The organism is Colidextribacter sp. OB.20, assembly GCF_009911595.1.
Taxonomy (GTDB): domain Bacteria; phylum Bacillota; class Clostridia; order Oscillospirales; family Oscillospiraceae; genus Lawsonibacter.
Genome location: NZ_QWKG01000001.1, coordinates 1 through 54,595, shown reverse-complemented (window position 1 = coordinate 54,595; position 54,595 = coordinate 1). Strand labels below are relative to the sequence as shown.

56 protein-coding genes, 2 tRNA genes, 1 pseudogene and 1 riboswitch (1 of these 60 cut by a window edge) are annotated in these 54,595 nt (G+C 60.8%); of the genes and pseudogenes, 24 read left to right on the top strand and 35 right to left on the bottom strand.

The features are described 5' to 3' along the window. Positions 1-1,882 carry the 5' portion of a response regulator gene (locus D1641_RS00295; RefSeq protein WP_347707355.1) on the bottom strand. 560 nt of this gene lie to the left of the window's left edge, so only the first 1,882 of its 2,442 coding nucleotides appear in the window; its start codon is at positions 1,880-1,882; its stop codon lies beyond the left edge, outside the window. A 412-nt stretch (positions 1,883-2,294) separates the two neighbouring features. On the opposite strand from D1641_RS00295, the gene D1641_RS00290 reads away from it, so the two are divergent. From D1641_RS00290 to D1641_RS00280, 3 genes are read left to right on the top strand one after another with little or no spacing between them, the layout of a single operon-like run. Then, complete coding sequence (locus tag D1641_RS00290; protein WP_160662397.1) at positions 2,295-3,062, top strand: DUF134 domain-containing protein; 768 nt, start codon at positions 2,295-2,297, stop codon at positions 3,060-3,062. Positions 3,063-3,100: 38 nt separating this feature from the next. After that, on the top strand, positions 3,101-3,475 hold the full coding sequence (locus D1641_RS00285) for a desulfoferrodoxin family protein (RefSeq protein ID WP_160662396.1): 375 nt from the start codon (positions 3,101-3,103) through the stop codon (positions 3,473-3,475). Next, entirely contained in the window at positions 3,476-4,135 is a 660-nt protein-coding gene (locus tag D1641_RS00280; protein ID WP_160662395.1) for a Crp/Fnr family transcriptional regulator, read from the top strand. Between the two features lie 50 nt (positions 4,136-4,185). On the opposite strand, the gene D1641_RS00275 is transcribed toward D1641_RS00280, so the two are convergent. The 5 genes from D1641_RS00275 to D1641_RS00255 are packed head-to-tail and all read right to left on the bottom strand — an operon-like array spanning position 4,186 to position 7,370. After that, entirely contained in the window at positions 4,186-5,877 is a 1,692-nt protein-coding gene (locus D1641_RS00275) for an FAD-dependent oxidoreductase (protein ID WP_160662394.1), read from the bottom strand. 1 nt (position 5,878) lies between these two features. Further along, the gene (locus D1641_RS00270; protein WP_160662393.1) at positions 5,879-6,199 is read right to left on the bottom strand and encodes a rhodanese-like domain-containing protein; all 321 of its coding nucleotides are present in this window, start codon (positions 6,197-6,199) and stop codon (positions 5,879-5,881) included. Positions 6,200-6,210: 11 nt separating this feature from the next. Next, positions 6,211-6,516 (bottom strand): thioredoxin, encoded by a 306-nt coding sequence (gene trxA / locus D1641_RS00265; RefSeq protein ID WP_160662392.1) that lies wholly within the window; start codon positions 6,514-6,516, stop codon positions 6,211-6,213. A gap of 54 nt (positions 6,517-6,570) precedes the next feature. Continuing rightward, a complete protein-coding gene (locus D1641_RS00260) occupies positions 6,571-7,161 on the bottom strand; it encodes a 4Fe-4S binding protein (RefSeq protein WP_160662391.1) in 591 nt (196 codons plus the stop codon). Beyond that, positions 7,158-7,370: a 4Fe-4S binding protein gene (locus D1641_RS00255; protein WP_160662390.1), complete on the bottom strand. Its 213-nt coding sequence runs from the start codon at positions 7,368-7,370 to the stop codon at positions 7,158-7,160. The genes D1641_RS00260 and D1641_RS00255 overlap by 4 nt, the downstream gene beginning before the upstream one ends. A 217-nt stretch (positions 7,371-7,587) precedes the next feature. Between D1641_RS00255 and D1641_RS00250 the strand changes: the two genes are divergently transcribed. Continuing rightward, the gene (locus tag D1641_RS00250) at positions 7,588-8,091 is read left to right on the top strand and encodes a hypothetical protein (protein ID WP_160662389.1); all 504 of its coding nucleotides are present in this window, start codon (positions 7,588-7,590) and stop codon (positions 8,089-8,091) included. Here the strand turns inward: D1641_RS00250 and D1641_RS19320 are convergent. Continuing rightward, on the bottom strand, positions 8,075-8,272 hold the full coding sequence (locus D1641_RS19320) for a GHKL domain-containing protein (RefSeq protein WP_347707354.1): 198 nt from the start codon (positions 8,270-8,272) through the stop codon (positions 8,075-8,077). The genes D1641_RS00250 and D1641_RS19320 overlap by 17 nt on opposite strands. A gap of 182 nt (positions 8,273-8,454) precedes the next feature. Between D1641_RS19320 and D1641_RS00240 the strand changes: the two genes are divergently transcribed. Next, positions 8,455-8,874, top strand: coding sequence for a GNAT family N-acetyltransferase (locus tag D1641_RS00240; protein WP_347707353.1), 420 nt, complete (start codon positions 8,455-8,457; stop codon positions 8,872-8,874). A 187-nt stretch (positions 8,875-9,061) separates the two neighbouring features. On the opposite strand, the gene D1641_RS00235 is transcribed toward D1641_RS00240, so the two are convergent. The 5 genes from D1641_RS00235 to D1641_RS00215 all read right to left on the bottom strand — a co-directional run bounded on the left by D1641_RS00235 (position 9,062) and on the right by D1641_RS00215 (position 16,880). Next, a complete protein-coding gene (locus tag D1641_RS00235; RefSeq protein ID WP_160662386.1) occupies positions 9,062-9,649 on the bottom strand; it encodes a hypothetical protein in 588 nt (195 codons plus the stop codon). 75 nt (positions 9,650-9,724) lie between these two features. Beyond that, positions 9,725-12,535 carry a glycoside hydrolase family 2 TIM barrel-domain containing protein gene (locus D1641_RS00230; RefSeq protein ID WP_160662385.1) on the bottom strand — a complete coding sequence of 937 codons (2,811 nt, stop codon included), beginning with the start codon at positions 12,533-12,535 and terminating at the stop codon, positions 9,725-9,727. A gap of 134 nt (positions 12,536-12,669) precedes the next feature. Next, complete coding sequence (locus D1641_RS00225; protein ID WP_160662384.1) at positions 12,670-14,643, bottom strand: methyl-accepting chemotaxis protein; 1,974 nt, start codon at positions 14,641-14,643, stop codon at positions 12,670-12,672. Positions 14,644-14,864: 221 nt separating this feature from the next. After that, positions 14,865-16,316 (bottom strand): alpha-amylase, encoded by a 1,452-nt coding sequence (locus D1641_RS00220; protein WP_160662383.1) that lies wholly within the window; start codon positions 16,314-16,316, stop codon positions 14,865-14,867. A 488-nt stretch (positions 16,317-16,804) separates the two neighbouring features. Beyond that, positions 16,805-16,880, bottom strand: a tRNA-Pro gene (locus D1641_RS00215). Between the two features lie 128 nt (positions 16,881-17,008). On the opposite strand from D1641_RS00215, the gene trmB reads away from it, so the two are divergent. Then, entirely contained in the window at positions 17,009-17,701 is a 693-nt protein-coding gene (gene trmB / locus D1641_RS00210) for a tRNA (guanosine(46)-N7)-methyltransferase TrmB (protein WP_160662382.1), read from the top strand. A 31-nt stretch (positions 17,702-17,732) separates the two neighbouring features. On the opposite strand, the gene D1641_RS00205 is transcribed toward trmB, so the two are convergent. Further along, positions 17,733-18,659 carry an alpha/beta hydrolase gene (locus tag D1641_RS00205; RefSeq protein WP_160662381.1) on the bottom strand — a complete coding sequence of 309 codons (927 nt, stop codon included), beginning with the start codon at positions 18,657-18,659 and terminating at the stop codon, positions 17,733-17,735. A gap of 134 nt (positions 18,660-18,793) precedes the next feature. Beyond that, the gene (locus D1641_RS00200; protein ID WP_160662380.1) at positions 18,794-19,612 is read right to left on the bottom strand and encodes a hypothetical protein; all 819 of its coding nucleotides are present in this window, start codon (positions 19,610-19,612) and stop codon (positions 18,794-18,796) included. A 149-nt stretch (positions 19,613-19,761) separates the two neighbouring features. Between D1641_RS00200 and D1641_RS00195 the strand changes: the two genes are divergently transcribed. Next, a complete protein-coding gene (locus D1641_RS00195) occupies positions 19,762-20,169 on the top strand; it encodes a PaaI family thioesterase (protein ID WP_160662379.1) in 408 nt (135 codons plus the stop codon). A gap of 23 nt (positions 20,170-20,192) precedes the next feature. Here the strand turns inward: D1641_RS00195 and D1641_RS00190 are convergent, their stop codons facing one another. Next, positions 20,193-20,978, bottom strand: coding sequence for a hypothetical protein (locus tag D1641_RS00190; RefSeq protein ID WP_160662378.1), 786 nt, complete (start codon positions 20,976-20,978; stop codon positions 20,193-20,195). A 123-nt stretch (positions 20,979-21,101) separates the two neighbouring features. After that, a riboswitch (Lysine riboswitch) is annotated at positions 21,102-21,270 on the top strand. 117 nt (positions 21,271-21,387) lie between these two features. On the opposite strand from D1641_RS00190, the gene D1641_RS00185 reads away from it, so the two are divergent. Then, positions 21,388-23,121, top strand: coding sequence for a Na+/H+ antiporter NhaC family protein (locus tag D1641_RS00185; RefSeq protein WP_160662377.1), 1,734 nt, complete (start codon positions 21,388-21,390; stop codon positions 23,119-23,121). Between the two features lie 49 nt (positions 23,122-23,170). Here D1641_RS00185 and D1641_RS00180 read toward each other — a convergent pair whose 3' ends face one another. Next, a complete protein-coding gene (locus D1641_RS00180) occupies positions 23,171-23,539 on the bottom strand; it encodes a DUF6709 family protein (protein ID WP_160662376.1) in 369 nt (122 codons plus the stop codon). 332 nt (positions 23,540-23,871) lie between these two features. Here D1641_RS00180 and rplU point away from each other — a divergent pair, with 332 nt between their 5' ends. From rplU to obgE, 6 genes are all read left to right on the top strand, one after another. Beyond that, entirely contained in the window at positions 23,872-24,183 is a 312-nt protein-coding gene (rplU, locus tag D1641_RS00175; RefSeq protein ID WP_160662375.1) for a 50S ribosomal protein L21, read from the top strand. Next, complete coding sequence (locus D1641_RS00170; protein ID WP_160662374.1) at positions 24,183-24,512, top strand: ribosomal-processing cysteine protease Prp; 330 nt, start codon at positions 24,183-24,185, stop codon at positions 24,510-24,512. Before rplU ends, D1641_RS00170 begins: the two co-directional genes overlap by 1 nt. 3 nt (positions 24,513-24,515) lie before the next feature. Beyond that, positions 24,516-24,806 (top strand): 50S ribosomal protein L27, encoded by a 291-nt coding sequence (gene rpmA / locus D1641_RS00165; protein WP_160571610.1) that lies wholly within the window; start codon positions 24,516-24,518, stop codon positions 24,804-24,806. 80 nt (positions 24,807-24,886) lie between these two features. Continuing rightward, positions 24,887-25,186, top strand: coding sequence for a YciI family protein (locus D1641_RS00160; RefSeq protein ID WP_160662373.1), 300 nt, complete (start codon positions 24,887-24,889; stop codon positions 25,184-25,186). A gap of 14 nt (positions 25,187-25,200) precedes the next feature. Continuing rightward, positions 25,201-25,512, top strand: coding sequence for a YciI family protein (locus D1641_RS00155; RefSeq protein ID WP_160662372.1), 312 nt, complete (start codon positions 25,201-25,203; stop codon positions 25,510-25,512). Positions 25,513-25,565: 53 nt separating this feature from the next. Then, a complete protein-coding gene (obgE, locus tag D1641_RS00150) occupies positions 25,566-26,846 on the top strand; it encodes a GTPase ObgE (protein ID WP_160662371.1) in 1,281 nt (426 codons plus the stop codon). Between the two features lie 99 nt (positions 26,847-26,945). Here obgE and D1641_RS00145 read toward each other — a convergent pair whose 3' ends face one another. Beyond that, positions 26,946-27,566 (bottom strand): methyltransferase domain-containing protein, encoded by a 621-nt coding sequence (locus D1641_RS00145; protein WP_160662370.1) that lies wholly within the window; start codon positions 27,564-27,566, stop codon positions 26,946-26,948. Between the two features lie 135 nt (positions 27,567-27,701). Between D1641_RS00145 and rsmI the strand changes: the two are divergent. The 3 genes and pseudogenes from rsmI (at position 27,702) to D1641_RS00130 (ending at position 31,907) form a co-directional block, all read left to right on the top strand. Continuing rightward, positions 27,702-28,531: pseudogene (gene rsmI / locus D1641_RS00140) on the top strand (16S rRNA (cytidine(1402)-2'-O)-methyltransferase). Positions 28,532-28,624: 93 nt separating this feature from the next. Continuing rightward, positions 28,625-30,001, top strand: coding sequence for a UDP-N-acetylmuramate--L-alanine ligase (gene murC / locus D1641_RS00135; RefSeq protein WP_160662369.1), 1,377 nt, complete (start codon positions 28,625-28,627; stop codon positions 29,999-30,001). Positions 30,002-30,101: 100 nt separating this feature from the next. Beyond that, positions 30,102-31,907, top strand: a complete 1,806-nt coding sequence (locus D1641_RS00130; RefSeq protein WP_160662368.1) for a diguanylate cyclase — start codon at positions 30,102-30,104, stop codon at positions 31,905-31,907. 139 nt (positions 31,908-32,046) lie between these two features. On the opposite strand, the gene D1641_RS00125 is transcribed toward D1641_RS00130, so the two are convergent. Further along, the gene (locus tag D1641_RS00125) at positions 32,047-34,413 is read right to left on the bottom strand and encodes a clostripain-related cysteine peptidase (RefSeq protein ID WP_160662367.1); all 2,367 of its coding nucleotides are present in this window, start codon (positions 34,411-34,413) and stop codon (positions 32,047-32,049) included. A gap of 273 nt (positions 34,414-34,686) precedes the next feature. Here D1641_RS00125 and D1641_RS00120 point away from each other — a divergent pair, with 273 nt between their 5' ends. Together D1641_RS00120 and D1641_RS00115 are read left to right on the top strand one after the other, a co-directional pair. Next, the gene (locus D1641_RS00120) at positions 34,687-35,229 is read left to right on the top strand and encodes a stage V sporulation T C-terminal domain-containing protein (RefSeq protein WP_160662366.1); all 543 of its coding nucleotides are present in this window, start codon (positions 34,687-34,689) and stop codon (positions 35,227-35,229) included. A gap of 111 nt (positions 35,230-35,340) precedes the next feature. Next, positions 35,341-35,520 carry a hypothetical protein gene (locus D1641_RS00115; RefSeq protein WP_160662365.1) on the top strand — a complete coding sequence of 60 codons (180 nt, stop codon included), beginning with the start codon at positions 35,341-35,343 and terminating at the stop codon, positions 35,518-35,520. A gap of 426 nt (positions 35,521-35,946) precedes the next feature. Here D1641_RS00115 and D1641_RS00110 read toward each other — a convergent pair whose 3' ends face one another. From D1641_RS00110 to D1641_RS00090, 5 genes are all read right to left on the bottom strand, one after another. Continuing rightward, complete coding sequence (locus D1641_RS00110) at positions 35,947-38,253, bottom strand: ATP-dependent Clp protease ATP-binding subunit (protein WP_160662364.1); 2,307 nt, start codon at positions 38,251-38,253, stop codon at positions 35,947-35,949. 95 nt (positions 38,254-38,348) lie between these two features. Continuing rightward, positions 38,349-39,044 (bottom strand): CvpA family protein, encoded by a 696-nt coding sequence (locus tag D1641_RS00105; RefSeq protein WP_160662363.1) that lies wholly within the window; start codon positions 39,042-39,044, stop codon positions 38,349-38,351. Between the two features lie 85 nt (positions 39,045-39,129). Continuing rightward, entirely contained in the window at positions 39,130-40,311 is a 1,182-nt protein-coding gene (locus D1641_RS00100) for a DUF5711 family protein (protein ID WP_160662362.1), read from the bottom strand. A 10-nt stretch (positions 40,312-40,321) separates the two neighbouring features. Next, entirely contained in the window at positions 40,322-41,071 is a 750-nt protein-coding gene (truA, locus tag D1641_RS00095) for a tRNA pseudouridine(38-40) synthase TruA (protein ID WP_160662361.1), read from the bottom strand. A gap of 112 nt (positions 41,072-41,183) precedes the next feature. Continuing rightward, positions 41,184-41,405: a helix-turn-helix transcriptional regulator gene (locus D1641_RS00090; protein ID WP_160662360.1), complete on the bottom strand. Its 222-nt coding sequence runs from the start codon at positions 41,403-41,405 to the stop codon at positions 41,184-41,186. A 77-nt stretch (positions 41,406-41,482) separates the two neighbouring features. Between D1641_RS00090 and D1641_RS00085 the strand changes: the two genes are divergently transcribed. After that, the gene (locus tag D1641_RS00085) at positions 41,483-41,755 is read left to right on the top strand and encodes a hypothetical protein (RefSeq protein ID WP_160662359.1); all 273 of its coding nucleotides are present in this window, start codon (positions 41,483-41,485) and stop codon (positions 41,753-41,755) included. On the opposite strand, the gene D1641_RS00080 is transcribed toward D1641_RS00085, so the two are convergent. The 6 genes from D1641_RS00080 to D1641_RS00055 form a co-directional block, all read right to left on the bottom strand. Further along, entirely contained in the window at positions 41,735-42,544 is an 810-nt protein-coding gene (locus tag D1641_RS00080; RefSeq protein ID WP_160662358.1) for an energy-coupling factor transporter transmembrane component T, read from the bottom strand. The genes D1641_RS00085 and D1641_RS00080 overlap by 21 nt on opposite strands. Further along, positions 42,545-43,408: an energy-coupling factor transporter ATPase gene (locus tag D1641_RS00075; RefSeq protein WP_160662357.1), complete on the bottom strand. Its 864-nt coding sequence runs from the start codon at positions 43,406-43,408 to the stop codon at positions 42,545-42,547. It abuts the gene before it with no gap. A gap of 242 nt (positions 43,409-43,650) precedes the next feature. Continuing rightward, positions 43,651-44,496: an energy-coupling factor transporter ATPase gene (locus D1641_RS00070; protein WP_160662356.1), complete on the bottom strand. Its 846-nt coding sequence runs from the start codon at positions 44,494-44,496 to the stop codon at positions 43,651-43,653. Between the two features lie 13 nt (positions 44,497-44,509). Further along, positions 44,510-44,662 carry a hypothetical protein gene (locus D1641_RS00065; protein WP_160662355.1) on the bottom strand — a complete coding sequence of 51 codons (153 nt, stop codon included), beginning with the start codon at positions 44,660-44,662 and terminating at the stop codon, positions 44,510-44,512. Positions 44,663-44,758: 96 nt separating this feature from the next. After that, positions 44,759-45,019 carry a hypothetical protein gene (locus tag D1641_RS00060; protein ID WP_160662354.1) on the bottom strand — a complete coding sequence of 87 codons (261 nt, stop codon included), beginning with the start codon at positions 45,017-45,019 and terminating at the stop codon, positions 44,759-44,761. 13 nt (positions 45,020-45,032) lie between these two features. After that, positions 45,033-45,896 carry a class I SAM-dependent methyltransferase gene (locus D1641_RS00055; protein WP_160662353.1) on the bottom strand — a complete coding sequence of 288 codons (864 nt, stop codon included), beginning with the start codon at positions 45,894-45,896 and terminating at the stop codon, positions 45,033-45,035. A gap of 473 nt (positions 45,897-46,369) precedes the next feature. Between D1641_RS00055 and D1641_RS00050 the strand changes: the two genes are divergently transcribed. Continuing rightward, positions 46,370-46,822, top strand: coding sequence for a low molecular weight protein-tyrosine-phosphatase (locus D1641_RS00050; protein WP_160662352.1), 453 nt, complete (start codon positions 46,370-46,372; stop codon positions 46,820-46,822). A 157-nt stretch (positions 46,823-46,979) separates the two neighbouring features. On the opposite strand, the gene D1641_RS00045 is transcribed toward D1641_RS00050, so the two are convergent. From D1641_RS00045 to D1641_RS00030, 4 genes are all read right to left on the bottom strand, one after another. After that, positions 46,980-47,069, bottom strand: a tRNA-Ser gene (locus D1641_RS00045). A gap of 144 nt (positions 47,070-47,213) precedes the next feature. Beyond that, positions 47,214-48,554, bottom strand: a complete 1,341-nt coding sequence (locus D1641_RS00040; protein WP_160662351.1) for a hypothetical protein — start codon at positions 48,552-48,554, stop codon at positions 47,214-47,216. Between the two features lie 12 nt (positions 48,555-48,566). After that, positions 48,567-49,673 (bottom strand): phosphodiester glycosidase family protein, encoded by a 1,107-nt coding sequence (locus tag D1641_RS00035; protein ID WP_160662350.1) that lies wholly within the window; start codon positions 49,671-49,673, stop codon positions 48,567-48,569. After that, positions 49,666-50,796: a bifunctional glycosyltransferase family 2/GtrA family protein gene (locus tag D1641_RS00030; RefSeq protein WP_160662349.1), complete on the bottom strand. Its 1,131-nt coding sequence runs from the start codon at positions 50,794-50,796 to the stop codon at positions 49,666-49,668. The genes D1641_RS00035 and D1641_RS00030 overlap by 8 nt, the downstream gene beginning before the upstream one ends. Before the next feature lie 255 nt (positions 50,797-51,051). On the opposite strand from D1641_RS00030, the gene D1641_RS00025 reads away from it, so the two are divergent. Further along, positions 51,052-52,293 (top strand): aminotransferase class I/II-fold pyridoxal phosphate-dependent enzyme, encoded by a 1,242-nt coding sequence (locus D1641_RS00025; protein ID WP_160662348.1) that lies wholly within the window; start codon positions 51,052-51,054, stop codon positions 52,291-52,293. Between the two features lie 31 nt (positions 52,294-52,324). Here D1641_RS00025 and D1641_RS00020 read toward each other — a convergent pair whose 3' ends face one another. Together D1641_RS00020 and D1641_RS00015 are read right to left on the bottom strand one after the other, a co-directional pair. Continuing rightward, positions 52,325-53,443, bottom strand: a complete 1,119-nt coding sequence (locus tag D1641_RS00020) for a GTP-binding protein (protein WP_160662347.1) — start codon at positions 53,441-53,443, stop codon at positions 52,325-52,327. Between the two features lie 28 nt (positions 53,444-53,471). Further along, positions 53,472-53,900 (bottom strand): DVU_1555 family C-GCAxxG-C-C protein, encoded by a 429-nt coding sequence (locus tag D1641_RS00015; RefSeq protein ID WP_160662346.1) that lies wholly within the window; start codon positions 53,898-53,900, stop codon positions 53,472-53,474. Between the two features lie 95 nt (positions 53,901-53,995). Between D1641_RS00015 and D1641_RS00010 the strand changes: the two genes are divergently transcribed. Both D1641_RS00010 and D1641_RS00005 read left to right on the top strand, forming a co-directional pair. Further along, positions 53,996-54,196 (top strand): hypothetical protein, encoded by a 201-nt coding sequence (locus D1641_RS00010; RefSeq protein WP_160662345.1) that lies wholly within the window; start codon positions 53,996-53,998, stop codon positions 54,194-54,196. A 121-nt stretch (positions 54,197-54,317) separates the two neighbouring features. Further along, positions 54,318-54,595, top strand: a 278-nt coding sequence (locus D1641_RS00005; RefSeq protein ID WP_160662344.1) for a 2Fe-2S iron-sulfur cluster-binding protein, incomplete at its 3' end; no start/stop codon positions are given.

Below are 54,595 nucleotides of genomic sequence, written 5' to 3'. Positions count from 1 at the left end.
GCAGTATAATCGGTGTGGTGTTGGGGAGCACTTCACGCAGGCGTATGACAGCCTGCAGACCGCAGCTCTCCCAGTCCAGCAGGACAAGCTGGAAGCTTCTGGCGTCCTGTATCTGCTCCAGGGCCTTCTCCGCGTTTTCGGCGGCGTCCAGATGGACGCCTGTATCCTGCATGAGGGCCAGGATGTTTTCCTGACTCTCCCCGGCTCCGCCTGCCAACAGGATGCGGGAGATGTCCCGCTGTGCCCAGAACTGCCGGTCCGCCGTTCTCTCAAGTATGCGGAGCTCCAGATCGACCCGGAAGAGAGAGCCGCGGTCCACCTCGCTGAAGACCTTGATGGTGCCGCCCATCAGCTCCACGATGCTCTTTGTAATCGCCATGCCCAGGCCGGTGCCCTGCACCTTGTTGGTGGTGCTGTTCTCCGCTCTGGTAAAGGCGTCGAAAATAGTTTCCAGATACTCCGGCGTCATGCCGTAGCCGTCATCCTCCACCTCGATACGGATGTGCTCATACTGATTGGAGCGCTGCTTGAGTCCAATCATTCGGAACCAGATATTGCCGCCCTCAGGGGTGTATTTTACGGCGTTGGAGAGGAGGTTGATGAGAATCTGGTTGATCCGGGTCTCGTCTCCAATCAGATACTCGTGGCGGATGCCAGTTACTTCCAGATGAAATTCCTGCCTCTTTGCCTTGGCCATGGGCTGTATGATGGCATCTACAGAGGAGACCACGTCACTGAGGGCAAATTTTTCAAGATTGAGTACGACCTTTCCGCTCTCGATCTTGGAGACATCCAGAACGTCGTTGATGAGGCTGAGCAGGTGCTGTCCGGAGGCCATAATCTTTTGGGTGTATTTCCGCACCTTGACCGGGTCGTCCGCATCCTTGTCCAAAAGTGTTGTAAAGCCCAGCACCGCGTTCATGGGGGTGCGGATATCGTGGGACATGTTGGAGAGGAATGTGGTCTTGGACTCGCTGGCAATCTGGGCGGCCTGAAGCGCCTGCGCCAGCTGCTGGCTGTGGAGCTTCCGCTCCGCCTCGCGCTCCTGCCGGAGCTTTTCCTGCTGCCTCCAGTTCAGATAATACAGGGCAATGCACAGGAAAAAGGCCGCCAGCAGAGAGGCCACAACAATGGCGATATTTTGGGTGACGGTCCGCCCCTCCTGCTGAATCGCTTCCACCGGAACGTAGCCCACCAGGAAAATGGTTCCGTTGTTCACCGCCCACATATAGTTGAGAGCCTGTATATCCCGGATATCGTGATAAAACAGGGCGTTTCGGCCGGTGCTGAGGCAGTCCTCCACCTCTGAACGGATCGCCGGTTCCTGAATGTTGTTTGCCCGGTAGAAATCAGTCAAATTCAAATGGCCCGCGTTTCGCTGGCCCATCCCCTTTGGCTTTAAGACAAAGCGCTGGCTCTCCGCGTCCATGATATACAGAAGCGCCTGCTGGTTGTAGAAGCCCTCCGGAAGAGACTGGTCAATGGCATCATATACATATTCGATATAAAGGGTTCCAAGCACCCCGCCATCCCGCTCGACCGGGCATTTGATGGTATATGACCATGTTCCCATATAGTTCAGATAGGATTGAGAGACCGGAAGGCCGATCACGGTTCCGCCTGCGGAGAAGTCCAGACCCTCCTCGGTAAACCGCTCGCCAGTGTTGGAGACCCCTTCCGTTTTTCCCGAGAGAATCAGGGACATCTTGGCCATGGTCTGATTCCGGTCATAGGAGCGGATGTAGTCCTCCGGGTCCTCTGCCTGCGCGATTTCCTGGGCGATCAGCTCCTGAAATTCTGCCTGGCTGCGCAGGATGGCGTCAATGGTACTCTCGATCAGGTCCAGGCTCTCGCTCAGGTTCTGAATGGCGGACGCGGACATCTTTCTGGTAATCTTTTGGGATACTGAAAATATAATTGCCCCAAAGAAAGAGAATATCAAAATAATGGAGAGCAGCAGGGAGAGGCTTCTGCGCCTTTCCTGCTTATTTGACGTTTCTTTCATTGACAACCTCCATTCCAACGCCCTGGGGGACGTTTGGCCTCAAAGAAAAAAATACCGTCAGCCGTCAGCTGTATAGATTGATCAATCGTATCGCTATACTACTATTATACTGTTTCTCCCGTTCCAGTGTCAATAGATGCCAGACAGCTGAACGGCCAATCATGCTGCGGAATGAATCCCGGACAGAAACAGCCGCACATATTTTTCATAATGACTTGACTTTCTGCGCTGCTTGGGGTATTCTATTTCCGATATATGCCGGTAACTTCACGAGGGAGGAGATGATCCTGTGGCCAGGCCAACCCGCTGCCGCCGGGTCTGCGCAGAGCCGGAATGCCGCGGCTTTACCCCACAGGCAGCGTCTGGAACGGACACGGTCATCCTGACCGTAGACGAGTATGAGGTACTCCGGCTGGTCGATTATGAGAAGAGGACCCACGAACAGTGCGCGGCGCAGATGGAGATCTCCAGGACTACGGTGACGGAGATGTATGAGAGCGCCCGGTTCAAGCTGTCCGACAGCCTGGTGAACGGAAAAAGCCTGATCGTTGCCGGCGGGCATTACCGAGTCTGCCAGGGCGACCGGGAGCGGGGCTGCGGACGAAGCTGTCACTGGACCCTGCGAGCGAAGAAAGGAGAAACGACAATGAGAATTGCAGTACCCTATGAGGACGGCCAGGTGTTCCAGCACTTTGGGCACACCAGCCAGGTCAAGCTCTATGACATTGAGGACGAGCGGATCTCCGGGGAACAGATCGCCGACACCGGCGGCAGAGGCCACGGGGCGCTGGCCGGCTTCCTCGGGGAGCAGAGGGTGGATGTTCTGATCTGCGGCGGAATTGGCGGCGGCGCGAAGAACGCCCTGGCCCAGGCGAGCATCCGCCTGTACGGCGGCGTGACCGGCAGCGCGGACGAGGCGGTCAAGGCATTTCTGGCGGGCCGGCTGGATTACAATCCCGATGTCCACTGTGACCACCACGGCCATGAGCACCACGGCGGACACTGCGGAGAGGACAAACAGGGCTGCGCCGGAAACGGGGGCAAGTGCGGTGCTTGATTACCGCTCCCACATATAAATTAAGGAGGAAAAACAAAATGGAACAGAAATTTTATATCTGCGAGCACTGCGGCAACATTGTCGCCATGGTCAGGAACGCCGGGGTTCCGGTGATGTGCTGCGGGCAGAAGATGACCGAGATCGTCCCCGGCACCACTGACGCCGCTGTGGAGAAGCATGTCCCCGTGTATCAGGTGGAGGGCAGCCTGGTGAAGGTGCAGGTCGGCTCCGTGGAGCACCCCATGCTGCCGGAGCACTACATCGAGTGGGTCTCCCTGCAGACCAAACAGGGCAACCAGCGCAAGGTCCTGCGCCCCGGCGACAAGCCGGAGGTCTGCTTCGCGCTCTGCGAGGGCGACCAGGTGGAGGCCGTCTACGCCTACTGCAATCTGCACAGCCTCTGGAAGGCGTAAATGGAGTTTCAAAGCTGCTTTCCCATATGGGATAAGCTGTCAGAAGCTCAGCAGAGCAGCATTCTCCACAGCCTGACCCTCCGGCAAATCAAAAAGGGGACCGTGATCCACAGCGGCAGCATGGACTGCACCGGGCTGCTGCTAATAAAGTCCGGTCAGCTCCGGGCCTATATCCTGTCGGACGAGGGCCGGGAGGTCACCATCTACCGCCTGTTCGACCGGGACATCTGCCTGTTTTCCGCCTCCTGTATGCTGCGAAGCGCGCAGTTTGACATCACCATTGAGGCGGAGCGGGACACGGACCTCTGGGTCATCCCTGCGGAGGCCTACCGGAAGATCATGGAGGAATCGGCGCCGGCGGCCAACTATACCAACGAGATCATGGCTGCCCGGTTCTCAGAGGTCATGTGGCTGGTGGAGCAGGTCATGTGGAAGAGCATGGACAAGCGGGTGGCGGCCTTTCTGCTGGAGGAGTCGGCCATCGAGGGCGGGAATCGTCTGACCCTCACCCATGAGACCATCGCCAGGCACCTGGGGACCCACCGGGAGGTGGTCACCCGGATGCTCCGCTATCTCCAGGGAGAGGGCATGGTAAAGCTGTCCCGGGGCGTTGTGGAGCTTCTGGACGAACAGGGACTGGTAACCCTGCGGGATACCTGAAAGCACCCCTCCTCAGGCTCCTTTCGGAGCCTGAGGAGGGGTGTTACCTTTTATTTGTCCATGCCGCAGGCCGTGGCCTGCTCAATCAGGCGGCGGTCGTTGGTTACCGCGCCGTAGTACCGGAAGCCGCCGGCGAAGTTGTAGGCATCAAAGCCGTGCCCCGCCAGAATGCGGCAGGCGATATAGCTGCGCAGGCCGCTCTGGCAGATGACGTAGACAGGCTTGCCCCGCTCCAGCTCCCCCAGCCGCTCCCGCAGCTCATCCACGGGAATCAGCCGGAAGCCCTCGATATGCCCACCCCCGTACTCCTGGGGCGTCCGGACGTCCAGCAGAGTCACGCTGCCATCCCGGGGCAGGGAGGGGAGGTCCTCTATCCGCCACTGCTTTACCAGGCCGTTCGCCAGGTTTTCCGCCATGAAGCCTGCCATATTCACCGGGTCCTTGGCGGAGGAGTAGGGCGGGGCGTAGGCCAGGTCCAGCTCCTTCAGCTGGAGCGCCGTCAGCCCGGCGTGAATCGCTGTCGCCAGCACGTCAATCCGCTTATCCACCCCCGCGTAGCCCACGATTTGTGCCCCCAGAAGGCGGCAGGTCCCCCGTTCAAAGACCACCTTCATGGTCATGACTCTGCCGCCAGGGTAGTAACCCGCATGGCTCATGGGGGACAGAATCACCGCGTCCACATCCAGTCCCGCCTTCTTGGCGTTGGTCTCGCTGACCCCGGTGGCGGCCGCCGTCAGGTCAAAGACCTTGATGACGCTGCTCCCCTGGCTGCCCGGATACCGGCTGTCACCGCCGCAGATGTTGTCCGCCGCGATGCGGCCCTGCCTGTTGGCGGGACCGGCCAGGGAGATTACCGCGTCCTGCCCGGTGACGTAGTGCTTTACCTGCACCGCGTCTCCCACGGCGTAGATGTCGGGGCTTGAGGTCTCCATCCGGTCGTTGACCGCGATGCCCCCCTTGAGGCCCAGCTCCAGCCCCGCCTCCCTTGCCAGGGCGGTGTCCGGGGTGACCCCGATGGCCAGCACCACCATGTCAGCGTGGAGGGGAGCCTCATCCTTGAGCAGCACATCCAAGCCGCCCGCCTTCTCCTCAAAGCCCTCCACCGTGCGGCCCAGAACCAGATTGATGCCGTGGCGGCGCACCTCGCTGTGAATGAAGGCCGCCATATCCGGGTCGAAGGGATTCATCAGCTGCCTGGGCCGCTGGACAATGGTGACCTCCATGCCCAGCTCCCGCAGGTTTTCCGCCAGCTCCAGCCCGATGAAGCCGCCCCCCGCCAGCACGGCGGACCTGGGTTGATGGGTCTGGATGTACTCCTTGATGCGGAAGGTGTCCTCCACCGTCCGCAGGGTAAAGACCTTCTCCAGCCCTGCGCCGGGCAGCCTGGGCTGGATGGGCTTGGCGCCGGGGGAGAGGAGCAGCTTGTCATAGCGCTCCTCAAACTCCTCTCCGGTCTCCAGATTTGTGACGGAGACGGCCTTGTGCTCCGGATGAATGGCGGTGACCTCGTGCCGCACCCGCATATCCACCCGGAAGCGGGCGAAAAAGCTCTCCGGGGTCTGGAGGGTCAGGGCCTCGGGGTCCTCGATGACCCCGCCGATGTAGTAGGGCAGGCCGCAGTTGGCGTAGGACACATATCCTGACCGCTCAAAGACCACGATCTCCGCCTGCTCGTCCAGCCGGCGCAGCCGGGCCGCCGCTGTGGCGCCCCCCGCCACGCCGCCGATGATGACAACCTTCATTTCAGCGTTCCACCTCTCCTGGGTAGGCGGCGATGCCGCCAATATTTTTTACATTGGCGTAGCCCATCCGGGCCAGCGCCTTTACCGCGCGGCTGCTTCTGGCCCCGCTGTGGCAGTAGACGAACAGGGGGGTGTCCTTGGAGGCGATGAAAGCATCCGCTGTGTCAATGCTCTGGAGCGGTGTGTTCTGGCTTCCGGGAATGTGGCCCGCGCTGTACTCCTGGGGCGTGCGGACATCCAGCAGGACCGCGCCGGGCGTCTCCCGAAATTCTCTCACGCCCTGGGCAATATCAGGGCTCCGCAAAAAGTCGAAAAATCCCATGATGTCCCTCCTTACAGAAGGGAGAGAATTTGGCTTTTCGGCCTGGCTCCCATGGCCTGATTCACGACCTTGCCGTCCTTCATGACCACCATGGTGGGGATGCTCATCACCCCAAACTGACCTGCCAGCTCCGGCTGTTCATCCACGTTGACCTTTCCCACCTTAATGTCGGAACGCTCCCGGGCGATCTCCTCCAGGATTGGGCCGACCATGCGGCAGGGAGCGCACCAGGGGGCCCAGAAGTCCAGCAGAACGGGCCGGTCCGAGTGGAGCACCTCATTGGCAAAGTTGTTTTTGCTGATATTGATGGCAGACATTGTTTGTCCTCCTTATCTGTTTGTAGTGACCTTATCATAACCGAAGGCTGATTTTTATTCCGTGACAATGTTACCCTTGGGGTTTTTGGCCTTGCAGATCAGCTGGGTCATGGTCCCCATAGGACAGTAGACACACCAGCTGCGGGGCTTGAACAGCACCATTGTGATTAAGCCGAGAATAGTGGAGGTTAACATAACGCTGTAAAAGCCGAATGCGAACTGGGCCACGCCCGGATGGAACAGCGTCCCGTGGTAGGCCCAGTGCCAGGGCAGCTTGAAGGTCCACAGCAGGGTTACCGCCTGCCTGAGATTCTGCATGCCGGCAAAGACCAGATAAGTATTCCACAGCATTTGAAAGAACATAATGAAGAAGAAAATCAAAAAGCCGTAGCGGAACGCCCTGGTCTTCATCCAGCCTGGAATATCCTTTTTCCGGGAGAGCCCGAACCTGCCCCCCAGCAGGCCGAACAGCTGCCCCCGGCCGCAGTAGCGGTTGCAGTAGCCCTTCGTGCCCCAGACGAGGGAGATGATCAGCGGGATGCAGAAGAACAGCATTCCCAGCCAGGCGAACAGGATATTGAAAAATCCCAGCGCCATATAGATCAATTCCACAATCCACAGGTAGTCATACCAACGCTTTTTCATGCCCGCACCTCCCGAATTTCAATGACGGACGCAGGACACTCCTTCGCGCACCTCCCGCACCCTACGCACCGGCTTGTATCGACCTGGGCAGCGATGCCTCTAAAAACAGAGATTGCCCCCAGCGGACATACCTTTGCGCAGCAGCCGCAGGCGACACAGGAATCCGTGTCAACAGAGGCCTTCCGTCTTGTTTTCGCTTTGGTTTCCATATCATAACCTCCCGAAGTTGTTGTATCCATAATACCGGAAATACTGCTCCGCTTCTGTGATGAAATCACCCAGGCGGACAGGAGAGTGCCGTTGAATATCCTATGACATCCGGAGAGCGGCTTAATACAAAAATCTTGACAGGGTATTGCCTTTCTGATAGACTGAGCACAACAGCCAAATTTATCCAAAATCAGTCGGCTGAAAGGGGAGCAAGGTATGAGCATACAGATGATGGAAGGATTTTCGGGCGTCAGCCCCAATATAAAATTGCCGGGTACGGCGATTGAGGCCCAAAAGCCGGAGGCTCAGAGCCGCCCCCGGGAGCCTGTGATGGATGAATATGTCCCCGAGGAGCCCCGGGAGCCCTCCGGCCGCTACTGGATGGGCAGGGACGAGGACGGCCAGCCCAGGATTTATTTTGATGATCCGGAAAAGCCGGAGGACATCCCCGATGCGGAGCAGCCCGATCAGGCGGGAAGGGGTCCGAAGAGGAACGGGGGAGAGAAAGAGGTCTGTGAGGGCAGTACCGACCAGGTGGACCGGGAGATTGAGCAGCTGAAGAAGAGGCGGGCAGAGCTGGAGCAGCGGCTCAATGCCGAGACGGACGAGGCAAAAATCAAGGACCTGGAGCGCCAGCTGACCCAGACGGAGCGGGAGCTGAAGCAGAAGGATAACGATACATACCGGCGTCAGCATACCAAAATCACTCGGCTGGACTGAGAAAATCCTCCACTCCTTGATAGGACAGCGTTGCCACCGCCCGGAAAACCTCCCCGGAGACGCCAGCCTGCACCATGCCGTCGTACTTTTCCGCGGCGGTCTGGGCGCTTTTCAGGCCCCAGCCGTGGAGACCGCCCCCGGCTTTGGTGGTTTTCAGCTGGCCGTTCTCCCGGACGGGCACGGCGGCTTCCAGGTGCCGGCAGATGCAGTGCGGGCTTAGAAGCACAGGAAGAACGTTGGAGGGTGAGCTTTATGATTCAATACCGGAACTTATCTTCCGATGAGCTCTGTCCGGAGCTGTTCCGTTCCTTTACGCGGCATCAAGCTGTTACAAAATGCTGGCGCAGGGAAGGCGGAGAATGGGTGATAAAGGACGCGCCCTTTATTGACGATTGGACAGACGGGGATTACCAGACTCTGATCTCCTGTCTGAAAAATACCGCCGTCACAGGCGGACTTGTCCACGCGGCTTTCGTTGACGGGGCATTGAAGGGGTTTGTCTCTGTAGAAGCCGGCCTGTTTGGCGGAGAGCACCGATACCTGGATTTGTCCAGCATACACGTATCTGAGGAGCTTCGGGGCTCAGGAATCGGTTCGGCCCTGTTCAATGCCGCAAGGACGTGGGCGCGGGCAAACGGGGCAAAAAAGCTGTATATTTCTGCCCACTCCGCTGTGGAGACTCAGGCGTTTTACCGCGGATTGGGCTGTGTGGACGCGGCGGTCTGCGATAAGCGGCACATTGAGGCGGAACCCTTTGACTGCCAGCTGGAGTATGAGCTGTAGTGTCCCTTTCCCCGCAAGGGGGACGCTGTCAGCGGGCGGCTGACTGAGGATTGCGTTTCTGTTTGCAGGGCGCGACGACCTCGGCGCGCCGCCGAATCAGGCAAATATACGGCGGGACGAGGGTTCTTTGACACGCAGAAAGGCAGTTGGTATTATCCAACTGCCTTTACTGTATGTAGTATTTGATTCAGCTGCCGCCATAGATGATTTCTGTATTATCGTCCCAGGGATTTTGATTGGGGTCGATGCCTTCGGTAAGTTTAGATGGATCTGTGAGTACAATTCCGGTTGTTAGTCCTGTTGTTCCGTCGTCTACTTCTGTGGGGCCGCCGGTAGAACTACTATTTGTATTTGTGTTGGGCTTACTTGTCTGGCTGCTTTGGTCTTGCTGCTCTTCCGGTTCCTGTGTTTCTACCGGCCTCCATGCCCTGTATTGCTCCTCATAATCTTCTGGAAGCTGCTTGTCCGGCGTCACTAAATAGGGCATGATATGCAATTCCTGCTTGATGATTGCTTCTACCGGAAGTTCTCCAGCCAATGCTTTTTTTGAATCGTATGCCAATTCAAAAATCCCGATAAGCTCCTCATGGGTTAATTCCGTTATTTGATCCTCATTATGATTTGCGTGCTCTATACTGACATCCGGGGATTCATTCCTGCTCTTTGACATCTCATCACTGCTCATTGTAGCGCAGCCCGCTAATTGACTTGTCATGATAACCAGTGCCATAAAGGGGATGATGCTTCTCTTGATTTTCATAAATCTGCCTGCCATATTGAAAACCTCCTTTCATGATCCAATTCTACCAGAGTTTTCAGGGGGACAAGGTATTTTTTCTCCTTTAGAATTTCAAGCTGGGAGCGGCGGGTGAGGGTGGTCCTGAAAGGCTGCGGCGGGAGAAATCTGAAAGGTGAGCTTCTGGTCCCGTCCGCTGTCCACGTGGCAGGCCTCCTCCACGTCGGCCCCCCAGCTGTCGATGCCGCCCACCCCCCGCATGGCCCCGCAGAGGGTCACCACCGTGCGCACAGGTCTGGGCAGCTCCTCCACGTGGGCGGCCTGCTCCAGCTGCTGGGGGGTGTAGGGGATGGCGGAGAAGGCGAAGGGCTCCTCCACCATCTCCAGAGTCAGCCCGGCCCCGTCCGCCGCGCGCAGCACAACGGCATGGGTGTCCACATGGCAGCCGCACTCCTGGGGGACCAGATAGGAGGGGATGTGGGGGGCCTCGCTGTGCCAGCCAAAGACGCCCCCCTTTTTCCGGTCGGGGTAGGTCTCGCCGGACAGACCCAGCCACTCCACCCGCTCCAGCGGCTCCGGAGTGGAAAGGCGCAGGCCCGCCAGGGGCAGCTCCGGCCGGCCGGCCCCGCCGTGGTAATGGAGGCTGACAGTCAGGCAGCCCGTGTCCTCCACGGTATAGGTCACGTCTGTATGCAGGCCAGGCAGGGCGGGGGCGGTGTAGGTGAAGCGAACAGAGACCCTCTCCTCGCTCTCCTCCAGTATCTCAATGCCTTCACATCTCTGCCAGCTGTCCGCCGCCGCCCAGACGGAGCTGTTCAGCGCAAAGCCATTGCCCAGGTCGTTCTCTGTAGGGGCCCGCCAGTAGGCCGGACGGGGGGCCCGCCACAGCCACTCGTGCCCATCCATACACAGGGAAACCGGCCCGCCCTCGGGATAGGAGAACAGAATCTCAAAGCGTTCTCCCCGCACCCCCAGCGCTCCGTCCCCGTGGACGGCCCGGAGGGGTGATTTTTTTGTCCGGGCGGCGGGCAGAGCCAGAGCCCTGGCCGCTCTCTCGTTGGCCGCGTCGTGGGCCGCCCGCTCCTCAGGGGAGGCGTACCAGTAGCGCACCTCCTGCATGGCCGGCTTCTCCGTGCCGTCGGCAAAGACGATGCCGTTGCCGCTGAAGGCATAGTCGGTCTGCCGCTCGCCGAAGTCGCCGCCGTAGCCCAGCGCCCGCCGTCCGTTCACGTCCGTGCGCCACAGGGCCTGGTCCATGTAGTCCCAGATGAAGCCCCCCTGATACTGGGGGAACTCCTCCCCCAGGCGGATGTAGGATTCCATTCCGCCCAGAGAGCTGCCCATGCTGTGCATGTATTCGCACAAGATGAAGGGCTTTTTCGGCCTGCCCTCCAGATATTCCCGGACCGCCCGGGGCGGGGCGTACATCCGGCTCTCCACATCGGAGATATAGTCAAATTCCCGGCAGTGGAACACCCCCTCGTAGTGGACCAGCCGGCTGGGATCATTTTTCCGGAAAAACTCCGACATGGCCAGGATGTCCTCACCGGCGTAGGACTCGTTGCCGCAGGACCAGAAGAGGATGGAGACGTGGTTTTTGTCCCGCTCAAACATGGAGCGGGCTCGATCCAGCACGCACTCCCGCCACTCGGGCAGGCTGCCCGGCACATTCCAGGAGGGCTCCACCTTTCCTAGCTTCTGCCAGGAGCCGTGGCTCTCCAGGTTGGCCTCGTCCATCATATAAATCCCGTGCCTGTCGCACAGGTGATACCAGGCCGTATGGTTGGGGTAGTGGCAGGTGCGCACCGCGTTGATATTGTTCCGCTCAAATATCTCCAGTGCGGCGGCCATGTCCGCCGGACCGATGGCCCGGCCCGTCTCCGGGCTCCACTCGTGGCGGTTGACCCCGTTGATCACCAGCCGCGCCCCGTTGAGGAGCATCAGGCCGTCTTTCAGCTCAAACCGGCGGAAGCCGGTGTCGTAAGGGATTACCTCCGCTACGGTGCCATCCTTCTGAGAAACGGTCAGCGTCACCCGGTACAGCTCCGGGTGGCCGTGGTCCCAGGGGCGGACCTTCTCAAAGCGGAAGGGAGGGCTGCGAAGGTAGTTCCCCTCGGGAAGCATCTCCAGCTCGCCGTCGAACAGCGTTCCCTGGGCGGGATGGGTCAGCGCCATGTGGACCGTCCCCTGTCCCTCCAGCAGCAGCCGGAGAGACAGGGTGCCAGTGGAATTGTCCTCCTCCAGTCCGGCCTGGAGCCACAGGTCCGCCAAGTGGACCGCCGGCTTGCCGTAGAGAAACACGGACCGGAAGATGCCGGAGAAGCGGAAAAAATCCTGGTCCTCGATCCAGGAGGCGCTGGACCGCTTGTACACCTCCACACACAGCCGGTTGCCCTTCTCCCGGACATAGGGGGTCAGGTCGAAGTCGGAGGGGGTGAAGCTGTCCTCGGCGTAGCCCACAAAGCGGCCGTTGAGCCACAGGAAAAAGGCCTGCTCCACCCCCTGAAAGCTGACGCAGACCCTTTTTCCCAGCAGGCCGGGGTCCAGGTCAAACTCCCGGACGTAGCTGCCCACCGGACAGTCCTCCCAGTTGATCTCCGGGGGGCGGAGCGCGGCGTGGCCGTCCCAGGGGTAGAGGGTGTTGATATACTGGATCTGCCCATAGCCCTGGAGCTCCATGTGGCCGGGTACCTGGATGGTTCCGAAGCCCGCGGTGTCAAAATCCTCCCGCCAGAAGTCTGCGGGACGGTCCGCAGGGCGCCTGCTCCAGGCAAAGCGCCACACGCCGTCCAGAGACTGCCGCAGGGAGGTCCGCCCCAGCCGGGCCTCCTCCGCTGAGGCGCAGCACACATGATCAGAGTGGGCGTCCAGGCGGTTTACCTGGAACACAGTGGGATTGATCAGCCAGTTGAGGTCAGCTTGCATTAGAAACTCCCCTTTATAAAAGCCTGAATGATTACTGAGAGTTGTTATTGCCGCACCTGCCCATAAAAAAGAATGCCGGAGCAAGATCTCCTTGCCCCGGCATATTCTATTCAGCGCGAAAGGGGGTGCGGCGGTCAGTTAGAGGCCAGGGTGAACTGATCCACCAGCTGCTTCAGGGTGGACGCCTCAGCCGAGAGCTCCTGACTGGCGGCGGCGCTCTCCTCGGCGGTGGCGGAGTTGGTCTGCACCACGGCGGAAATCTGGTCGATGCCCTCTGTGACCTGGGCCAGAGCAGAGGTCTGATTCTCCACGGCCTCCACCACGACCTCCATTTGGGAGGACACGTGGCCCGCCAGCTCGCTGGTCTTTTCCAGAGACTCGGTGACCTGGCTCACCGCCTGGCTGCCCTCCGCGACGGAGGCGATAGAGCTTCCGATCAGCTCCTTGGTGGCCTTGGCGGCCTCGTCAGACTTGGAGGCCAGGTTGCGCACCTCGTCGGCCACCACGGCGAAGCCCTTGCCGGCGGAGCCCGCCCGGGCCGCCTCCACAGCGGCGTTCAGAGCCAGGATATTGGTCTGGAAGGCGATGTTTTCAATGGCGGCAATAATCTTGGAGATCTCCTCGGAGGAGCTGGAGATGCGCTCCATCGCCGCGTTCAGATGCTTGACGTGCTCCACGCTGGTGCCGAGCTGGGCGCCGGCCAGTCCCACATACCGGCCCGCCTCCTCCGCGGCGGTTGCGGTCTTTTTGGCGCTGGAGGAGATGTCGGTGATGGTGGCCGCCAGCTCCTCCACGGCGCTGGCCTGCTCCATGGAGCCCTGGCTCAGGGTCTGGGCTCCGGTGGAGACCTGGTTGCTGGCGGAGGAGACCTGACCGGCGGAGGAGTTGATCTGCCGCATGGTGCCGCTGAGCTCCAGCTTGAGCGTGCGCATGGAGAGCAGGATGCTCTGGAAGCTGCCGACATAGGCGTCCCGGTGGGGGGACTGGATGTCGAAATTCTTGTTGGCCATCTCGTTGAGCAGATAGCCAATGTCGTCAATGATGGTGTTCAGGCCGGATACCATCGCGGCGGTGGAGCGGGTCAGCTCCGCCGTTTCATCCTGGCCGGTGACCTGGGGGACGGGAGATTTCAGATCGCCCTCCACCAGCAGCTTCATCCGGGCGGCGCAGGCCCGCATGGGGATGCTGATATTGTTGGACAGCTTCAGCGCCACTACGATGGAGGCCGCGATGGAGATGACAATGACCAGTACGCTGATGAGGATGCCGAAGTATGTATCCGCCAGATAGTTTGACTTGGGCGCGGCTACGGCGAGACTCCAGCCGTCGGTGCCGCCCACAGGGGCGTAGGCCAGGAAGCGGGGGCCGTCCTCGGCCTTGATGGAGCCGAAGCCGTTTTCACCGTTACGCATAGCCTCATGAAGGGCGGCCCGGCTCTTCAGGGAGCGGTCATCCTGGGCCTCCCGCTCGATGTTCTGGGTGGTGATGGTGTCCAGGGTGATATCGGCGATGGTGTCGCCGTTTTTGTTAATCATGTAGGCACGGCAGTTCTCCCCGACCCGGATGGAGGAGACGATGTCGTTTAAGAAGGTCTCAGGGGGCACAAAGTAGACCACACCCGCGATCTGGCCGCCGTGGTTCCCGCCCGCATAGAGGGGGGCCGCCACCATGATGGACAGCTCTCCTGTGATCTTGCTGACCAGCGGCTCAGAGACATAGACATTGCCCTTCATGGCTTGCTGCACATATTCCCGGTCTGAGTAGTCCTTGCCGTCAAAAATACTGATGCCGTCAGCGCCGATGACGTTGCCGCGCTGGAAGCCGTGCATGGCGACCCGCTCGTCGATGATGGCGCGCTTATTCGCCACCGGCACATCGCTGTCAGACAGCTGGGCGATGCATCCGGTATCCATAGCCACGTTCTTGTAAGCGGTGAGCTCCTGTTCGATGCGCTGGGCCGCCAGAACGGCGGTCTCGCTCATCATCTGATCCACAGTCATAAGGGTGCTTCTGTAGCTCAAAGCGCTGCTGGCTACCCCCACAGCAATCAGCGCGATCAGAACTGTCGCCATCAGGCTTACAGTGATTTTTTTACGGATGCTTTTCATCTTTCTCCACCTCTAAAAATATTTCGTTTTGAAGGTGCGTTTCCCATGGAGCGTGTGCCCACTTTTGAACCCACCGCTTGTGGGGGTGACAGTTCTATCCTTGGTTAGTACAACACATTTTATCTAAGAAGTCGAGGGAGATTTCCAGGTGAGTGCTGGCGGCAATTTCCTGCTGGAGCTCAGCGTTGACCAACATATTGCCCAGTCGCCCGGATGTGCCGTCACATAGCTTCCTTCGGTACCCAAACTGACACGGAACCGCCGCCGCAGCGGAATACGCCGCAGCCGCTTTTGTCCAAGGTGACCTCTCCCTCCTGATTGCCCAGCAGGTCCACAAAGGTACATTCCGCAAACTGAACTCCCATACACATATTTTTTTCACCGCCGTCTCCGTCGCTCAGTAGCACAGCCAGGCCGGAATCAGGGTGCTCCTCGTCGCCGGAACGGACCCAGCCCACCACGTTGGGGTGATCGAAGTAGTCGGTCTGCTCCCCCCAGGCCCGCTCCTGCCGGGCCCGGAGCAGAAACTCCAGCCCCCTCACCGGCTGGATGCCGTCGTGGGGAATGCCGTACTGGTCCCCATAGAAGACGCAGGGGGTGCCGTCCTGCCGCAGGAGGATCAGCGCATAAGCCAGAGGCTTGAACCACTCCTGAATCCAGGACTGAAGCGCCTGCCCCGGCTGGGTGTCGTGGTTGTCCACAAAGGTCACCGCTCGCTGCGGCCTGGCGTCCACCAGGGTCCCCTGGAACAGCGTCCGCATGTCAAAGCCGCCGAAGGAGGAAGAGGCCTCCACAAACTTGAAGTGCAGCGGCACGTCGAACAGGCACATGATGTTGCCGCTCCGGTCCAGGAAATTGGTCAGGGCCAGAATATCCGCCTGCCAATACTCCCCCACCGACCACAGCTCCTTCCCGGTCTTCTGCCGCAGCTCCTCCAGCCAGTGGGTAAAGAAGGTAAAGCGGATATGCTTCACCGCGTCCAGGCGGAACCCGTCCACCCCGGTCGTCTCCAGATACCAAAGCCCCCAGCGGTCCAGCTCCTCAATCACCGCCAGGTTGCCCATATCCAGATTGGCCCCCATCAGGTAGTCGAAGTTACCGTTCTCCTGGTCCACCTCGTCCTCCCACTCTTTGCCGTTCAAGAGCCAGATCTGGCTCTCCTTCTCCCCGTCGTCCCAGTCCACCCCGTTGAAATGGGTGTGGTTCCACTGAAAGCCGGAGTACCGGCCCGCACGGCCGGGAAAGGTAAATTTGGTCCAGGCTGTGATTCGTTTTTCCACGCCGGCGCTCTGCTCCCGGTCCGTCGCCAGGCACTGCTCCGCCATGACCCGCTCCCGGCAGTCGGCGCCCATCCGGTGGTTGAGCACCATGTCGCTGAAAACCTCCAGTCCGGCTTTCTGGAGCGCACGGATTGCGGTTATGTACTCCTCCTTCGTGCCGTACTTGGTGGGGACAGAGCCCTTCTGGTCAAATTCTCCCAGGTCGTACAGATCGTAGACGCCGTAGCCCACATCTGCCATGCCGCCCGCTCCCTTATAGGCGGGGGGCAGCCACACGCCGGTATAACCCAGCGCGGACAGATGCTCCGCGTCCGCCGCGGCCCGCCTCCAGTGGGCGGCGTCCTCGGGCAGATACCACTGAAAATATTGAATCAGCGTTTTTTGTCGCTTCATCATTCCACCTCCTTGCGCAGCAGGAACGATTCCTTGATAATTTGGGCAATTATAGCACGGAGCTCCCCTCGTGGCAAGGGGCAAAAAGGGAAAGCTACTGCCTCAGAAACGCAAAAATCTAGGCGGCTTCTACAAAAATACCGAAATTTCCCACTCCGCACCGCCATCGGCCTGAAGGATGATGCCCCGCAAAACAGGGCGCTGTAGGTTTACAGGATATGCACCGACTCCGGGTCAAAGACCAAGGAGCAGCGCTCCCCCGCCTGATAAATACGCTTATTTTTGGGGGTGTAGTCGGTCAGCTTTACCAACGCGCTCCCCACCTTGTCCCTGACCACCGGAAAATTCCAGCTGCGGAGATCACAATGGAAACGAGAAAGGGAGTAGCCGTCAGCTACTCCCGGTCGCGGATTGCCGTATAGGATTTTGAGCAAAAATAATGCGGAGTGTCCTTCAAGGATACTCAAATCCTATAAGGACACTCCGCATGGTCCGAGTGACAGGATTCGAACCTGCGGCCTCCTGCTCCCAAAGCAGGCGCGCTACCAACTGCGCAACACCCGGATATGCTGTTTTGCCGGCGCCCCTGAGGGCGGCTGGCAATAGTATAATATAGATTAAAAAGGATTGCAAGGGTTCTATGAAATATGATAAGATATTTTTTAATCCAGACAGAAAGAGGAGACAGAGCCATGCGGATGAGAAAAAAACCCAACCTGCCGGCGCGGATGGAGCGGTGCGCGGCGATGCTGATTGAGGACCCGGCGTCGATGCGGGGGCGGTGGCGGGAGCTGTATCCAAACGCCCGCCAGCTGCGGCTGGAGATCGGCTGCGGCAAGGGCCGGTTTTCGGCGGAGACGGCAGAGGAGAACCCCGATGTGCTGTATATCGCCCTGGAGCGGGTGCCGGACGCCATGATTGTGGCCATGGAGCGCTGCCAGGCCAGGGGGCTGACCAATATCTTTTTTATAGATGGAGATGCAGCCCTGCTGCGGGAGTACTTTGCCCCGGACGAGGTGGACCTGCTCTACATCAACTTCTGCGACCCCTGGCCCGGGATGAAGCACGCCCGGCGCCGGCTGACCCACCAGCAGTTCCTGACGCTCTACCGGGGCATCCTGCGTCAGGGCGGACAAATTCACTTCAAGAGCGACAACCGGGACCTGTTTGAGTGGTCGCTGTTTCAGTTCCCCAAGGCAGGCTATGCCCTGTCGGAGGTGACCCGGGACCTGCACGGCGGGGGGATTCAGGGGGTAATGACCGACTACGAGGAGAAATTCCACCTGCTTGGCACGCCCATCAACCGCTGTGTGGGGACCAAGGAGCCCATGGACCCGGAGCCGGAGTTCCAGCCCATCCCGGGGCCGAAGCAGGAGAGACCGTAGGACCGCTGAAAGCATCAGGGAGAGGCCGCTCCTATGTCAGCCTGCTCTCTATCCAGGCCAGCAGGTCGTCAAAGACCTCCTGACGGTTAATCTCGTTGAACATCTCGTGGCGGCCGCCGGGGTAGAGCTTCACGGTGACATCCCTGCACCCGGCGGAGCGGAACATCCCCTCCACCTTCCGCACGCCTTTGCCCATAGCCCCCACCGGGTCGCTGTCCCCGGAGAGGAAATAGACCGGGGTATCCGGGTTCATTTTAGACAGATTGGCTTTGTCCGCGATGAATTGCAGTCCCCCCATCATGTCCCGGAACATGCCCGCCGTGATAAGGAAATTGCACAGGGGGTCGGCCAGATAGGTGTCCACTGCCGCCTCGTCCCGGCTGATCCAGTCTGAGGAGGTGCGGTTGGGCTTGAACGCCTTGTTGTAGGTTCCAAATGGAATGTCATTGACCGTCTTGCTCACATGATCCGGGCCCTTGATTCTGCACAGGCTCCCGGCCAGAGCCCTTCCGAAGGCCACTGCGGCGGCGGACTCCTGGCCCGTACCGGACAGGACGGCGGCGTCCACCGTGCCCGGCCAGCGGATGAGATAGGTCCGGGTCAAAAAGGAGCCCATGGAGTGGCCCAGAATTACATAGGGCAGGGAGGGGTGCTTCTCCCCCTCCAGCTCCCGCAGGCGGCGGACATCCTGAGCTACCAGGTCCCAGCCGTTTTTGGGGCCAAAATAGCCAAACTTCCCGCCGGCGGTGAGGCCGTGGCCCAGGTGGTCCTCCCCGCACACCACATAGCCGTGTGCGGTCAGGAATCGGGCCACAGGGTCGTAGCGGCCAATGTGCTCCGCCACACCATGAACGATCTGCACCACCCCCCGGGGGACACCTTCGGGCACCCACTCCCGGGCGTGGACGGCGTGGACGCCGTCGGAGGAAGGGTAGGAGAGATCAAAGGTCTGAATCATAGAGACACCTCGTTTTCTCGTGCAGGAGGCGGCCTCTGTGCCGCCCCGCGGGTGGAATGGCAAAAAATGGGGCGGCGCAGAGGCCGCCCCCTACAAGAAATCATTCACAGTTTACCCCAAAAGTGAGGGTTAAGTCAAGCCATCTGTTCCAGCATGGACCGGATACAGCCGGCGTGCAGAGCGCCCTCCTGGGCCAGCTCCAGATACAGCTCCTTCAGGCAGGGATCGGCGGTGGCCTGAGCGGCCTGGCGGCTGCGCTGTTCCCACTGCTGTTCCCAGACGAACTGCTGCCGCAGGGCCAGAGGCAGGGAGGCGGGCAGAGTGACGGCGGAACACTGGGGGGAGAAGCGCTTCCCGGTGATGAGGAAGTAGGCGGCGGACAGCCGGCGGAAGGCGGAGCGGTGGTCTCTGGTCAGGGCGGCCAGGGTCTTGGCACGGGAGCCGCCGGCCCTGCGGCTGAGGGCCTGGCTGGTGACGGCCCCCGTCCGGGCCAGGGTCATCAGCTCCTCCAGCTGGCCGCTGTCCTCCTGAGAGGCTTCCCCCAGGCACAGGATGGGCTCCTCGGAAGGGGCGGGGTCGACCTCCAGCTCCCTGGGGCGGTTGGGACGGACCGGCCTGCAGGAGCAGGAGCACTGTGGCCGGGTGGGGCACTCGGGCACAGGCGGCACGGCGGGCTCGGCAGGACACTCAGGCACCGGCGGGATGGTGGGCTCCGCAGGACACTCGGGCACAGGTGGGGCGGCGGGCTCTGCGGGGCACTCGGGCACCGGCGGGGTGATGGGCTCCGCCAGACAGTCGGGCACCGGGGGCAGGGTGGGCTCCGCCAGGACGGCGGTGTCCGGGATGGCGGCGGGGGCGGACTGGCCGGGCATGACCCGATTCCAGACCCGCTGGAAGGTCTCCGGGTCTATGTCCTGCCCGGCCAGGGAGGGCATATCAACTTTTAATTCCATGGTTAAAACTCCTTTGCTTGCTGATAGTCATGTAGCGCGGGGCTATCCCATTCTATGTCCCTGGCGGGGATTTGGCCCGCCGCGGGTTGCAAGAGCGGGAAAATCGTGGTACAATAGCCTGACAACACAGCGCTTTGGAGGAGAAGCCTATGAACGAAAATACAAACCGCCTGTTCGCCTTTATTAACGCGGAGCACATGTTCAATTATGAAAACGGCATCGAGCTGACCCATGTGGAGCCCGGCCTGACCCGGGGGGTGCTCCATGCCCGGCCCAGTTCCTACAACTCCGAGGGGCGCATCCACGGCGGGGCCATCGCCACCCTGGCGGACACCATCGCCGGCTGCTGTGCCTGCTCCACCGGGGGAGACTGCGTCACCTCCTCCTGCTCCATCGAGTATCTGCGCTCCGGCCAGGGGGATCTGTTCTGCGAGGCTACCCCCAAAAAGCTGGGCCGGAAGCTGTCCGTCATCCAGGTGTCCGTGACCGATACAGAGGGCAAAATGGTGGCTACCGGCACCTTTACCTTCTTTATGACCCGGCCAGGAGAGGCATAAAAACAGGGCCCAAAGGGCCCTGTTCACTTTTTCTCCAGAGCAAGCTGGAGCAGATATCCGTGCGTCCGGCGAGCGGTCCAGCTGTCGCTCCAGCCGCCGATGCGCAGGCCGTTTTTCTCCGCCTGAGCCAGCTTTCCCAGGGCCGGGACGGCCTTGGTGCATTTGGCCTTCACCAGCTTGTGGCACAGCACTTCCAGAACGTACTCGTCTTCCTTGGGGGAGATAAATGGGATCAGCTCTTCCGCATAGCAGTCGGGCATGACTGCACAGACGCAGAAGCCCATATTGATATACCAATCTTCTCGCAGGTCCTCCGCCTTCCAGAGCCTGATCAGCTCCTGGGCGGCCAGGTGGAAGCGCTCGGTCTCCTCCTCGGTCATGGGCTGGTTATCATTGAAGTCGATGTCGTCCCAGAATTTTGTCTCATAGTTGGGATCGCCGTCTTCGGTGTAATCCCGGATGACCCGGCGGTAGTAGTCTGCGAACCGGGCCAGGGAAAAGAATTTGGGGGAAATATCAGTGGGGCCGTGGAGCATGTAGACCGTCCCCTTCAGCGGGCCGGTGTAGTAGTAGCCCACCACGGCGGAGATGTCGTCCGTATCCCAGAAGAGGACCGATTCCCCGCCGGGAAAGCCTCGAAGGAAGTCCGAAATAAAGCCGTCGTACTTCATAAAGTCCTCGAAGGACATGAGACAGGGGATGGTACAGCCTTCGGGGGCGGGCTGGGTCTCCTGCCAGCGGTTTAAAATTTCCTGGTCCTCCGGAGAGATGTCGATGCCGTGGGCCAGGAAGGGGTCAACATAGGCCATGTGGCTTCACTCCTTTTTGCAGATTTGTCTATAATTTACCATAATACCCCAGAAAAAACAAGAGTTTCCCCCAAATTACCATTGACATCCATGCAAGTTCGTGATAGGATAATTGCAATTTCATAGTTGGATAGAGGCGCGGCGCTCATGCGTACCGCGGGACAAGGCCAGGCAGCCGTCCCGGGGGAGAGGGTGCGCCGCCGAAGGAGGAGCGGCCTGCCTGGACCGCCCGTCCTGGGCCGGGGGAGAACATCCTGCGGACTGTCACGAGGAGTGGAGCGCTATCCAGAGGTCCCCGGACCTGCCGGGGGCGTCCGGTTTTACCATGGAGCGCTTTGCGCGCCATGGTTTTTGTTTTGCGCAAAAGGGGCCTTGTGTGGGGCTCCAAACAAATGAGGAGGAAATACTTATGAGAACCAGAAGATCCCGCGGCCTGCGGCTTGTCGTCCTGACGATGATGCTCCTGGCCATGGTCTGTACCGCCTTCGCCGCCGGCGACCCCACTGAGGAGACGGGCACCAGGATGATCGAGTGCTCCGACTGCGGAGCGGCGGGCGTCGTCCTGTCCGAGGATTTGGAGGCTGTCACCTGCGAAGCCTGTGGGGGCGCCGGCTACGTCCAGTCCTCCAGCAATTTCTACAACACCCCCATGTCCCTGCTGCCCCCTGTAATTGCCATCGCCCTGGCACTGATTACCAAGGAGGTCTACTCCTCCCTGTTCATCGGCATCCTGGTGGGCGGTCTGCTCTACTCCAACTTCACCTTTGAGGGCACGGTGCTCCACGCCTTCAACGACGGCATTGTGGCCTCTCTGTCCGACGGCTATAATGTTGGCATCCTGGTATTCCTGGTCATCCTGGGCGTGATGGTCTGCCTGATGAACAAGGCGGGCGGCTCCGCCGCCTTCGGCCGCTGGGCGAAGAAGAACATCAAGTCCCGGGTGGGAGCTCAGCTGGCCACCATCCTGCTGGGCGTGCTTATTTTCATCGACGACTACTTCAACTGCCTCACTGTGGGCTCGGTCATGCGGCCCATCACCGACAAGCAGAATGTGTCCCGGGCCAAGCTGGCCTACCTCATCGACGCCACCGCCGCCCCCATCTGCATCATTGCCCCCATCTCCTCCTGGGCGGCCGCCGTGGCCGGCTTCGCCGAGGACGGCCAGGGTCTGACCCTCTTCATCCGGGCCATCCCCTATAACTTCTATGCCCTGCTTACCATCATCATGATGATCGGCATGGTGCTGCTGGGGGTGGAGTTCGGCCCCATGTCCAAGCACGAGCTGAACGCCCTGGATAAGGGTGACCTCTTCTCCGGCTCCAACCCCTACGCCATGCTGGACGATGAGATTGACGAGTCCAAGGGCTCCGTGCTGGACCTGGTGCTGCCCATCATCGTGCTGGTGGCGGCCTGTGTCATCGGTATGATTTACTCCGGCGGCTTCTTCTCCGGAGAGAGCTTTGTGGACGCCTTCTCCAACTCCGACGCCTCTGTGGGCCTGATGCTGGGCTCCGCCTTCGGCCTGCTCTTCGCCTTTATCTACTACTTTGTCCGCAAGTCCATGACCTTCAAGGAGATGATGGGCTGCATCCCCGAGGGCTTCAAGGCCATGGTGCCCGCCATCCTCATCCTCACCTTCGCCTGGTCCCTGAAGGGCATGACCGACTCCCTGGGCGCCAAATATTTCGTCCGGGACTTCGTCCGCTCCGTCTCCGGCATCCAGATGTTCCTGCCTGTCATCGTCTTTGTCGTGGGCTGCTTCCTGGCCTTCGCCACCGGCACCAGCTGGGGCACCTTCGGCATCCTCATCCCCATTGTCCAGAACGTGTTTGAGATGAGCAATCCCATGGCCATCATCTGCATCTCCGCCTGCATGGCCGGCGCCGTCTGCGGTGACCACTGTTCCCCCATCTCCGACACCACCATCATGGCCTCCGCCGGCGCTCAGTGCGACCATGTCAACCATGTATCCACTCAGCTGCCTTACGCCATCTCCTGCGCGGCCATTGCCGGCGTTACCTACCTGATCGCTGGCATCCTGGTGACCGCTGGCGCTCCCGGCATCATCTCCCTGCCCATCGGTGTGGTGCTGATGCTCGGCTTCCTCTTCTTCGCCAAGAGCCACAAGCGCACCGTAGCCTGAGTCCGTTTAAAACCAGAGGGAGGCCGCCCTGCCGGGGCGGCCTCCTCGTCTATTCAGCCGGCTTTACATAACCGATTTTGACCTCCGGGTTCCGGACGGCGATGTGGTCCAGACACCGCTGGCCCGACGCCTTGTCCTCCACCTGTCCCCGGCGCTCCTGGCCGTCGGCGCAGGCCATCACCAGGTAGAACTGGTCAAAATTGGCGGTGCCGCAGCACAGCCGGGCCTTAACCTCTTCCTGCCGCAGCCAGGCCCGGGTAATCCGGCTGTAGGGGAGATAGGCGGCCCCGGAGAATTTTTTCAGGAAGAGGCATTCCTCCCCCAACTGCACCTTGCCCATATTCTGAGCCTGAGCGAAGTCCTGCTCCAGCGCTTCGGCCAGCAGAACGGCGTCGGGAATTTCTGGCTTGAACTTCATAAAACCGCCTCCTTATTACCTGATTTATTTTAACATAGAAGGAACATGGGTGCAAGTAGGTGGGACGACGGGAGTGTCCATCTGCGCATTTTATCCCGGCTGTTTTCCCTGTCTGTAGGGGCGGCTGTGAGCCGCCCGCTCTACGGGAGTGCCGAGCTGCGGAAGAGAGGGGCGGATAATATCCGCCCCTACAGAAAAATCTCGAAAAACCTGTTAAAACCCCTTGACAAGGGCTCGTGCCGCTGATAAACTATTAAGGCCGCATTGAACAGGCCTGAAAGAGGGGCGACCCCGCCTGGGAGAGCGAGCCCGTAATAAAGGAGTTGAATACTATGCAGGCAATCATCGTGACCGGCGGCAAGCAGTATAAGGTGGCGGAGGGCGACACCCTCTTCATCGAGAAGCTGGAGGCCGAGGCCGGCCAGGCCATCACCTTCGACCAGGTTCTGGCTGTGCTGGATGGGGACAAGGCCACCTTTGGCGCTCCCACCGTGGCTGGCGCCAGCGTGGACGCCACCGTGGTCAAGAACGGCAAGGGCAAGAAGATTCGTATCTTCAAGTATAACCCGAAGAAGGGCTACCGCAAGCGCCAGGGCCACCGTCAGCCCTACACCAAGGTGCAGATCGGCGCCATCAAGGCCTGATGACCACCGTCACATTTCATAGTGAGGGCAGCCGCCTCACCGGCTTTGACATGCAGGGCCACAGCGGCTATGCCCCCCAGGGGGAGGACATCGTCTGCGCCGCCCTCACCAGCGCCGTCCGGCTCACCGAGTGCGCCGTCAACGACGTGCTGGGGCTGGAGGCCCCGGTGAAGGTGCGGGAGAAGGATGCGTCTGTCTCCCTCAAGCTCCCCAAAGCCCTGGATGCGGACAGCGAGAGCGTCTGCCAGACTCTTCTGGCGGCCCTGCTGGTCCATTGTGTCCAGCTGGCGGAGGAGTACCCTGAAAATATTACCGTCTTGGAGGTGTAAGAGATGCTGAATATCGGTTTACAGTTTTTCGCCCATAAAAAGGGCGTGGGCTCCACCCGCAACGGCCGTGATTCCAAGGCCAAGCGGCTGGGCGTGAAGCGGGGCGACGGTCAGTTCGTGCTGGCCGGCAACATCCTGGTCCGCCAGCGGGGCACTCACATTCATCCCGGCGTCAACGTGGGCAAGGGCAGCGACGACACCCTGTTCGCCATGAAGACCGGCCGCGTGAAGTTCGAGCGCCTGGGCAAGGACCGCAAGCAGGTCTCCATCGTGGAAGAGGCCGCCGCGGAGTAAGTTTCGCTAAGAAGCCGCAAACGTGTACCGTTTGCGGCTTTTTTCGTAAACACTGTATATGTTTAAAGGAGGATGTACCTGTGGAACAATGGCTGTATGTGATGTTCATCGAAAAAACCAAATCCTACAACAAGCTGACCAAAGCCGCAGTGGAGCGGCACGTGGCCAACCTGAGGGCCCTGGACGAGGCCGGACACATTGAGCTGGCCGGGGTGTTCAAGGGCTACCCCGGCGTGGCGGGCATGTATATCCTCAAGGCGGAGAGCCTGGAGGCGGCGGAGGAGCTGTGCAAACGGGAGCCTCTGGTGGCAGAGGGCTTTGCCACCTACAAGCTGAAGGCCCTCCAGCCCGCGAATCAGGAAAATAACTATCTGCTATAAGAAAGGGGACGGCTATGAATTTAAAAGAGGGCAGCGTGCTTTACGCCAGGATTGATTACAAAATCGGAGACAGACAGGAGACAGAGCAGGATGCCATGGACTCCATGGAGTATCTGCAAAAAATTGCGGCGGAGCGTTACCTTGCGGCGGGTGTGTTTGGCAATATGGAGTTGGGGACCATGGATGGAGCGATGGTGCTTTTTGAGGCGAAGAACCTGGCCGAGGCACAGAAAATCGCCAATGACGACCCGATTATACAGAGAGGCTATTACCGGTGCGACGTGTATCAGTGGAATGTGATGCTTTTATCAAAGAACGCAGGCTGATAGACAGTCCGGGAATGGAAAAGACAGCTTTTGAGTAGAAGGAGGTGCCCGAGATGGCAGCACCCTTTGTAGATACGGCGAAGATCACTGTCCGCTCCGGCAACGGGGGCAACGGCGTGGTGTCCTTCCACCGGGAGAAATATGTGGCCAACGGCGGCCCCGACGGGGGCGACGGCGGCCGGGGCGGCAATATTGTGGTGGAGGTCAACGACCACATGTCCACCCTGATGGACTTCCGCTATAAGCGGAAATACACCGCCGGCAGCGGGGCCGACGGCGCGGGCAAGCGGTGCACCGGCAGGGACGGGGAGGACCTGGTCATCCGGGTGCCCCGGGGGACCATTATCCGGGACGCCGAGACCCAGGAGATCATTCAGGACATGTCTCAGACCGACCGCTTTGTCCTGTGCCGCGGGGGCCGCGGGGGCTGGGGCAACCAGCACTTCGCCACCCCCACCCGGCAGGTGCCCCGGTTCGCCAAGGCCGGCCTGCCCGGCCAGAGCCGGGACGTGGTGCTGGAGCTGAAGCTGCTGGCCGACGTGGGGCTGGTGGGCTTCCCTAACGTGGGCAAGTCCACCCTCCTCTCCGTAGTCAGCCGGGCCCAGCCCAAAATTGCCAACTACCACTTCACCACCCTCTTCCCCAATCTGGGGGTGGTCTATGTGGAGGAGGGGGTGTCCTTTGTCATGGCCGACATCCCCGGCATCATTGAGGGGGCGGCTGAGGGGGCCGGCTTAGGCCACGACTTTCTGCGGCACATCGACCGCTGCCGGCTGCTCATCCATGTGGTGGACGTATCCGGCTCCGAGGGGAGGGACCCGGTGGCCGATTTTGAGGCCATCAACGAGGAGCTGCGCCAGTACTCCCCCGAGCTGGCCGGGCGGAGGATGGTCGTGGCTGCCAACAAGGCGGACATTATGACCAACCCCGCCCTGCTGGACCGGCTCCGGGCCCACGTGGAGGGCCTGGGGCTGGAGCTGGTCACCATCTCCGCCGCCGCCCACCAGGGCACCCGGGAGCTGGTGCTGCGTACCGCCCAGCTGCTCCAGGAGCTGCCCCCCGTGGCGGTGTACGAGCCCACCTATGTGGAGCGCCCCCCGGAGGTGGACACCGCCGGGGAGGTGGATATCCAGGAGTTCGACGGCACCTGGGTGGTGGACGCCCCCTGGCTCCAGAGGCTCATCGCCAACGTCAACTTCGGCGACTACGAGAGCCGGAACTGGTTCGACCAGAAGCTGCGCCAGTCCGGCCTGTTCGACAAGCTGGAGGCGATGGGCATCAAGGACGGGGATATTGTGTCCATGTACGACCTGGAATTTGAATATCAGCGTTGAAAAGAGGGCCCTTCGGCCCTCTTTTTTGCAGGGTGCGCCGGTTTCCGCAGAAATGTCATGAGGAGCTCTTTTTGTATGCAGGGGCGATGATATGCGCCCCTACGGTTCAATGCTGATCCCCGGCCTGCCTTGCTTTACCGCCTCCACCAGCAGGAGAGAGGGAGGATGTCCCGGTCCGTGGGAGACCAGCTTCAGGCGTTTGGGCTCCAGCCCGTGGCCCCGGAGGGTGCACAGGACGTCCGTCAGCCGCTCCGGACGGTGGCACAGGGCGAAGCGGCCCCCGTTTTTCACTAGCCGCCCGGCGGCGGCGCACAGCTCCTCCAAAGAGCAGCACTCCTCGCTCCGGGCGGGACCGCCGCTTGTCCCGCTGCCCAGGGGGAAGTAGGGCGGATTGGAGACCGCCAGATCAAAGCCTCCGGCGGGGAGGGGGACGGCGCGCAGGTCGCCGCAGATAATCTCCCCCGCCAGACCGTTAACCTCCAGATTTTCCCGGGCGGTCTGGGCGGACAGGGGGTCGATGTCCACCCCGGTGAGCGTCAGCCCTTCCGTCCGCCGGGCCAGAAGCAGAAGGAGAGCCCCGCTTCCTGCCCCCAAATCGCACACTCGCCACCCCGGCTTCACCGTGGAGAACGCCCCCAGGGCCAGGGCGTCGCCCCCCAGAGGGAAGACGCCCTCCTTCCAGGACAGGGTATAGGGGCCCAGCCGCTCCGTTTTCGCCATAAAGCGCCGCCTTTCCGCCGCAAAAATCTGTCTGTACAAATTTTGCGCAATTTCTTACATTATTTTTAAAAAGGATACCACATTTTTTCAGTCTGTGCTATAATATTTTGGTAATTATTGAAGAGAGGTGACAGTATGGCCGGGACGCTCTATCTGGTCCCCACCCCCATCGGCAATCTGGAGGACATCTCCCGGCGGATGGCGGACACCCTGGCCCGGGTGGACTTCATTGCCGCCGAGGATACACGGGTGACAGTAAAGCTGCTCAACCATCTGGGGCTGAAAAGGCCCATGGTGATATACCACCGGCACAACACCCGGACCGGCGGCCAGGCGGTTGTGAACCGGCTGCTGGCCGGAGAGAGCTGCGCCCTGGTCACTGACGCGGGGACCCCCGCCATCTCTGACCCGGGGGAGGAGCTGGTGGCCCAGTGCGCCGGACTGGGCATCCCGGTGTGCGCCATCCCCGGGCCCTGCGCCCTGGTGACGGCCCTGGCCGTCTCGGGCCAGCCCACCGGGCGGTTTACCTTTGAGGGCTTTCTGGCCATGAACAAGAAAAACCGCCGGGCACACCTGGACGCCCTCCGGGGGGAGGAGCGGACCATGATCTTCTACGAGGCCCCCCACAAGCTCACCGCCACCCTCCAGGACCTAGCGGACGCCTTCGGCCCTGACCGACCCGTTACCCTGTGCCGGGAACTGACCAAGCTCCACGAGGAGATCCGGCGCACCACCCTGGGAGAGGCGGGGGCGTACTATCAGGAGAACACCCCCAAAGGGGAGTTTGTGCTGGTGATCCGGGGGGCGGAGCCGGCGGAGGAGCGGGAGGCCACCCTGGAGGACGGCCTGGCCCTGGTGGACAGGCTGCGGGGGGGGGGCTGTCCCTCCGGGACGCGGTGCGTCAGGCGGCGAAGGAGCTGGGGCTGTCCCGAAATCAGCTCTATGATCTGGCGGTGAACTCATAGAGGCGCCTGTGGCCGCCTTTACGGAAAAACCCGCACCAAACCGCCTGAAAATGGATAGAATAGAAAGAAAACATAGATCGAGGTGCTTGCAGTATGAAGAGGATCGAGGAGTATATCAGGCCGGGGGCAAGAGCCCATCTGGTGGGGGTTGGCGGGGTGTCCATGGCCCCGCTGGCCGAGGTGCTGAAGGGGAAGGGCGTGGAAATTACCGGCTCCGACATGAAGGAGAGCGAGACGGTGGAACGTCTCCGGTCTCTGGGCATCCCAGTGGTCATCGGCCACCTGCCCCAGAGCGTGGAGGGGGCGGACTGCGTCATCCGCACCGCCGCCGTCCACAACGACAACCCGGAGATTGCCGCCGCCCTGGCTGCCGGAATCCCCGTCTTTGAGCGGGCCCAGGCATGGGGGGCCATCATGCGGCACTATAAAAACGCCCTATGTGTGGCGGGCACCCACGGCAAGACCACCACCACCTCCATGTGCACCCACATCTTCCTGGCCGCCGGCCGGGATCCGTCGGTGATGATTGGCGGCACGCTGCCCATTCTGGGGGTGGGCCACCGGGTGGGGCACGGGGATACCATCATCGCCGAATCCTGCGAGTACTGCAACTCCTTCCTGTCTTTCTCGCCCACGGTGGCGGTGATCCTCAATGTGGAGCCTGACCACCTGGACTTCTTCAAGGACCTGGACGACATTAAGAGCTCCTTCCGGAAATTCGCGGAGCTGGTGCCCGCCCATGACGGGCATGTAGTGGCCAACTGGGACAGCGCCAACGTGCGGGAGACCCTGGAGGGCTTCCGAAGGTCAACCTTTGTGTTCAGCCTGACGGACCGGGAGGCCCACTGCTATGCCGACAATCTCACCTGGGAGAGCGGCCTGCCCACCTTCGACGTGATCGCCATGGGGGAAAAGTACGCCCATGTGTCTCTGAGAGTCGGGGGAAAGCACAACGTCTCCAACGCCCTGGCCGCCGCCTCCGCCGCCTATGTGCTGGGGGTGCCGGGAGCGGCGGTGGAGGAGGGGCTCGCCTCTTTCACCGGGGCGGGCCGCCGGTTTGAGAGAAAGGGGACCTATCACGGGGCCGACGTCTATGACGACTACGCCCACCACCCCGACGAGCTGAGGGCCCTGCTCACCATGGCAAAAACCCTGGGCTACCAGCGGGTGATCTGCGCCTTTCAGCCCCACACCTACACCCGCACCGCCGCTCTCTTCGACCAGTTTGTGGAGGTGCTCCAGCTGGCCGACACGGCCGTTCTTGCGGAGATCTACGCCGCCCGAGAGCAGAACACCCTGGGCATCTCCTCTCTGGACCTGGCCCGAAGGATTCCCGGGGCGGTGTTCTGCCCCCATTTGGAGGGGGTCACGGCCCAGCTGGCGGACATGGCCCAGCCCGGCGACCTGATTCTCACCGTGGGCGCGGGGGACATCTATCTGGCCGGAGAGTCTCTCATAAAAATGAGTTAGATTGTTAGAATTTTTCTTCAAATATCTTTACAAAAGATATCTTGGGTGGTAGAATAGCAGAAAAGGATATGCTTTTTATCACTGAGAAGGAGGGCGGAATATGTCCGGTTCCAGAAAACAGAGCGCCCCATGGCTGGCTGTGCTGCTGACCGTCTGCGGCGCGGTTCTGCTGGCGCTTGTCTTTGGCACGTTGGTGCTCCGCTACCGGGTGGTGGAGGCGGAGCTGGACCGGATGCTGACGGAGAGCCTGACCGCCCACACAGTGGAGGCGGGAGAGGGGGCCGGCTATCTGCTCCACTACGCCGAGACCGCCCTGAAAAACACGGACCTTCTGATCGGCGAGGACCCCCGCTCCCCGGAAAAGGACTGGGTGGCGTCCACGGTAGAGGCCTTCAATCTGGTGGATGACCGCATGGAGCTGAGCTACCTGGACCTTGAGGACCTGTCCTCTGTCCCCTGGGGGGATGAGGCGCCCGAGCTGGTCCGGCAGGTCCTGGCCGGTGAAAACGCAGTGAGCGGAATCCTCTCCGCTCCCTCCCACGAGGATTACTCCGTGATCGCCCTGCGTCCGCTGAAATGGGACGGGAGGGTTATGGGGGCGCTGGCGGCCGAGATAAAGGCCAAGACCCTCCTTCACCAGGGGACTCACTCCACATTTTTTCATAATGTACACAGCGTAGTTGCCGACGGGGAGGGCCGTGTCGTCTATGGCAGCGTCCCCGAGACCGGCGGACTCAGCCTCACCATACTGGGGGAGAAGAACGGCATCTCCGACAAGGACGCTCAGGCCTTCAACGCCGCCTATCAGAATAACGAATCCGGCTCCTTCTATTACGACCCGCCCGAGGGGCGCTTCTATGTGGCCTGGGCTCAGGTGGGCTATAATGGCTGGCGGGTGGTGCAGTTCTCCCAGTCCCCCAGCGTGCAGATTGCCCGCAGCTCCATGATGCAGACCATCGTTATGCTGGTCAGTCTGGCGGTGTGTGCCCTTTTGGCCGTCCTTGCCTGGTGGCAGAGGGCCCGTCTGGTGGCGGAGAAGCTGCGCTACAACGCCCTCTCCGAGTTTAAGGACACCCTGCTCTTTGAGTATGACCGGGAGAGCGACAGCATGGAGTTCACCTCCAACGCGCTGGAGACCCTGGACCTGGACCGGGAGCGGCTGAAGGGGGTCGTCACCAGGGAGGCAGAGAGCTTCCCCGTGTTCCACCCGGACGATATGGAGAGCGTCCGGCGCATTCTGCGCGACGCGGCAAGCATGGCCCCCGACCAGATCGAGCACGACCGCGTCCGCCTGAAACGGCGGGACGGGGAATACAGCTGGTATCGAAGCCAGTATAAGGCTGTTTTTGGGCCGGACGGCAGGGTCACCCGGGTCATCGGAACGCTGACCGATATCAGCGCACAGATTGACCGGGAGATCGAGCTGCGCAAGCAGGCCCAGCAGGACCCCCTCACCGGCGTCTATAACCGGGCGGGCGTCAAGCTTATCAACGCCCGTCTGGAGCAGATATCCCGGGGCGTGCTGTTCATGCTGGACCTGGACGATTTCAAGTCCATAAACGACAACTTTGGTCACGCCGCCGGAGATAAGCTGCTGATGGCCATCGGACATATCCTGAATGAGACCTTCCGTGCCGATGATATTGTGGCCCGGGTGGGCGGCGATGAGTTTGTGGCCTTCCTGTCCGGCTCCGACAGCCGGGCGCTGGCGGAGCAGAAGGGGCAGGAGCTGCTGGAGCGGGTGCGGAACCTGCGGATTGAGGGGATCGACGCTGTGGCCAGCGTCAGCGTGGGCGCGGCCAGCGCCCCCACCTACGGCAGGACCTTTGAGGCCCTCAGCGTGGTGGCGGACGACGCACTCTACCAGGTGAAAAACAGCGGAAAGGGCGGGTTCGCCCTGAAATAGACAAGCCATCAAAAGCAGGGGACGGCCGCGTAAGCGGCCGTCCCTTTTGCCGTTTTTCCCTTCGGTGTCCAGCTGTTGGATGTAAAACGCCGCAACCCTTTATCGACAAGGGTTTGCGGCGTTTCAGGCGGATTTGATTTTACAGCGTGGGGGTCCAGTGGCGCTGATTGTAGAGATCGGTGAAGCAGTAGGAGGCCAGGGTGGACCCCTCCAGGGGCACGTCGCTGACGGCCAGCGCCTCCTCGGTGACGGTGAGGGGCTCGCCAATCAGGTAGCTGTCCTGATACTCCATATCATAGGTGTAGTAATCGCATATAAACTCCAGCACATCCCCGGGCTGGAGCCCCTCCTGATTTTTGGCGACGGTGTCCGTCTCCCCGTCCAGGTATACCCGCTGGACGCCGGCCACATAGCCGTAAGGGGTTTCGTTGTCAAAAACCAGGATCAGCTCGGAGCGTTGGCCGTTGTGCAGAACAGGGACCCGGCCGGTGATGGCATAGTTCTCCCCGTCGTCCACGGTGGACATGTGGTAGTAGGCCACCGGCTGTCCGTTGATGGCCAGCCAGGCCCCGTCGCTGATGCCTAGCAGGCCGCCCTCGTCGTTAAATTGATAGACGTTGTCCAGCCCAAGGTCGAGGTAGCCCTCGCCGTCGTCATAGAACAGGTTCAGTTCCAGGGACTGCACCAGCCCCCACTGCTCCTCGCTCAGCCGCAGCACCCGGGCGCCGTCCTCGCCGGTCTGCCAGACCAGGGCCTCGTCTGGGAAGCGGTGCTCGGTGAGATACTGCACCGTGTCCTCCTCGCTCATGGCCCGGTCGCTCAAAAAGCCGGTGTTGTCACCGTCCAGCCCGGCGACACGACCGAAGCCGCCATTCAGGAACTCGCCCAGCAGGGCGGAGACCGCGTCCGCACCGCCGGAGCCGCCCAGCGATCCCATCAGGGCGGGCAGGGGGGAGGCGGTGCCGCCGGAGGCCGCCTGTCCGCTGGCCGCGAGGCTGGCGAACTGGCGGATGCACCGGGAGTAGCTCTCATCCATGCCAATCTTCTGATAGGTGGAGGCAGCCTGGTCCACCATGGAGGATTTGCGGTAGGGGAAGTAGATGGAAAGGCCGTAGGCGTTTGTCATGTTGGAGGAGGTGCGGTTATACTTCACCGCGCTCAGAAGGACCTCCGACAGCGCCTTGCTCTCCGGCGTCCCCAGGTTCCCAGCCAGGTGCACCAGGTCCACCTGGTCGATTCTGCTGGACTGAGCAAACTCCCGGGTGCCGCCGCGGGCGTTGGAAACGGTCTGATACTCCTTGTTCTGGATGAGCCTGGCAGTGGATTTGGAGAAGTCGGACAGCACCTTGGGCAGGGTAACCTCCAGCTCTGCCAGGTCCACCACGGACAGGGTGGTCAGCTGACCCCGGCACTTCTGGGCGCAGGTATCCACAAAGCTGTCCACGATCTTCTGTCCCACCTCGATGGTGGGCAGGGAGGTGTTCTTTCCGAAGGCGGTGAGCCAGTCGGTGTAGTACCAGCCCACCCCGGGCTCGGTCTCCTCCGAGGCGATGAGGTAGTCGGCGTACTGTGCCATGGTCAGGGCGGTCTCCGCGGTGGCCATGAGGCAGGCGTCGAAGCCGATGAAGTCGAACTTCACCCCGGCGTTTTTCAAAGCGGTGTCCAGACCCGCCAGACTCATGGAGCCGGAGGAGGCGAACTTCTCGTCATAGCCGTAGCCGCTGACTGACCCTCCGCCGTGGTCCCAGAGAATCAGCTCATACCGGCTGGCGGGGTAATTCTTCGCGCACCAGCGGATATACTCGGTCAGGGTATTGGGGTCCGTCATGGAGACGCTGCCCAGGTCCTTTTTCAGGCTGACCAGGTTGCCGTCCTTCACCTGCCAGATCTGGTTGACCGAGCTGCTGACCGCGTTGTTCTTCCAGCCCTTGCAGCCGCCAGTGTAGACAAGCAGGTTGAGATTGTTGCCAAAGCGGGCGTTCAGCATCTCCTGAAGGTCGGCGGTCCCCATGCCGCTGCGGGACTCCAGGTCGGTGCCGCACATGTAGACCATAATGGTGACGGTGTCTCTGCCGTCCCCCAGGAGCCTGGTGTATTTATCCCGGGCTTCGGAGGCCTGACTGGTGTTCAGCTTTCCGGTGTTGGCCGGGCTTTGCCAGCCGGAGGAGACGCTGCCGCCGTTCAGGCTGCCCAGCACCTGGGCCCAGTTGACGCTTCCGCCCACAGTTCCGCCGCTCTGGGAGGGCTGTTGTCCCTGACCGCCCAGCAGGGCGGTCAGGCCGCCTCCGCCGCCCAGCAGCAGCACCAGTAGCAGAGTGATCAGCTTGATTCCGCCGCCTCCCCGGCTCCCGGCGCTCCGGGTGCCGGAGGAGCTGCCCTGCTTTCGGTCACTGTAACCGCTGGCGTCTCCCACAGGGCCCGTTCCCAGGCCCTGTCCACGTTTCTGTACCGTTTTGCCGGGTCCCTCTATATGCCGCTCCCGGCCTCTGGGTCTGTTATGTTCCATATGGCTTTTCCCTTTCCTTTACGTAGTGTTGCCGCACACATTTGCGGTGATTATTATACGGCTATTCCGGCCCGCTGTAAAGGGAAAAATTCCCGCTCAATCCTGCGGAGCCCGCCGGCGGTGACGGATGGATTTCCGCTCAGTCTGGGCTTTGCGGCGGAGGAGCTGGCGATCCTGCATTGGAAAAGAAAGCCATGTGGATTTCTGCATATCCTTCCAAGTCCTGCGGATACTAAGGCAGTCAAATAAAAAACCGCAGGAGGCATGAAATAGATGAAAGCAACAGGTATTGTGCGCCGCATCGACGACCTGGGCCGGGTGGTTATTCCCAAGGAGATCCGCCGGACCATGCGTATCCGTGAGGGCGACCCCCTGGAGATATACACGGATAAAGATGGCGGTGTGATATTTAAGAAGTACTCCCTGATGGGCGGGCTGGTGGACTTTGCCGGCCAGCTGTGCGAGACGCTGAACCGGACCACCGGGCAGGTAACCGTCATTACTGACCGGGATACCTGCATCGCGGTGGCGGGGGTTCCCCGCCGGGAGCTGGCGGATAAGACCGTCTCTTCCCAGATGGAGCGGCTGATGGAGGGCCGGCAGGTCTACCAGTACAAGGCGGGGGAGGAGACCATCCCCCTGTGTGCTGACAGCGACAAGTATTCCCTCAGTACCGCCGCTCCTATCCTGTCCGAGGGGGACGTGCTGGGCTGTGTCCTCTTCGCCGCCACCGGCGACAAGCTCGCCGGCGGCGAGGTGGAGTATAAGCTGGTCCAGTCCATCGCCGGATTTCTGGGGCGGCACATGGAGAGCTGAATATCCTCTGAAGGAAACAGGGACGGCTGGTGCTGTCCCTGTTTTTTAGAAATTGCCCTTGATACATTGCTAGCCATATGCTATAATTGCTAGCAAGGAGGTGATAGACCTTTGCCACCCGCAAATTCAGCCGAGTATTATCGGAAACGGCGTGAGACCATTGGACAATTCAGCGTTCCTCTTTCTCGTGAAAAACTAAATGCGCTTACGGAAAAACTAAAAGAACAGAACAAAACAAAAACCCAGTGGCTCAACGAAAAGGTTGACGAAGAACTCGGCGAACAAAAATAGAAACAACCCGCCCACTTTCACATAAACGGATTGTTTCTATAGATACCAACACCCGGAGGTCTGGTAAATCTGATTATGCCACACCTCCCGGTGAAAATCAAGGAGGTTTTTTAATGGAGCCCATTTTAAAAAAGATTAAGCGGTACATCAAAGAGACAGAGATGGACGAGAGAGCGGAAAGGGGTATCAAATTGATCTGAGGGATATTCTGGCCCTGTGCGATGTAGCGGACCGGGACACCTGCGGAGCAATGTGCTGCACCTACCTGTTCGGCAGAGCCATAGGCTGGCGGGCGGCGAAAGGGATGTAACCCCCGTCCCGCCGCGGCTGACTGAGGATTGCATTTTGCGAAGCAAAATATACGAAGTCAAATCGAAGGAAGGCAAAATAGCGGCGCGCAGATTGCTCTGCGCGCCGTGCTTGATGTTACATTGCCAGCAGCTCCAGCTGGTCCCCATTGGAGACGGCCTTGAGCTGGGACACAGGCTCCTGCCAGCCCTCGATAAGCCGGACAGCGATGGCGTCCTCCAGCTCCTTCTGGATCAGGCGGCGGAGGTTCCGGGCGCCGTAGGCGGCGGAGTAGGACTTCTTCACCAAGTAATCCAGGAGGGTCTCGTCCCAGGTGAAGTTGATGTCCTTATCCTTCAGGGTGCCCACCAGCTCCTTGAGCATGAGGACGGCGATGCCCTTGAAGTTGTCCTCAGACAGCTGGTTGAAGTAGATAATCTCATCCACCCGGTTGATGAACTCGGGGCGGAGGAAGTCGTTGAGGGCCTTCAGGGCCCGGTCACGGCCCTGCTCGTTGGCGGTGCGGCCAAAGCCCACCGAGCCCACCTTGGTGTTGCTCCCGGCGTTGGTGGTCATAACGATGACGGTGTTCTCAAAGTTCACCGTCCGGCCGTGGGCGTCGGTGATGCGCCCGTCGTCCAGGATTTGCAGAAGGATATTCAGCACGTCGGGGTGGGCCTTCTCTATCTCGTCAAAGAGGACGACGGAGTAGGGCTTTCTCCGGATTTTCTCGGTGAGCTGGCCCGCCTCGTCGTAGCCCACATAGCCCGGGGGGGAGCCGATGATCCGGGAGACGGCGTGCTTCTCCATAAATTCGGACATGTCCAGCCGGATGAGGGACTCCGGGGTGTCAAAGAGGTCGGCGGCCAGCTGCTTCACCAGCTCGGTTTTACCCACGCCGGTGGAGCCCACAAAGATGAAGGACACGGGCTTGCGCTTGGGGGAGATGCCCACACGGCCCCGGCGGATGGCGGCAGAGACGGCCTTCACCGCCTCATCCTGGCCGATGACGTGCTCCTCCAGCCGCTCCTCCAGCCTGGCCAGCCGCTGGAACTCCTGCTCCTGGATGCGGCTGGCGGGGATATTGGTCCACAGCTCGATGACGTTGGCCAGGTTCTCCTGGGTGAGGGCGGGGTGGGCGTCGTTCTGGAGGCTCTCCTTCTCCTCGGCCAGCCGCAACTCCAGGCTCTTGATATCGGCCAGCCGCTTGTAGGAGTCCTCGGTGGCGGCGGCCATCATGACCTCCTTCTCCTTGGCCAGGTCGGCCAGCTCCTTGTCCACCTCGTTGAGGCGGGCCAGAGCCTTGTTGTGGAGGTTCACGTTGGAGCAGGCCTCGTCAATCAGGTCGATGGCCTTGTCGGGCAGGTAGCGGTCGGTGATATAGCGCTCGCTCATGGTGACGGCCAGCCGGCACATGGCGGGGGAGACGGCCACCTGGTGGAAGGACTCGTAATAGGGGACGATGCCCTCAATGACCTTCACGCTGTCCTCAATGGAGGGCTCCTCCACAATGACGGGCTGGAACCGCCGCTCCAGAGCGGTGTCCTTCTCAATGTGCTTGCGGTACTCGTTGAGGGTGGTGGCGCCGATGACCTGGACCTCCCCCCGGCTGAGGGCGGGCTTGAGGATGTTGGCGGCGTTCATAGAGCCCTCGGCGTCGCCGGCGCCCACGATGGTGTGGACCTCGTCGATGACCAGGATGATGTTGCCCAGCTTTTTGATCTCCTCAATAAGGCCCTTCATCCGGCTCTCAAACTGGCCCCGGAACTGAGTGCCCGCCACCAGGGCGGTGAGGTCCAGCAGATAGACCTCCTTGTCCAGCAGCTTATAGGGCACCTCCCGGTTGGCGATGCGCTGGGCCAGGCCCTCGGCAATGGCGGTCTTGCCCACGCCGGGCTCGCCGATGAGGCAGGGGTTGTTCTTCTGCCGGCGGTTGAGAATCTGAACCACACGCTCCAGCTCCCGCTCCCGGCCGATCAGCTTGTCCAGCTTGCCCTCCTGGGCCCGCTGGGTGAGGGAGATGCAGTAGCTGTCCAAAAACTTGCGCTTGGCGGGCTTGGCGGCCTTCTCACCCCGGGGTGGAGGAGCGGCCCCCTCGCTGGGAGTGGGGGCGGGGGTGGAGGAGCCGCCGCCGAAGAGCTGGCTGAGGAAGGGGAAGGTGGCGGTGCGGCCCTCGTCCTCCCCGTCGTCCTCGTCCTTGGCGGGGGACAGCATCCCGTCGATGCCCTCCGCGCCGCCGAAGGCGGACATCATCTCGGAGGTCAGGTTGTCCAGGTCCTCGTCGCTGATGCCCATCTTCTTCATCATGTCGTCAATGGGCTTGATGCCCATCTCCCGGGCGCACTTGAGGCACAGCCCCTCATTCTTGGAGGTGCTGCCCTCCAGCTTGGTAATAAAGATGACTGCCACATTCTTGCCGCAGCGGCTGCACATAGTAGGCTGCATAGTAATTTGCTCCTTTCGGGAAAAGTCCACGTTTGGGGAGATGGTACACCCTAATTATGAACTGGGTATGAATTTTTCCCTGAGAAATACAGGGTTTAGAGGAAAAATGACAGCGGGATGGCGGAGGTAAAGAATTTCAGCAGGTAAGAGCCCTCTATGGCCTCCGGGGGGATGTAACTGCCCCGGAGGAGCCAGACAGCGATATACACAATCAGCGCGCCCTTGACAAGGCCCACCGCCCCGCCGCCCCAGGCGTTGACGGTGCTGAGCACCGGTAGCTTTGCCACCAGGTCCAGGGCGTGGCTGAGGAAGGACCAGGCGATGAGCACGGCGAAGAAAGCCAGGGCGAAGAGGACCGTCCGGGCGATCTGCACCGCCACGAAGTGGGCCAGGGCCTGGGCGGCGTGGGTGACAATCTCGGTGGTCCTGTCGTCCACCGCCTTTTGGAAGGTATCGGCAAAGCCCTGGAGGAATTTGGACTCCTTCAGCGGCTCCAGCAGCTCCTCCAGAGGCAGCTGGGCCAGCCAGTCCTCCTCCTCCCCAGAGGTGTTTTCTGCCGGGGCGCGCTGGTAGTAGCTGGTCACCGTGTCGTGGATACTTCTGGCGACAATGGGCTCCACCGCCTTGGCTACAGGTTCGGCCAGGGCGTTGGAGAGGAAGGAGGCCCCGATCAGGGCCACAAAGACGGCCAGCAGGGAGCACAGGGTGAGCACAAAGCCCTTGACATAGCCCCGCCAGAGGAAGAAGAGCAGAACGGCTGCGATGATGATATCGTAGATGATGTAATTCATGGAAACCTCCTGTAGGGGCGGCCTGTGGCCGCCCGTTGTGTAGGGCGCGGCGACCCGGCCGCCGTCAATAATTCTGCATATTGCTCTATGCTTGCGGAATAAACAGCCAGGCCTGCTGGTCGTTGGCAAGCAGGGCAGAGCCATTGGGGGCCAAATCCACCTTCCGGGCCCCCTGGGGGTCCTCCAGGGAGGCGAACTGCTCCAGCTGGCCGTTGAAGAGGGCCAGCCGGCTGCCGGAGAGGAGGGCGAAATACTCGCCGCAGGCGGCGTAGTCCAGGACCTGGCCGGTGAGGGTAATGGTCTGGATCGCCTGAGCCTCCCTGTCCACAATGAGAGCCCGGTCGGCGCCGCCCGAGCGGTAGCGGCCGGTGAGCAGAAGGGCGAAGCCCTCCCCCTCCAGGGTGCAGCCCTTCAGATAGCTGGGGGTGAGGAGGAAGGTCTGAACGGTCTGGCCGTCGGGGGTGATGGTGAGCAGCCGGTCCTCACACAGCACCCAGAGCAGCTCATCCTCATAGTCCATGTCCAGCACGGTCAGGCTGCCCAGCTCCACCTGGGCGGAGGGCTCCTCCTGGTTCACGGGATAGAACAGCAGCCGGCTGAAGAAGTCGCCCCCGGTCTGGCCCATGGTGATGACGGCCACGCTCTGGCCGTCGGGGGAGACGGCGGCGTCCACGGCAAAGACGGTAGACAGGCTGATCTGAATCACCTGACTGCCGTGGCTGTCATAGACGGTGACCGCCCCCTTGTAGCCGCTCTGCTGGGCGGTGACGGCCAGCCAGCCGCTGTCGTTGGGCCGGGCGGACAGCAGATCGGCGCCGCCGCTGAGGGAGAGAGAGAAGTACTCCTCCCCGTTGCGGAAGGCAAACAGGGACTGATTGCCCGCGTCGTAGGCCACAGCGGTGGTGCGGGAGGCGGAGAGCACCGGGTTTTCCATGGACAGTACCCGGTCGGCCAGAGAGACGCCGTCCAGGCCATAGTAGTGTGCTCCGGCGGCGGAGACAGTGACCACGCCGCTGTTCAGATAGGCGACTGAAAGCTTGTCGCCTCCGGCATGGGTAAAGGGGACGGCCTCGCCGGTGTCGCTGGTCTGCAGGCTTTGCAGGTCCAGCCACCGCTTCAGAACGCTCAGGTTGACCTGGTCCCGGTAGACCACCAGGGCCAGCGCCCCCAGCACCAGCGCCGTTGTGACGGCCAGGGCCAGCATGCGGACCAGAATATTCGGTTTTCTCAGCCGCTTGGGAGCCGGAGCCTTTTTGTTCTCTTCCATAATTTACTGACTAGACGTCCTCTTCATACCATAATTTTGTCATGTACAGCCCGCCGGGGGGGACGGTGGGGCCGGCCAGGGTCCGGTTGCCCGAGTCCAGGATAGCGGGGATATCCTCAGGGGCCAGCTTGCCCTCGGCGGCGTAGATCACGGTGCCCACCATGGCCCGAACCATGTTGTACAAAAAGCCGTTGGCGCACACCCGGCAGGAGATCAGGTCGCGGTCGCGCTCCACATCGAACCAGTACACCGTGCGCACGGTGGTTTTGGTCTCGGTGCCCACCGAGCGCACCGCCCGGAAGTCGTGGGTGCCCACAAACTGCTCCGCTGCCCGGGCCATGACGGCCTCGTCCAGCCGCTTGGGGTAGAACCAGGCGCGGTTGACATAAAACGGATTGCCCAGCCGGGAGTTGTAGATGCGGTAGGTGTACTCCTTCTTCTGGCAGGAGCCGATGGCGTTGAAGCCGTCGGGCACCTGGGTGGCCCTGACCACCACAATGTCGTCGGGCAGGCGGGTGTTCACCGCCAGAGGCAGCTTGTCCAGAGGGATGTGGCAGGTGGTGCGGAAGTTGGCCACGTAGGTCTCTGCGTGGACCCCGGCGTCAGTGCGGCCCGCCCCGGTGCACTTCACCGGATGGCCCACCGTGGCCGCCAGCGCCCTCTCCAGCGTCTCCGCCACCGAAATTGCGTTCTTCTGCACCTGCCACCCGTGGTAGGCTGTGCCGTTGTACATTAACCTTAAAGCAATGTTACGCTCCATCGTCCAAAACCTTTCGTCCCGGCGTGAAATGTAGGGCGGGACGACCTCGGCCCGCCGCGTTTTAAGAGACGCCTCAGAACGGCGCGCCGGGGTCGTCGCGCCCTACACATGCTCACCTGTTGACTTCCCGTTTATCTGAGAGACCCAGGAGGTAATCGGTGCTGACGTCGAAAAACTTGGCGATCTGAATCAGACCGGGAACAGTGGGGTAGGCTTTTCCGTACTCATATGACTGATAACCGCGCAGTTTCAGACCGAAAATCTCAGCCAGTTCTCTTTGCTTGTATCGGTTCTCTTGGCGCAGCAGTTTCAGCCGCTCAGAAAAAGTAGACATATTTTTCCTCACATACTTGACACGTAAAAATATTATGCTATAATATACAATAATATTAGGTAAAAGGAGATGGCACTATGAATGACAAACTAAACATGCTTTTTGTGGACAACCTGGGACTTAAAGAAGAAATCGAGGCATTTTGCGCGAAAGACCCTGAATATTTAGAAGTAAAAAGGGAATTTTACGAGGTTGCCCACGAAATTGCCAAAATGGCGGGTTTTGAACTGTACAACCGCTTTGAAACGCGGCTGGGAAGCTATCTGGGGTGTTCCAATGACCTATATTATCTCTTCGGGCTGGGCCTGCGTCAAGATATAATATCAGCTTTACAGCCCAAAGTGACCTAACACCCCCGCGGCCACGGTCACGGCCAGGAAGAGGAGCAGGGCCGCGTAGTCGGCCCCTTTATATTTCAGCTGGCGCAGGCGGGTGCGGCCCTCGCCGCCGTGGTAGCAGCGGCACTCCATAGCGGTGGCCAGCTCGTCAGCCCGGCGGAAGGCGGAGATAAACAGGGGCACCAGCAGGGGCAGGAGGGCCTTGGCCCGCTGGATCAGGTTGCCGCTCTCGAAGTCGGCTCCCCGGGCCCGCTGGGCGGACATGATCTTGTCGGTCTCCTCGATGAGGGTGGGGATAAACCGCAGGGCGATGGACATAATCATCGCCAGCTCGTGGACAGGCACCCGCACCTTTTTCAGAGGATTGAGGAGGGACTCCAGTCCGTCGGTGAGGAGGATGGGGGAGGTGGTGTAGGTGAGCAGGAAGGTGCCCGAAATGAGCATCATAATCCGGACCACCATGAAGAAGGCCCGGGACACCCCCTCCAGAGTGACGGTAAAAATCCAGAACCGGGCCAGCACCGTGTCCCCCGGGGTGTACAGCAGGTTGAGCACTGCGGTAAACACCACGATAAACAGTACTGGCTTCAGCCCCCGGAGAATAGACTTGGGAGGGACTCTGGACAGGGCGATGGACCCGGCCAGCACCAAAAGCATCAGGGTGTAGGAGACGAACCAGCTGGCAAGAAACAGGGCCACAATATACAGCACCACGCAGATCAGCTTGGTCCGGGGGTCCAGCCGGTGGATCACGGAGTTTCCCGGGAAAAACTGGCCCAGGGTGATATCTTTCAGCGCCATTCAGCCCACCTCCCCTTTCAGCTTGGACAGAATAGCCGACTTGGCCTGGTCCAGGGTGTAGACGGACGGGTCGATGTCCACGCCCATGGCGCGCAGCCGGTGGAACACCCGGGTCAGCTGGGGGACACCCAGCCCCATCCGTTCCAGCTCATCCCCGTGCTGAAAGACCTCCCGGGGGGCGCCCTGGAAGGGGATCCTGCCGTCGTTGACGGCCACCAGCCGGTCCACCGACCGGGCCACCTCCTCCATGGAGTGGGAGACCAGGATGATGGTGGCGTTGTGGGCCTGGTGGTACTCACGGATGTTGCCCAGAATGGACTCCACCCCCTCCGGGTCCAGACCGGCGGTGGGCTCGTCCAGGATGAGCACCTTGGGCTCCATGGCGATCACGCCGGCGATGGCAACCCGGCGCTTTTGGCCGCCGGACAGCTCGAAGGGGGACTTTTCCAGATGGTCGTCCCGCAGGCCCACAAAGTAGGCCGCCGCCCGGACCCGGCGGTCGATCTCTTTTTCATCCAGCCCCATGTTCCGGGGACCGAAGGAGATGTCCTTGTACACTGTCTCCTCAAAGAGCTGGTACTCCGGATACTGGAACACCAGCCCCACCTGGAACCGGGTCTTTTTGGTGAGCTTGGGGTCGGACCAGATGTCCGTGCCTTGAAAGAGCACCGTCCCGGAGGTGGGCTTGAGCAGGGCGTTCAGATGCTGGATCAGGGTGGACTTGCCGGAGCCGGTGTGGCCGATGATGCCCAGGTACTCCCCGGGGTAGGCGGCAAAGTCCACGCCGTCCAGGGCCGTGTGCTCGAAGGGTGTCCCGACGGAGTAGGTGTGGGTGAGGTTTTTGGTTTCAATAATGGGGTCCATAGAGATACATCCTTATAACAAGTGGTACACGCCTAAAGGGTCGCGTCCTGAGCCTCCTTTTGAAAGGAGGTGGCATCCGCGCAGCGGATGACGGAGGATTGTGTTTTGCGAAGCAAAACATACGAAGTAAACGAAATTCAGGATTACTCTGTACATTTCGGCTTCGCCGAAATACAATCCTCAGTCAGCCTACGGCTGACAGCTCCTTTCCAAAGGAGCCTTGCTCTGCGGAGGACGAGGGACTATTGCAAAAGCTGATACAGCGCCTGGGCGCACTCCTCGTCGGACAGGGCATCCAGGGGGACGTCCCACCCCTCCCGGCGCAGCTCCCAGAGCAGCGCTGTCGTCTGGGGGACGGTGAGGCCCACCTTCCGCAGCTCCTCCACCCTGGAAAAGACCGCCTTGGGCGCGCCGTCGGCGATGACCTTACCCTTGGCCATAACCACCAGCCGGTCGGCCTGGGCGGCCTCGTCCATGTGGTGGGTAATCAGGACCACCGTGACCCCCCGCTCCCGGTTCAGTGTCCGGATGGTGCGCAGCACGTCCTTCCGGCCGATGGGGTCCAGCATGGCGGTGGGCTCGTCCAGCACAACGCACCGGGGCTGCATGGCGATCACGCCGGCGATGGCCACCCGCTGCTTCTGTCCGCCGGACAGAAGATGGGGGGCGTGCTCCCGGTAGGCGTACATATTGACGGCCTTCAGGGCGTCATCCACCCGCTGGCGAATCTCGTCAGGGGGGACCCCCAGGTTCTCCGGGGCGAAGGCCACGTCCTCCTCCACCACGTTGGCGACAATCTGGTTGTCCGGGTTCTGAAAGACCATGCCCACCGTGCGGCGGATGTCCAGCAGCCTGTCCTCGTCCCGGGTGTCAATGCCGTCCACATAGACCGTCCCCCCGGAGGGCAGGAGGATGGCGTTCATGTGCTTAGCCAGGGTGGATTTGCCGCAGCCGTTGTGGCCCAGCACGGCCACAAAGCTGCCCTCCTCAATCTCCAGAGAGACCCCGTCCAGCACCACCGGGGTCGTCCCCTCCTCCACGGCGGGGTAGGAGAAGTGTAAATCTTCCGCTTGAATGATGGTTTCCATGGTATCACCCTTTTCAGTCCTGTGGTTCGATGTGAATAAGAATGGCGCTTTGTAAATCCCGGCGACTCCGGGCCAGGTCCAGCATGGCGGCCAGGGAGTCCGGGTAGAAAAATACCTTCCGCGCCCCGCACTGGATGGCGGCCTCAGCCAGGGCCACCTCCTCCACCTGAGAGGTACGCTCCTGAGTATGGACGCACATCACAGGCTTGGGGATCAGGACGGCGCCGCAGCCGGCCTGCTTCAGCAGCGCCTTAATGAGCTGCTACGCCGCCGAATAGTGGGCGACCTGTCCCCGGCGGAAGGGGGAGAACACCACATAATCCGGGTTGTCCCTGTATGGGAGCGCGTCCTTGCCCACGGCGGCCAGTTTGCCCGGCTGGGAGCGCACCACAGCCGTCAGGGAGGGCTCCCGCACTTGGTGCTCCGTTTTCATGTTGAGCACGGTAATCTCAGCGGGCGTAAATTCCAGATACCAGTCCTCCGGGGAAATCTGCCTGGAAAATTCGTCAAATTGTTTTATCATGGTGCAGTTCACCTCATTTCCGGGTCCACCGCCCGGCAGCGCCGCAGGGCAGGGCCAGGCCGGTCTGGGAGACAGGCAGGCCCAGCTCGTCGGAGATGGCGCGGCCGCCGAATTTTTTGGAGACGACGCTCTCCAGGATATAGGTGACCACGCTGGGGGCCAGGCCGGTGGTGTAGGAGTTGAGGATGAGGAACAGCGGGTCGTCGGACAGCACGCCGCTCACCAGCTCCACGAAGGGGTAGAGGTTCTCCTCCAGCTTCCACACCTCGCCGGTGGGCCCCCGGCCGTAGGAGGGCGGGTCCATAATGACGGCGTCGTACCGCCGTCCCCGGCGAATCTCCCGCTCCACAAATTTTCCGCAGTCGTCCACGATCCAGCGGATGGGGGCCCCCTCCAGGCCGGAGCTTTTTGCGTTCTCCCGGGCCCATTGAACCATCCCCTTGGCCGCGTCCACGTGGCACACAGAGGCCCCGGCGGCGGCGCAGGCCACAGTGGCTCCGCCGGTGTAGGCAAAGAGGTTTAAAACGCTCACCGGTCGGCCGGCCCTTTGAATCCGCTCCATGACGAAGTCCCAGTTGGCGGCCTGCTCGGGGAAGAGGCCGGTGTGCTTGAAGTTCATGGGCTTGACATTGAAGGTAAGGCCGCCGTAGCCCACCGTCCACCGCTGAGGCATGGAGCGGTTCTGCCACTGGCCGCCTCCGGTGGAGGAGCGGGAATACCGCCCGGCGTTTTTCCTCCAGCCCGGGTGGGTCCGGGGAGTGTTCCAGATGGCCTGGGGATCGGGGCGGACCAGCAGCTGGTCCCCCCAGCGCTCCAGTTTCTCCCCGGAGCCGCAGTCGATGAGCTCATAGTCGATCCATTTGTCGGACAGCCACATAGCTTCCTGTCTCCCTTGACAAAATACTCCCAATTCGCCCTTGTGCGTCTCAGGTTAAGGAATTGAGAGATAAAAATCCCTTGAAACTAAGACAGTATATCATTTTCAGGCCGTTGCGTCAATGAAATACCTGGAATTTGGGGCAATGTTGATGCAGTAAGTTAAATGCAGAAAGGTTATTGACCTTTTTCTGCATTATTTTTCACCAAAATGGGGGCAGGAACAGGAAACGATGTTGAGATCAGCACTGCGCGTTCTTCATATTCAGGCTTTCCCTCTGCCTGTCTATGGTCTGCTTCAGCGTGAGCCTTCTATGAGTATTGAGGATTGACAAGCGTGTCCTTTCTCTGATACGATATTCGATGCAGAGTAGTCTGTTTCCCCTCATAATACGCGGCCAACATGTTATCGAGGGTCACGACCGCCGCATCTGTGCCGATGTTGAAAACATTGTGTTATAAGGAGATTTGAACGTGATAAGGATACTTTTCGTCTGCCACGGCAATATCTGCCGGAGCCCAATGGCCGAGTTTGTGATGAAAGACCTGGTGAAGAATGCGGGGCTGGAGAATCAGTTCCACATCGAGTCCGCCGCCACCAGTACCGAGGAGATCGGCAATCCGGTCTATCCTCCCGCCCGCCGCAAGCTGGCCGAGCACAGCATCGGCTGCGCCGGAAAAACAGCCCGTCAGCTGAAAAGCCGGGATTACGGCCAATTCGACCTTCTGATTGGGATGGACAGGGCCAACATCCGGAATATGAACCGGATCTGCGGCGGCGATCCGGAGGGAAAGCTCCACCTGCTGATGGAGTATGCCGGCCGCCCGGGCTCCGAGGTTGCCGATCCCTGGTACACGGATGACTTTGAAACGACCTGGCGGGATGTGCTGGCCGGGTGTGAGGGGCTGCTGGAGCAGCTGCAATAGAACGCCCCTACCTAATCCGAACAGTTTCCATGAGACTGATGGATAAATGAGGAATTATTACGGAAGGCCTTGTCGTGTCAGGGCCTTCAAGATAAAATGAGGGTAGGAGCATTGGACAGTCCAAACAAACTGTTCAATGCTCCTACCCTCGTTCAGGTGGCGCAGTAGGAGGGATTCGAACCCTCGAGCCCTTATCAGGCTACACGATTTCCAGTCGTGCTCGTTATGACCACTTCGATACTACTGCATGTAGATATGCTGTTCAGGTCTGGGAGACAGCAACATGTATTATACCAGCTTTTTTCTGGTAGTCAAGCTTTTTTTGCAAAAAAATCGTTTTTCTTTTTGGTCGGCGGCGAGCCCGGTGAGGGCTCGCCGCCAAGGCGAGATTTCAGTCGGCGGTTTCGAAGGCCGCATAGAGGGTCATAGGCTCCAGAGAATAGCCTTCGGGCAGGACAACGGCTCCGTCCGCGCCGGGCTGGAAGCGGACCGTCATCGTAACGTTGTTCCCGGACCTCTCCCGGACGGCCCAGCCGGCAAAGCGCTGACCCTGGGGAGCTGTGACGGCGGGAGGAGTGAAGCTCCGGTCCTGGGAGGAGACAAACAGCCGGCCGGCCTCCTCCTGGTCATTCATAAAGACAAGAAGGGTGTGATAAATTTCAGCCTGGACGTCCACATTGGTCATCTCATAGGCCCGCCAGCCGTTTCCTGTCCGGTGGAAAAAGAAGGTGCTGTCCACGGCGTAGGGCTTGACGGTCCCGTTTCCCCGCCGGACGTTCATATCCATGGTCACCCGGGCGGAGAACAGGTCGGGGCCGTAGCGGTGGAACTGGTGGATGGCCTCATTTTCAAAGCTGTGGCCGGCAGTGTTTTTAATCCAGATTTCGCTGGAGCGGATGGTCTGATAGATCTGGCTCTGGCTGTCAAAATATCGCTGAAGCTGGGCGGTGGTGGCCTGCCGGATCATGAATTTGGCGTGAACCTCCGCCGCGCCCAGAAGCGCAGCACGCTCCTCGTCGCTGGGCTGCTCCTCGGTCTCCTGGACCGTGAAGCAGTTATTCTCGGCGTCGTAGATCAGGGGGAGGGAGGTCCCGTCCTTGTCCAGCACGGTGACCTCCGCCTGCTGGATGGTGCTGACCTGGCTCTGCCAGACCACGGTCTGGGGGCCGCGGACTCCCTCGGGCAGGTAGCGCTCCACGACCCGCTCAATCCGCTGGACCTGATTGTCCTCGCTGAGCTCGGCGCCGTTGACCAGCACCCGGCAGCCGGCGCCGGTGCGGACGGTAACCGTCCCTGTCTGGCCCAGCAGCATCTCCACGCTGTCCAGCTGCCAGACGGTCTCGCCTTCCTGGCCGATATTGGCCAGGGTGAATGCGGCGACGCTGTCCTTGCCCGACTTGACGATGTAGCGCCGGTTACCCGACAGGCCGGCGGAGGTCTCCACCAGAGTCAGCTCCTGGCCGGCAGTCAGCTCCTCCATAGATTGGATAAAGCTGTCCCGCCCCTGGTAGGCGGTGCCCTCTAGGCGGGCGGCGTCGTAGACTTTGCCCCAGTCGGCGGGGGAGAAGAGGTCCTGAAAGACCTGCTGGCTGGTGTGCTTGGGCTGGGCGGCCTCGAAGCGGGTGAGCCAGGGGCGGAGAAGGCCGAAGCGGATATAGCAGAATACCAGCAGGAGGGCAAGGAGGAGAGCCAGCAGTACCTTATAAAAAATGGTTTTCTTTTCCTGTCTCATGGTCAGCCCTCCTTAATTTCCGTCCAGGGGCCGCACCATGAAGGCGGTGGGCATCCGCCGGGGCTCCTCCTGAAGCAGGGAGACATTGTTGACAAACTGCACCTGGCCGTTCTCGTCCCGCAGGAGCATGACAGTGGAGGAGCCGCCGTCCAGGTTGCAGGCGTTCACCGCGCCGTACTCCACCATAATGTCGATGGTATCGCCATAGGTGGCGCCCAGGCTGCCCGCCTGACGGCCGTCCACGCACAGGAAGATCACCGTGCCGTCGGCCCGCTGGCCGATGACGGTTCTGGGGTTGAAGCCCGAGTTGGTGTTGTAGGCCTCCTCGTTGACGGCGCCGTTCATAATGAGCACCGGGCCGTAGCAACAGCCGTCACGGATGCGGGCCTCCTTGGCCTCGGCGGCGGACATGGTCTTGGAGACCACCAGGATGTTGTCCTCGTTGAAGCCGGCGAAGCCGTAATAGGAGCTGCCGTCGTTCCAGAGGATCTCCCCGTGGGAGACCACCAGTCCGCAGGGGACGCTGCCCACCTCGGGGCTGACGGTGCCGTTGTCGAAGAAGGCTCCGCCGTTGATGGCCGCCGCCGCCCCCTCGGTTTCGATCTGCCGGTTGATCCGGACCCCCGGCCGGCTGCGGGAGTAGTTTCGGGAGGAGGGGGCAAGATAGACCCGGGAGGGGTCCTGGATGAGCATGACGTAGGCGTTATAGGTGTCGCCAGTGACCTCCTCCACACGCAGGCCGTCGGGGTAATCGGCCCACTCGTCGCTGTTCAGGGCGTCCTCCGTGCGGAGGATGACCTGGGAGGGGTCGGACTGCTCGTCGGGCAGGTCGGCGGCCACCTTGGCCCTGATCTGCTCCACGGTCTCCTCGCCCACAAAGACCGCCGGCACCCACTTGGTGGCGCTGGCCTCCAGCAGGGACATGGTAAGCACATTCCGGGCGGTCTCTGAGGGGCCGTTGAACACCTCGTCCATAATCATGCACAGTCCGGCCAGCAGGACAGCCGCCACCCCCAGGAGGGCCAGAAGGGTCCGTCCGATATACCGCAGGACCCGGTTTTTCCGTTTCGGGGGGCGCTGCGCTACCCGGCGGCCCCCCTTTGTCGCTTCTTCATACATCTTGGCAGGTTCCTTTCTGATTTTTTTCTGACGCAAAGACCCAGCGGTGCTGGATCATGTAGCTGGCCACAAACAGCGCTATCATCACGATTATGTAGATTACTGTGTGCCGCACTGTGGAGTATTCGTGGTGAATGTGCAGCAGCTGGAACAGCCCCTGTGTCAAGCCCAGCTGGGCGAGATACTGAACGATCACCAGGATGTAATACCGCACCAGAGCCTGCCCTAAGTGGCCGCCGCCGCAAAAGACCAGCCGGCGGTTCAGGTTGAAGTTCAGCAGGGAGGAGACCAGCCTGGCCCCGCCGGCGGCTACGGCGGTGTGGGCCAACCCCCAGAGCTTCCACTCCAGCACCGATGACAGCAGGGCGAACAGTCCCCCGTCCACCACCGCGCAGAGCAGGGAGCTGAAGGTATAGCGGAAAAACCGGGCCAGAATCAGCCTGTATATCCTCCAGGAGTCCCGGAAAACATGGAAATGGGAGCCCCGGTTCTCCTCCAGATAGATGGTGCGGATCTTGACCTCACCGTAAGGGATATGCTGGTCCTTCAGGGCCAGCAGCATGTTGGTCTCATACTCGTAGCGGTCCCCATCCACGGCGGTGAGGTCGGGAAGGTATTTGGCGGGGATGGCCCGCAGGCCGGTCTGGGTGTCTGACAGCCTCATGCCGCAGAAAATCCGAAAGACGGCGCAGGTGATGCGGTTGCCCATCCGGGAGCGGGGGGGCACGTCGGGCTGGGAGAAGTCCCGGCAGCCCAGCACCACCTGCTTGCGCTCCAGCATCTGCCGGGCGCAGGCCAGAGCGTCCTCCGGGTGGTGCTGGCCGTCGCCGTCCACTGTCACCACGCCGGCGCAGTCTGGCCGATGCTCCAGCAGCCAGGCGAAGGCGGTTTTCATGGCCGCCCCCTTGCCCCGGTTGACCACGTGGCGCAGCAGGGTGACCTCCGGGCGGCGGGCCGCCTCCTCAAAATACTTCTGAGCCTCCGGCCGGCTCCCGTCGTCTACCAGAACGATGTGGGAAAAGCCGGCGGCCAGCAGGCCGGCAACTGTATCGCTCAATATTTGAGTGGGATTTAGTGAGGGGAGCACCACGGAAACCGCTTTTGGAACCGCGCAGTCACTCATCCGATTCGCCTCCAATAAAGCCCGGAACGCTTCGCTCCGAACTGACATACTTCGAGTTATCCTGACTATATCATATTGAAAGGGATTTGTCATCTCAAAGAAAGAAAAAATAAGATATTTCTCGGCGGATTTTTTGGGAAATCCGACATGATTCATGGACAAAAAAGATATCGACTGTGGGGTTTGCCTGTGTTATACTGGGAAATGATAACGTGAATGGAACGCAATGTCATAGCTGAGAGGAGTGACAATTCAATGAAGGAATTTGAATACACAGCGGTGAAAGAGGAGTTTGAGCAGTGGAAGGCCATGGGCCTGTCCCTGAATATGGCCCGGGGCAAGCCCAGCCTGGAGCAGCTGGAGCTGTCCCGGGGACTGTTCACGGCGCTGGACTTTGACGACTGCGTGGACGAGGGGGTAGACGCCCGGAACTATGGAGAGCTGGCGGGCACCCCCAGTGCCCGGGAGTACTGGGCGGAGCTTCTGGACATTAAGCCCCAGCAGTGCTTCGTGGGGGGCAGCTCCAGCCTGAACATGATGTATGACCTGATCGCCAAGGCCTGGAGCAACGGCCTGCTCCACAGCGAAAAGCCCTGGTCCCAGCAGCCGGGGATCAAGTTCCTGTGCCCCGTTCCCGGCTATGACCGGCATTTCCGCATTACCGAATCCTTCGGCATCGAGCTGATCCCGGTGCGGACGACGGAGGCGGGCCCCGACATGGACGAGGTGGAGCGGCTGGCCGCCGACCCGCTGGTGAAGGGTATCTGGTGCGTCCCCAAGTACTCCAACCCGGACGGAAATATCTATTCTAACGAGACCATCCTCCGCTTCGCTGCCCTGAAGCCTGCGGCCCCCGATTTCGTGGTGATCTGGGATAACGCGTACTGCGTCCACGAGTTCCGGGGGGAGTATGTCCCCTTCCCGGAGATTCTGGCCATCAGCGCCCAGGCCGGAAACCCAGATCTGGTGGTGGAGTTCGCCTCCAGCTCCAAGATCACCTTCCCGGGGGCGGGCATGTCGGTGATGGCCGCCAGCGAGGCCAATATTGAGTACCTGTGCGGCCTGGCCAGCGCCCAGATGATCAGCGGCGACAAGGTGAACCAGCTGAGACAGGTCCGCTTCCTCAAGGACCGGGAGCACACCCTGATGATGATGCGGCGGCACGCCGATATCCTCCGGCCCCGGTTCGACGCCTTCCTCAAGGAGCTGGACGAGGAGATCAGGCCTCTGGGCATCGTCCGCTGGACCGACCCCAAGGGCGGCTACTTTATCAGCCTGTACACCAGGCCCGGCTGCGCCCGGAGAACGGTGGAACTGTGTAAGGAGGCAGGGCTGGTGATGACCGGCGCCGGGGCCGCCTACCCCTACGGAAAGGACCCGGAGGACAGCCACATCCGGATCGCCCCCTCCTTCCCCCCGCTGAAGGATGTGGAGCTGGCGGCTGAGGTGTTCTGCACCTGCCTGAAGCTGGCCACGCTGGAGCACGACCGGAAGTAAAGATGAAAAAGCGCGCCGCAAGGCGCGCTTTTTAATACCGGGAGGCCCGGCCGCCGTTGGCCCGGCCCTCCTCCATCATGCCGAAGGACTCCACGAAGAAGGTCCGGGAGGACAGGCCGTATTTGGCCTCCGCCGCCTGAATGGCGCTGTCCGCTGCGGCGGCTACGAGCTGGGCGTCCGCAGTGGCTCTGGCGTTGAGAATGACCGAGATGGCGGTGTAGCTCCGGTCCAGCCTGCGGCTGAACTGAATGGGGCAGTCCACCCCCAGCAGGCTGACCTTCACATAGTCGGCCCCCTCGCCGGCGGCGAAGAGCTTCAGGTGGGGGACGTTGCCCCCCTTGTCCCTCAGCTCCTGACGGATGGACTGGAACAGGTCCTCCACCACGGCGTTGAAGTTGATATCCTTCCCCTCCTTCTCCTCAAAGAACACCCGGCGGTTGTACCAGGAGAAGTGCCGCTCCGCCGCGAGAAAGGCGTCGCTGCCATAGCCGATGTCCCTGTGGACGGCGGCGGAGGTGTGGGTCATGAGGTAGTCTACCACCGAATCCACCCCCTTGCCGGTGAGGGCGGACATGGACATAACCGGCGTGCCGGGGTAGGAGGCCGCCAGAAATTCCAGCCGCTGCTCCCGCTCCCGTGGGGTGAGCAGGTCGATTTTGTTCAGGACGATCAGGTCAGCCTCAGCCAGCTGGGCGTCCAGCAGGAAGCCCAGCTCCTCGGGAAAGCCCAGGTCGGCCCGCTGGGGCATGATGATTTCCAGCCGCTCCGGGTCTACCACGCACAGAAAGGGCATCAGTGCAAACTCGCCCGGCTCCCGCCGGTCCAGCTCCAGATAGACGTGGTCCAGTGCCCCGACGCCGCAGCCTGGGATGTCGGAAAAGATGACACCGGCCCCCTGACGGACAAGCTGGTTGAGCTTGTCCACCAGGTTTTCGTGCTGATAGCAGATGCAGTCGCCGGTGATTTGATCGGTTAGAACGCCACTGGCGGCGGTGTAGTCGGCGTCTACAATGTTCCGGGCTCCCAGGTCGTTGGCCAGAATGGCCGCCTTGCCGTACCGGAGGTTAATGGACTGACTGAAGGCGATCATAGAGGTGGTCTTGCCCGCCCCCAGAAAGCCGCTGGTTACCATATATCTTGCCTTTGGCATTCTAATGTGTACCCCCTCGGCTGCGCGGTCAATCCAGCAGGCTGCTTACGGGGAAGCCCCGGCTGTCCAAAATCTCCAAAGCCCTTTGACAGGTGGCGCAGATCAGCTGGGGGCAGGTGGCGGGGATGTTGGCTTTGTCCCCCTGGATGATGTCGCCGCAGTCGGCGCTGCCGTAGGTCTCCTCAAACCAGGACAGAAGCTCTGAGACCATTGCCGCCAGCTCGGGGTCGGCCTCCTCCTCCGCTGTGCCCCGCCCGGCGAAGAGGCTGAGCATGCACACCCCTCCGGTGAGAGCGCCGCAGTTTTTTCCGCAGCCCCCCAGCCCTCCGGCCAGGCCGGTCATAGCCTTGACCAGATTGGGCTCCTCCAGCTCCAGCGCCTCCATGCCCATCTGCATCATGACCTGAGAGCAGTGAAATTTTTGAGAGAGCAATTTCGTGATTTTTTCATCCAGCATAGTAAATTTACCTCCTGAGTTTCCTACCTTGAAGTGACATGAAACACATTATATGGTAGAATAGAGGGAGTGTCAAGGAAAAACACACAATTCCTATGGTAGAAATAGAAAATACAGCAAAATTGACGAAAATAATTTTCTTAATTTTTCCTTGGCGTTATTCTCACCCTGTCGTAGCGGCGGTATCGAGGGCCTTTCATGCTGAAAGGCAAATGGACATTGTTTATATTGACCGTAAAAATGCGATGATTAAGTGCGAAACAGTGCAAAAAGTCGATAAAAATCATTTTTACTAATTTGTGAATTTTTCTGTTTTTGGCGCTTTGCTCCATTGACGGGAGGAAAATTTTCATCTATAATGCAGAAGCAGAGAGGCAAAGAAATCCTAATTTCTACTATCTTAAGGAGGACAGCACCATGAATCTGAGAAAAATGTGGCTGAACATCAACGGTGTGGACCGGGTTTTCACCTGCGACCCCGAGGTGGACACCCTGGCCGACGTCCTGCGCCGCGTCGGACTGACGGGCACCAAGGTGGGCTGCGGCACCGGCGTGTGCGGCTCCTGCTCCGTCATTCTGAACGGCGAGCTGGTCCGGTCCTGCACCCGTAAGGTGCGCGCCATCAAGGAGTACAGCACCGTCATCACCATCGAGGGCATCGGCACCCCCCAGAATCCCCACCCCATTCAGGTGGC

What these genes read in the sequence shown, in the direction of transcription:
- D1641_RS00035 (WP_160662350.1), bottom strand. Translation starts at nt 49,673, where the DNA reads ATGTATGAAGAAGCGACAAAGGGGGGCCGCCGGGTAGCGCAGCGCCCC.
- D1641_RS00085 (WP_160662359.1), top strand. Translation starts at nt 41,483, where the DNA reads ATGAATGACAAACTAAACATGCTTTTTGTGGACAACCTGGGACTTAAA.
- D1641_RS00010 (WP_160662345.1), top strand. Translation starts at nt 53,996, where the DNA reads ATGGTAGAAATAGAAAATACAGCAAAATTGACGAAAATAATTTTCTTA.
- trmB (WP_160662382.1), top strand. Translation starts at nt 17,009, where the DNA reads ATGCGGATGAGAAAAAAACCCAACCTGCCGGCGCGGATGGAGCGGTGC.
- D1641_RS00200 (WP_160662380.1), bottom strand. Translation starts at nt 19,612, where the DNA reads ATGGAATTAAAAGTTGATATGCCCTCCCTGGCCGGGCAGGACATAGAC.
- D1641_RS00105 (WP_160662363.1), bottom strand. Translation starts at nt 39,044, where the DNA reads ATGAATTACATCATCTACGATATCATCATCGCAGCCGTTCTGCTCTTC.
- D1641_RS00260 (WP_160662391.1), bottom strand. Translation starts at nt 7,161, where the DNA reads ATGAAAAAGCGTTGGTATGACTACCTGTGGATTGTGGAATTGATCTAT.
- D1641_RS00125 (WP_160662367.1), bottom strand. Translation starts at nt 34,413, where the DNA reads ATGGAACATAACAGACCCAGAGGCCGGGAGCGGCATATAGAGGGACCC.
- D1641_RS00185 (WP_160662377.1), top strand. Translation starts at nt 21,388, where the DNA reads ATGAGAACCAGAAGATCCCGCGGCCTGCGGCTTGTCGTCCTGACGATG.
- D1641_RS00145 (WP_160662370.1), bottom strand. Translation starts at nt 27,566, where the DNA reads ATGGCGAAAACGGAGCGGCTGGGCCCCTATACCCTGTCCTGGAAGGAG.
- obgE (WP_160662371.1), top strand. Translation starts at nt 25,566, where the DNA reads ATGGCAGCACCCTTTGTAGATACGGCGAAGATCACTGTCCGCTCCGGC.
- D1641_RS00020 (WP_160662347.1), bottom strand. Translation starts at nt 53,443, where the DNA reads ATGCCAAAGGCAAGATATATGGTAACCAGCGGCTTTCTGGGGGCGGGC.
- D1641_RS00280 (WP_160662395.1), top strand. Translation starts at nt 3,476, where the DNA reads ATGGAGTTTCAAAGCTGCTTTCCCATATGGGATAAGCTGTCAGAAGCT.
- D1641_RS00055 (WP_160662353.1), bottom strand. Translation starts at nt 45,896, where the DNA reads ATGTGGCTGTCCGACAAATGGATCGACTATGAGCTCATCGACTGCGGC.
- D1641_RS00270 (WP_160662393.1), bottom strand. Translation starts at nt 6,199, where the DNA reads ATGGGATTTTTCGACTTTTTGCGGAGCCCTGATATTGCCCAGGGCGTG.
- rpmA (WP_160571610.1), top strand. Translation starts at nt 24,516, where the DNA reads ATGCTGAATATCGGTTTACAGTTTTTCGCCCATAAAAAGGGCGTGGGC.
- D1641_RS00025 (WP_160662348.1), top strand. Translation starts at nt 51,052, where the DNA reads ATGAAGGAATTTGAATACACAGCGGTGAAAGAGGAGTTTGAGCAGTGG.
- trxA (WP_160662392.1), bottom strand. Translation starts at nt 6,516, where the DNA reads ATGTCTGCCATCAATATCAGCAAAAACAACTTTGCCAATGAGGTGCTC.
- D1641_RS00195 (WP_160662379.1), top strand. Translation starts at nt 19,762, where the DNA reads ATGAACGAAAATACAAACCGCCTGTTCGCCTTTATTAACGCGGAGCAC.
- D1641_RS00015 (WP_160662346.1), bottom strand. Translation starts at nt 53,900, where the DNA reads ATGCTGGATGAAAAAATCACGAAATTGCTCTCTCAAAAATTTCACTGC.
- D1641_RS00030 (WP_160662349.1), bottom strand. Translation starts at nt 50,796, where the DNA reads ATGAGTGACTGCGCGGTTCCAAAAGCGGTTTCCGTGGTGCTCCCCTCA.
- D1641_RS00220 (WP_160662383.1), bottom strand. Translation starts at nt 16,316, where the DNA reads ATGAAGCGACAAAAAACGCTGATTCAATATTTTCAGTGGTATCTGCCC.
- D1641_RS00070 (WP_160662356.1), bottom strand. Translation starts at nt 44,496, where the DNA reads ATGGAAACCATCATTCAAGCGGAAGATTTACACTTCTCCTACCCCGCC.
- D1641_RS00250 (WP_160662389.1), top strand. Translation starts at nt 7,588, where the DNA reads ATGAGCATACAGATGATGGAAGGATTTTCGGGCGTCAGCCCCAATATA.
- D1641_RS00040 (WP_160662351.1), bottom strand. Translation starts at nt 48,554, where the DNA reads ATGAGACAGGAAAAGAAAACCATTTTTTATAAGGTACTGCTGGCTCTC.
- D1641_RS00190 (WP_160662378.1), bottom strand. Translation starts at nt 20,978, where the DNA reads ATGGCCTATGTTGACCCCTTCCTGGCCCACGGCATCGACATCTCTCCG.
- D1641_RS00075 (WP_160662357.1), bottom strand. Translation starts at nt 43,408, where the DNA reads ATGGACCCCATTATTGAAACCAAAAACCTCACCCACACCTACTCCGTC.
- truA (WP_160662361.1), bottom strand. Translation starts at nt 41,071, where the DNA reads ATGGAGCGTAACATTGCTTTAAGGTTAATGTACAACGGCACAGCCTAC.
- D1641_RS00275 (WP_160662394.1), bottom strand. Translation starts at nt 5,877, where the DNA reads ATGAAGGTTGTCATCATCGGCGGCGTGGCGGGGGGCGCCACAGCGGCG.
- D1641_RS00130 (WP_160662368.1), top strand. Translation starts at nt 30,102, where the DNA reads ATGTCCGGTTCCAGAAAACAGAGCGCCCCATGGCTGGCTGTGCTGCTG.
- D1641_RS00285 (WP_160662396.1), top strand. Translation starts at nt 3,101, where the DNA reads ATGGAACAGAAATTTTATATCTGCGAGCACTGCGGCAACATTGTCGCC.
- D1641_RS00235 (WP_160662386.1), bottom strand. Translation starts at nt 9,649, where the DNA reads ATGGCAGGCAGATTTATGAAAATCAAGAGAAGCATCATCCCCTTTATG.
- D1641_RS00180 (WP_160662376.1), bottom strand. Translation starts at nt 23,539, where the DNA reads ATGAAGTTCAAGCCAGAAATTCCCGACGCCGTTCTGCTGGCCGAAGCG.
- D1641_RS00100 (WP_160662362.1), bottom strand. Translation starts at nt 40,311, where the DNA reads ATGGAAGAGAACAAAAAGGCTCCGGCTCCCAAGCGGCTGAGAAAACCG.
- D1641_RS00205 (WP_160662381.1), bottom strand. Translation starts at nt 18,659, where the DNA reads ATGATTCAGACCTTTGATCTCTCCTACCCTTCCTCCGACGGCGTCCAC.
- D1641_RS00170 (WP_160662374.1), top strand. Translation starts at nt 24,183, where the DNA reads ATGACCACCGTCACATTTCATAGTGAGGGCAGCCGCCTCACCGGCTTT.
- D1641_RS00155 (WP_160662372.1), top strand. Translation starts at nt 25,201, where the DNA reads ATGAATTTAAAAGAGGGCAGCGTGCTTTACGCCAGGATTGATTACAAA.
- D1641_RS00110 (WP_160662364.1), bottom strand. Translation starts at nt 38,253, where the DNA reads ATGCAGCCTACTATGTGCAGCCGCTGCGGCAAGAATGTGGCAGTCATC.
- D1641_RS00225 (WP_160662384.1), bottom strand. Translation starts at nt 14,643, where the DNA reads ATGAAAAGCATCCGTAAAAAAATCACTGTAAGCCTGATGGCGACAGTT.
- D1641_RS00255 (WP_160662390.1), bottom strand. Translation starts at nt 7,370, where the DNA reads ATGGAAACCAAAGCGAAAACAAGACGGAAGGCCTCTGTTGACACGGAT.
- D1641_RS00080 (WP_160662358.1), bottom strand. Translation starts at nt 42,544, where the DNA reads ATGGCGCTGAAAGATATCACCCTGGGCCAGTTTTTCCCGGGAAACTCC.
- D1641_RS00060 (WP_160662354.1), bottom strand. Translation starts at nt 45,019, where the DNA reads ATGATAAAACAATTTGACGAATTTTCCAGGCAGATTTCCCCGGAGGAC.
- rplU (WP_160662375.1), top strand. Translation starts at nt 23,872, where the DNA reads ATGCAGGCAATCATCGTGACCGGCGGCAAGCAGTATAAGGTGGCGGAG.
- D1641_RS00120 (WP_160662366.1), top strand. Translation starts at nt 34,687, where the DNA reads ATGAAAGCAACAGGTATTGTGCGCCGCATCGACGACCTGGGCCGGGTG.
- D1641_RS00090 (WP_160662360.1), bottom strand. Translation starts at nt 41,405, where the DNA reads ATGTCTACTTTTTCTGAGCGGCTGAAACTGCTGCGCCAAGAGAACCGA.
- D1641_RS00230 (WP_160662385.1), bottom strand. Translation starts at nt 12,535, where the DNA reads ATGCAAGCTGACCTCAACTGGCTGATCAATCCCACTGTGTTCCAGGTA.
- murC (WP_160662369.1), top strand. Translation starts at nt 28,625, where the DNA reads ATGAAGAGGATCGAGGAGTATATCAGGCCGGGGGCAAGAGCCCATCTG.